Source organism: Halomonas sp. QHL1, from assembly GCF_001882345.1.
Classification (GTDB): Bacteria; Pseudomonadota; Gammaproteobacteria; order Pseudomonadales; family Halomonadaceae; genus Vreelandella.
On sequence record NZ_MINL01000001.1, the window covers coordinates 1332023 to 1389693 of the forward strand.

The following is a 57671-nucleotide window of genomic DNA, read 5'->3' on the forward strand; positions in this document are numbered from 1 at the left end:
CACCTCGGGGTGATTCATCTGCGTCTCCAGTTAGCCTACAATCGTTACCCTACTAATTTGTTTGATCGCGTAAGGGACTATTCGATGGGCTATCGCACCCTGCTGCGCGATCACCGCAGCGTACTCAGTATCGCTTTTTTGGCCATGTTTAGCTCAAGCCTTGGGCAGAGTTATTTCATTGGCCTCTTTCAAGCCCCTCTTTCAGACCACCTTGGGCTTAGTGTCGGCCAGTTTGGCACCGCTTATGCTGTGGTTACTCTGATAGCGGGCTTCTGCATGCTGCGCTTTGGGCCATCTGTTGATTGGATAAACCCACGACGTTTCGCAGCAATCATATTATTACTGCTATTAACAGGCGTTGTGCTGCTTACCTTATCGCCCTGGTGGTGGTTAGGGATAGTCGGCCTTGGCATAGTACGGCTATGCGGTCAGGGTATGTTGACCCATTTGGGTAACACGCTCGCCGCCCGAGAGTTTTCCACCATGCGTGGCCGCGCCATTGGGTTGGCAAACTTAGGCATTCCACTGGGTGAAGCGCTGCTACCACCGTTGGTTGCTGCGGCGCTTATCTGGAGCAGTTGGCAAACTTTTTGGTGGCTAATGTGTGGAACTATTGCACTGCCATGGCTGTGGCTGCTAATGAAAGCCCCCTGGCCCAGCGCGCCGGGCGTTAAACCGACGAAACAAACACCACACGGCCCTCGCCCCTTTCGTGATAAACGCTTCTGGTTGTTATTGCCCCTGTTAATGTCACTGCCTATCACCATGACGGGGCTATTTATTTATCAAGCCCAATTAACTGAAGCCCTCGACAGCTCGCTGGCGGTTTATGCACTGGCGCTGACCGGCATGGGGTTCGCCAAACTGCCGGGTGCGTTACTAGGCGGTCGATGGATCGATAAATTGGGTCCCGTGAAGCTAGCGCGCCTTTACTTGCTGCCCTACGCCATCGCTATGGTGATGGCGTTAACCATCGGCGGGAACATCAGCATTTGGGCACTAATGGTAGGCGGCGGGTTGGCCATGGGCGCTCAGGAGCTTATCGCCTCTGGTCTGTTGATAAAGCTATGGGGCGCTAAGCATCTTGGCAAGGTACGCTCAGCACTTAGCGCATCCATGGTGTTCTCCACCGGCATAGCGCCTGCGGTACTGGGGTTAGCACTTGGAGTGGGTGTACCCTTTTACTCGCTTTTATTAGGTATGCTGGTGTTCATCGTTGTCGGATGGCTACTGGCACAGCGCGTACTGCGGGAAGCAGCCAACTACATGGCAGAGCAGTAAATAGCAAGCAATGAAAGCAAGTGTTCAGTGCAAAGTTAACACCGGCAGTTGGGCGTTACACAGCATTGAGGTCGTAGTGCTACTCACTAGAAAGTGGCGAATGCGCGGATGGCCATAGGCGCCCATTACCAGCATATCGATACTGTGCTCCTGCTTACAGGTACGCAGCTTTTCTTCCACTTCGCCCGCGCCTTCGGCGGTGCGCGTAACGTTTCCAACGCCCAGGTAAGCTGCGAGCGGTATTCAGCTGTTTCTGCGCCCACATTAACGACATGATAAGTAGTGCCTTCAAACAAGGGACTTTTAGCTAGCATTTCCCCCCCTTTACGGACCGGTTACTACCGTCAAACGCGATCATCATGTTGTGCAGTGCCGTAAACTGTTTCGGTACCATGAGTAATGGTTGATTTATCTCTCATACCATAGAGGAAGTACTGAAGATACTCGACCAAACGCTGGAAGACGTTTTAACGGCTACCGAAGTACCCGCTTGCAACGAAATGCAGTGCGGCTGGGCCGACAGTCATAGCCTGAAAGGCGCTCAAGCTCTTGCCAGCGATCTGCTTGAAAAACGCGATGAATGGGCACAAGTCTTTGCTTAAAACGATTCTATCCTGAACTTAAGGTCATCTAGCTCACTAACCATCAACTTAGGGTATGAACCAAGCGCTTGACGAATTCACACCATCGCGCTTGGCCTACTCTCGTGGTAACAACATCCTACGGAACACCAAACCTTACTAGCGGTCAATCGTGGTAAGATTATGCTTCAACCTATCCCAGATACCTTTACTTAAGGTCGCTGGTAACTGCATGAGGAAACTCAATGACACGGTTACACAACGGCTTCTGCCCTACCCCGCCCTAGCGCTATTCCATACAGACGACGCTATGCAATCGTTGCGTTTCGGAACGCAATGACTTTGCCGAAACCGACCTGTGAGTGGAATGACCATGCAAGTACAAGATGCTTTTATCCCCAACATTGATGAATTAACTAAATCCACCGAGTGGACTAGTGTCCACAGCTATTTACCCACGAATGCCAAAACACCCTTACTGGTGGTTTATCGCGATATTCATGGGGCTGGTGTGACATCGGCTATTTTAGAGCGCGGGCGATTTCTTAGCGTTACTAATCGCGCATTGGTTCGTGGCGTTCAGGCTTGGCGTTACATGGATGAATGATTCAATCCACGTTTACTCTTCGCCAAACCACACCACGAGGTCAATATGGAAAACGCCGCTCTTGCAGCTCAGTTCCCCATTGAACAAGAAGTAAAACGTCGCCGTACCTTCGCCATCATTTCGCACCCTGATGCGGGCAAAACCACCTTAACCGAAAAGCTATTGATGTACGGTGGCGCAATCCGTACAGCGGGTACCGTAAAAGCCAAAAAGAGCCAGCAGTTTGCGACCTCCGACTGGATGGAAGTGGAGAAACAGCGGGGCATTTCGGTAGCAAGCTCTGTTATGCAGTTCGAGCACGAAGGGTGTGTGATTAATCTGCTCGACACCCCAGGTCACCAGGATTTTTCCGAGGATACTTACCGCGTGCTAACCGCTGTTGATGCCGCATTAATGGTCATTGACGCGGCTAAAGGGGTAGAAGCACAAACCATAAAATTATTAGAAGTTTGTCGTCAGCGTAAAACCCCGATTATCACCTTTATCAATAAAATGGATCGTGAAGTTCGTGAACCATTAGACCTCATTGATGAAATTGAGCAAATTCTAGGTATCGCCTGTGCCCCCATTACTTGGCCAGTAGGCATGGGGAAAGAATTTGCAGGTGTATTCGACTTGCGTCGCCACCACATGCTTAAGTTCACCCCAGGCGATAACACTGCTCATCAGGCAGTGGAAGTGCTAGAAAGCGTGGATGATCCTTACCTCACAAAAAATTTTCCGATAGCTCACGCCACCTTTAAAGAGGAGCTTGAGATTGTTCAAGAAGCAGCTGATCCTTTTAACCAGGAAGCTTTTCTAGCAGGTGACTTATCGCCGGTATTTTTCGGTTCAGCGATTAACAACTTCGGCGTGCGCGATATTCTAGAAGCGCTTACCCAGTGGGCGCCTTCTCCACGCCCTCGTGAAGCGAAGGAAACAACCGTCTATCCTGATGGGAAACAATTTTCAGGTATCGTGTTTAAAATTCAAGCCAATATGAACCCACAGCATCGCGACCGAATTGCGTTCTTACGTATTTGCTCCGGCGTCTATCGGCAAGGTCTGAAAGTTAATCACGCACGAAGTGCCAAACCCATTCGGCTCGACCACGCTATCACCTTTATGGCTCAAGAACGCACGCACCTTACCACCGCCTATGCGGGTGACATTATTGGCATTCCCAACCACGGCAAGCTGCGTATTGGCGATGTGCTAAGTGAAGGCGAGCTATTGGCCATGGCAGGCATCCCCCACTTTTCACCTGAAATTTTCAAAACGGCGCGTCTAAACGATCCGCTACGTTCAAAGCAGTTAAACAAAGCGCTTAAAGAGCTAGGTGAAGAAGGCACTATCCAGGTATTCGAACCGCTAGAAAAGACCGGGATGATTATGGGCGCCGTTGGGCAGCTACAGTTTGAAACCGTCGCTCATCGCTTACTTACGGAATACAACATAGACGCTACCTTTGAAAGCGTGCCAGTGCATAAAGCGCTCTGGGTATCGAGTGAGGATATACACCAGCTAAAGCGATTTACCCAAACTAGCTCTCAACGATTAGCCTACGACGCAGCGGGCGCCCTGGCCTTTATGCCCCCTACTCGCGCAGCACTGGACATTACTATTGAAAGATGGCCAGAGCTTACGTTTCACACTACCCGCGAAATAAACGCTTTTTGAATTAAGCCTTTCATTACAAGACGTTAAGAAGTAAATACTCCCCATTTAACAGGCACTATGGATACCAAAACCAACATCTCTCAACGCGACGCTGAACACCGCCAGTTAATGCACACCCTTGAACGCATTGACCTGAACGTAGAAGAAATTAACCAACGCCTAGCGGCTTATGCAGAGGACATACAGGCCCAGAAAGAGTATTTATGGACAAGCCGGGATGAGATGGATCACATCGAGAAAATCTCCGCTCGCGAGTCAATTGAGCAAGCGGTAATGACTGGCGACAATGCCTTGGCACGCCGCCATAAACTCGAAAAGCTCAGGCACTCACCCTATTTTGGTCGCTTCGATTTTGCCCAGCGGGGCTCCTCTGAAGCGACTCCCGTTCACATTTACATTGGCATCCACCACTTTTACGACGACCTAGCCAGTGAAAGTCGCGTATACGACTGGCGGGCACCCATTGCGTCACTGTTTTACGATTACGAAACAGGCCCCGCCAGCTATCAGAGCCCGAAAGGCGAGATTAGAGGCCAGATCAGCCTCAAACGGCAGTTCAGAATAAAGAAAGCCAGTATTGAGTTGATGATCGATAGCGATGTCCATGTGGTCGATGACGTGCTTCAAGACACACTGAGCCAAGCCTCTGACGACACGATGAAAAACATCGTCGCTACTATTCAGCGTGATCAAAATGCGATTATTCGTAACGACGAAGCCCACACTCTGATTATTCAAGGCGTGGCGGGCTCTGGAAAGACCTCGATTGCGCTGCACCGGATTGCTTTTCTGCTTTATCGATTTAAAGACACGCTCACCTCAGAAGATATTTTAATTATCTCCCCCAACCAGGTATTTTCCGACTATATCGCCAACGTGCTGCCCGAACTGGGGGAAGAGACCGTTAATCAGGTGGGGATGGAAACACTGGCTGACGAGTTGCTCGACAGCCAGTATCGGTTTGAAACATTTTTTGAACAAACCACGTCGCTACTGGAAAAGAACGACGAGGCTATGAAGGCGCGCCTACATTTCAAAGCCTCACCAGAATTTCTGAAACAGCTTGATCGTTACGCGGCCGACGTAGAAGCGAAGCGCTTTAAGGCTGAGGATATCTGGATTGCTCGGCGATTAGTGCCTAGCTGGCTACTGGAAGAAGTGTTTAAAAAGCATCGCAACCTACCTACCAATGAGCGCCTAAGACAGGTGAGCTGGGAAATAGAGCGGAAAATTGGCAATCAATATAACTATGATTTAGCGCCCGACGAGCGAAAAAAGCTAAAAGCCACCGTTAAGGGCATGCTGAAGCAGAAAACGCTGCGTGAGACCTACAAGGAGTTTTACACCTGGCTCGGTAAACCTGAACTGTTCAAGACGGCCTCCCGGGGGCGGCTTGAGTATGCCGACGTGTTCCCACTGATCTATTTAAAGATGCGCTTAGAGGGAGTTCACTCCCGCTGGCGGAATGCCAAACACCTATTAATCGATGAAATGCAGGACTATACCCCTGTGCAGTATGCGGTTATCGGCCAGCTATTTCGTTGCAAAAAAACCGTGCTAGGTGATAGCTACCAATCGGTTAACCCCTATAGCGCCTCGCAAGCTGAGCAGATACGTCAAGTGTTGCGTCAATCCATGTACGTGACACTCAACAAAAGCTACCGCTCCAGTATCGAAATAACTCGTTTTGCTCAGCATATTGCCTATAACCCCGATCTAGAGCCTATCGAGCGTCATGGCAAAACGCCTACTATTTACCATTGCGCGTCGCGCAAGCAGTCGCACACAGCCATCCAGCAGCTAGCCCAAGAGTTTGCAATTTCAACGCATAATACCTTGGGTATTGTGTGCAAAACCCAAAAGCAGGCAAGCCAGGTTTTTAAAGCGTTAGAAGGTGAATTCGATAAGCTACAGCTGCTCACTGAGCAAAGCACCGCGTTTGGACAAGGTATTATTATTTGCACCGCCCATATGGCAAAGGGCTTGGAATTTGATCGTGTTATTGTGCCCGAGGTAACGGCCTCTCATTACGCCACCGATATGGAGCGCAACTTACTTTATGTGGCCTGTACTCGAGCAATGCACCAACTTGACCTTACTTACCACGATCAACCCTCGCCGTTTATCGAAGAGCTGGACAGTCACCATTTTCAAGCGGCGTGATGATCATTCGACTGGATTAAAACGACGATTTGAATAACGTCCAGACGCTCTCTTCATCGCGAGCATACAGGTATAAGTGTTGCAGATGTTTGGCCTGTTGCAGTTGATCACTCAATGCGAAGACAGCTTGGCGAACAGCCTCTTCACCTCCTTGCGCATGGGGATTAGCGCCAGGGAGGGGAATAGCCAGCGTAGCAAGCTCCTCACGCTCCGCTACTATAATGACTTTACGGTAGCACTTTGCCCATAAAGGCAACGATTCAGGATCATCATCTCTGCTTTGAGGCGGTGCAAACTTAATTACCGAAGGTCCTTCCTGGTATGGCTGTGAGGTCATCCAAGCCTCGCCAATCACTACGCTGCCTAAAGCGTTTATCTGCTCTTGGGTAGCAGGCTCGACGTAAGCAGTTTCTATCGAGAAGTAGTCATCCGTCTGGTTAATAGAAATTTGCGTTTTATTGAGCTGCCAAGTCTTCATTAGCCTCTCCTTAGAACAAAAAAGCCGGCTCACTCAAAAAATGAGGGCCGGCTGCGGGTAACAAGTCGCAATGCGAGCTAAACGGTGATGCGCTGCTTCTTTTGGAGCCTTAGCGCAAAATCAGTACCGGTATGTGGCTACCACGTAGCATGGCCGTTGTGGTGCTACCTACCAGTAAGTGGCGAATACGCGAGTGCCCGTAGGCGCCCATCACGAGTAAGTCAATGCTGTGCTCTTTTTCGTAGGCCTGTAGCGCTTCGTCTACCTCGCCAGCACGAATGGCGCCCTCGGCCTGGTGGCCTGCTTCACGCAGCGTGCTTAACGCCCATTCAAGCTCAGAGCGGCGTTCAGCCGTTTCTGCACCGACGATCAATACATGGCACTCGGTACCTGCAAACAGCGGTGAACGGGCCAGCATCTCGACGCCTTTACGGGCTGTTTTACTGCCGTCAAAGGCCATCAATATTTTTTCAGGCCGCTTGAAGGTTTTCGGCACCATCAGGATCGGGCGGTGCATTTCACGCACTACCCGCTCAAGGTTAGAGCCAAGATGGCCACTGGCCTGGTAAGCGGTTTCACCTCGCTTACCCACCACCAGCAATCGCACGTCTTTTTCAAGCTCTACTAACGTTTCAACCAGAGTACCGTTGAGCTGGCGAGTGATGGGGTCGCTGACCCCATCCTCTATCGCCCGTTCTTTGGCCGCCTCCAGCATTAGCTTGCCCTGCTCGCGATTCACCTTGGCGCGCTGCTCATCAAGGTCGGAAAGCTCTTTCATTAACCGTTCGCGGGCACCGAAGCGCAGGTTGCCGGAAAGGTTCTGCTCTTCGGGTACGTCAGAATGATTGTCGACCACATGCACAAAGGTCAACGGTGCCTCCATGGCCAAGCTGGCCCAGGCGGCATAGTCACAAACGCCTTCGGAAAACTGGGAGCCGTCAATAGCGGCTAATACCTGATCTGTCATGTTGTGCTCCTTGCGTTGGTTAGTGGCCGCCCATCAACTTTTCAACCGCTTCGGGGTCGTTATGAACCGCATAACGATCCACCACCGTCGCGCTGGCTTCGCTCAAACCGATCATTTCCACCTCGGTACCTTCACGGCGGAATTTTATCACCACGCGATCCAGCGCCTGTACGGCAGTAATGTCCCAGAAGTGCGCGCGGGAAAGGTTGATGGTGACTTTATCGATACTCTCTTTGAAATCGAACGCGCCGATAAAGCGCTCAGAGGAAGCAAAAAACACCTGACCGACCACTTCGTATTCACGCTCTTTACCTGGCTCGATTTCTTTAGAGCCGATATACATAATGTTGCCGACTTTGTTAGCAAAGAACATCGCCGCCAATAGCACACCAACAAAGACGCCTATTGCCAAGTTGTGAGTACCTACGGTCACGATAACCGTCGCCACCATGACGAAATTGGTACTCATGGGGTGCTTTTTCAGGTCGCGAATCGATTCCCAGCTAAACGTGCCGATCGCCACCATGATCATTACCGCAACCAATGCCGCCATGGGAATCTGAGATACCCAATCCGCCAAGAACACCACCATCAGTAGTAGTGATATACCGGCAATCAAGGTAGAGGTACGACGACGACCGCCCGATTTAATGTTGATCACTGACTGACCTATCATGGCGCAACCCGCCATACCACCAATGAGGCCTGAACCAATATTGGCAATGCCCTGACCTTTACACTCACGGTTCTTATCGCTTTTGGTATCAGTGAGATCATCGATGATCGTTGCGGTCATCATCGACTCCAGCAGACCCACCACAGTCAGCATCAGCGCTGTTGGCAGAATGATCATCAACGTTTCGAGGTTCAGCGGCACATCAGGCCACAAGAACATCGGTAGGCTATCGGGCAGTTCACCCATATCACCAACGCTGCGAATTTCCATGCCGGTCATCATGTACACGACGGTGAGAACGACAATACATACCAGTGGCGAAGGAATGGCTTTACCTATCACCGGTACATAGGGGAAGCCGTAAATGATGGCTAAGCCAGCCAAGGTCATAGCATAAACGTGCCAGGTAACGTCGGTTAACTCGGGCAACTGAGCCATAAAAATCAGGATGGCCAGCGCGTTAACGAAGCCAGTTACCACCGAGCGCGACACAAAGCGCATCAGCTCAGCAAGCTTTAGATAACCTGCAATAATTTGCAGAACACCAGTTAAAATTGTAGTGGCTAGCAGGTATTCCAACCCGTGTTCTTTCACCAGGGTGATCATCAAAAGTGCCATGGCGCCGGTTGCTGCCGACACCATGCCAGAGCGACCGCCGGTAAAGGCGATAATCACACAGATAGCGAACGAGGCGTACAGGCCGACCTTGGGGTCAACACCGGCAATAATTGAGAACGCAATGGCCTCAGGTATTAGCGCTAGCGCAACGACAATCCCCGCCAGGGTGTCGCCCTTGAGGTTAGAGAGCCAAGATTGTTTAAACTTTTCGTACATGCGAGGGGTCCATGATTTTGGGGTAACGATAAGCCAAAACGGGCTAACAGCGCAGCCAACAATAGGAAGCACCGCCAACACATTGGCACGCTGGGGTAATCAGCTTGTAGTTTTTAAATAGTGGAAAGCTAGCGTTAGGTACGGCTACGTTCATGTACCAGAAAATCAGGTACTGAAGGCTTAAGTACCAGAAAGCGATGACAGCACAGTGGAAGCGCTATCAGCACCTCGGGGGGGGGGGCTTGGAGCTAGGGTGGAGTCATCAACCCTAAAAAATGATGTGTAAATACAGTCATTGGCAGAGATTCTTTTACAGCTGGGAAAAAGAAAGAATGGTGCAAAAACGTGTCATATCTTAGCAGCAAACCTGCTGCATTGCACCTAGCGTCTAGTGCTACCCTTCGGGTTTCATAACTTCGACATATCAATCCACTACTTTAGGCAGGGTGATCTTACCCCCCGCATCTGGCGTACCATTACGCCGTTTAAGACGACATTTATCGCCTGAGTCAATCATACAGATTCGCCTATTTAAACATCCTAGCTGAAGGGTGAATCGCCCCGGATTTTTAGACACTACATGATCTTATACTTGGGGTTTGAGAGGGTAGCCTGAATGGTCGATTTGAGTTTTTGGATAGATTACGTGGTGTTACATTAGCTTTAATTAATTGACCGCTTTGGGTCGAAAACTGCCTGTTAACTAAACTTAGCACATGGCGAGTATGATTTGACCACCCCTTGATGGATGAGTATGCCATGACTTTTTCTGTACTCAGCCTCCCTACTTTGCATAAATGTAAGCTAGCTGGCCAAGAAGCCCAGACGGGACTAGAAGAGATGTGGGCCCCCCATGTTCGCCTACAGCTACCCAAAACGACGAGAGACCTCACCTAGCCCGTGCTTATAATCAATGGGGCTAATATCTATTTGCACCGCGAGTCCCGGATAGCTTCCATGTTGAAAGCATGCACTTTATGCAGCCAATGACGCATTGCTCATACAGTATGATTGAACCGAACAGTCATGTAGCGATAATTGCGCCACGATACACCTTGCTTAGTTGACACTTGCCAGCACTTCTATATCGAAAGGCTCTATAGGTTTAAATATCCCCGTTTTAGTCATTTTTCTCCTTAGCTCGAAACCTTCCAGCGTTGCAGACGCCTCAATGTTTGCCAAAGCCTTGGAGTTGATCTCCCGCCACTGAGGCTTAGTAGCCAAAACGCTGTAGAGATAATTCTCAGTAGGTTTCCCAGTACCCACGTCCATTGCCGAGGTATACGCTGATATTAAAGCGACCTGAACCGTCGGCAAGCGATGAAATATTTCCCCCAGCACACGCATCGCGACGCCATGAGCATAATCTCGATATAGCGCCCGACGTCTCGTCGCCGTGATTTTCTTTGCTGAAACTTTAAGCTGCTTGCCAGCAAGCATATATTCGGCATCTGGAAAGTCACCTTCTTCTGGCAATTCTATATCGATCGCGATAGTGCCAGCATCATCACCTAAGTCGAAGCTTATGTTCGTCTCCCTTGGCCATGGGATCTCCCCCAGATGCTTTTCCATATTGATCGCCATGAAATCGAGATCCGATAGAATAAGCCTCGTCTCGTGCGAACGCCTCTCTCGCTCCTGCTCATTGAAGATTCGTGCCGCCTCTTCCCATTTGCTCATGACCTGGGTGTATTGCATAGCTTGTCGCTCATCTTCTTCTTTTATGCGCCGAGCTGCTGGGGGTCAAATTCGACTCCACAGCGTCGGCAGAATCATGGGGCTAGGCTTAGGCTCCGGTTCAGGAAATTCTTGAGACTCGAACAACGGTTTGTCTCTAGGTGTGGGCGTTGCGGGCACCTCCTACTGGCTATACCGAAATCATCGCCGGTAGCAGCTGCAAGAACGGCAGTGACACGTTCATTCATCCGAGCTTGGCCTACCCCATTTTTGAATTACGCTCACGCTTGTCGCCATTCAACTTTGAACACCCCATCCACCATTCGAGGATGGATAGCCATACAACCAATTACTGATTCATAAAATATGTAATTAATATGCCCTCTCGAAATTAAAAAACGCATCAACTTCTTTTTGCAACGCTTTGTGGTAATTTGAGGGTGCATCTCCAATATACGCCCTCCACTGTCCATCAACTTTGACTAGTGTTTCCTCTATATCCAGCAACTTTTCGCCCCCTTCATACACCTCTCCACTAATCAATGCGGTAGGGTCAGTTGTGCCATAAAAATGCGCAAAGTCTTCTGTAACATCTTCAGCAAAAGTTATTTTTACTTTAATCATCTGCATATCCATTTAATAAGGACTCACTTTAATGCGAGTCTCTTTACTGTATATAAAATCAATAGTTAAATTCAAGGAATATTTTATAGTAAAACTTAAAAAAACGGCCCTTATTTCTCGAAAGCATGATAAATACTGAAAACCATACCCAAAAGAAAAATGTCGTCAAGTTACCCATATGGCCTTGCAAGTAAGAACCGCTATTTTTAGCAGGAGTTTATAAGCTTTGTCCGGGTTGTTACCATCCACCAATCGACCCGAACCAATGCTTTATCAAAGAACGTCTCACCGGATTTTGCATCACCTTAGCCTCTGTTACGAGTGATGAAATAACACCATCTTTCCGAAAAGAAACTACACCCTTCCCTACTTGATGCGAGCTAATCGCGGGTCACAGTCCTGTCTTTCGCAATTGCTGCAAAAAAAGTAAAAAGCGTACAAACTGCATCCGGATAACTCTCGTGGCGGTAAGGCGAGTCATGCCACCATTACTCAAGCCTCATCAGCTCGAATGAAACGTCCTCGCACTTGACCACATTAATCATATTTTTATCAAAATCACTTTTTGAGGCGGACAACGCCTATTCGACACATGAGAAGCTCGGCGTCACCGTAAAGTGATAGGAAATTGAGCGTCAAAACTTTCTTAAGAAGGCACCTTACCAAGTTATGGTAAAGTGATTTTAAGTTCGGAAAATCGTGCAGGATCAGACTAATGATGAAACCTAAGCAATTAAATAAACAAGTCAAGTAATCATATGGGAAAATTAAATAAAAGCTTGACTAAAGCCTGATAAAAACAATAGATTAAAAAGAATCCAGACACTTACAGGAGCACACATGCCAGCAAAAAATATACGTCCACAACTTTGCCAAGCTCTCGTAACGAGACTAATTAACTCTGATAGAAGTCTAGAGATATGGGACACAGAGGTGACAGGATTTCATATTCGTAAAACACCAAAATCCGTTTCATACCGTTTATCTTTCCGTCATCCAATTACGTGCAAGCGCCATACCCTAATTCTCGGTCGAGCAGATCAAATCACCTTCCGAGATGCTAAGCAAGCAGCAGCCCTTACGGTATCTAGATTTTCCAGGCTAGCATTAATCCACAAGGTAGAGACAGTAAACAGCCATTGTTCAGCGGCTCTCCGAAGTTCGTGACTTTAGGATTTTCGTATGCCACACAGCGAATTCGGCCTCGACATTCTCTCTCCGGATAATGTCGCCAGCAGCAACTGGTCAATCCATACCCCACAGCGGATCTAAACATCAGGAGCAATGGTATCACCAATGTAATGTCGTGGAGCGCCTGTTCAGCTGGCTAAAAGAGAAACGCTGGCTCTGTACCCACTATGAAAAGCTGGCCAGTAGCTTCCGGACCATGGCGACACTCGCCTCATCGAGCGTTGTATGCGGGCCAATTTTCAGACAAAATGGCCAACTGACGTGATCCTGCTGGGAGTGGTGACGAATACACGTATACAGCGATGAGCTTCATCTGAGCCAGTCTCTCCTTTGGGGGGCTTCCCGCTTTTTGCGAGCAACGTCTACCAGTTCGTACATGGCAGTTTCCTGCCGCCGGATCATTTCTGCGAGTACCCCGTCTCTTACCTGGCCAGAACAGCTCACCAGCGGCAATTTTGCGAGCAGCGTCTACCACCCTGCCATCGTGGAAAGCTGCCTACAAACAGGGGATTCTGCGAGTCTGGACTACCACTTGGGCAAGACCGCGCCTGTCCGAGACTGTTGAAAAAATGATTTCTTAGAGGGGATGATGCTGTATCTGTCGTTGACAGCCATTGGCAGTATCACTTACGTGATTCTCCCCCACCGGGTCTATTAGAAATACGCTGGCAAGCATATGAGTAATGATCTTTCTAGCGGCTTATATGTAAATACTTGTTGGTGATTTTCTTAATACTTTTAAACTCTCCAACATTGACAGAAATGCTGGGCAGCTTATTGTAATAAAAAACGCTTAATAGCTTTACCCTACCTATATACTCAGCATAAGTAGCTACTGCCTCCCCTCTCTTTAACGCGGCAAAGCCACGTAAATACAGGACCGGACAATGAAAAGCCCGGCAGCAGAGAATTATCTAGATTCCCGGATTAAGTGTGCCTTTCAAAACCGGCCTCGAAGCTTGTTCAAACATCCCAGCAGAGTGAAGGCATAATGAATGTCGACACGGCGCTCATAGCGTATCGCTAATCGCCGCAACCAGGCAAAGGTTTGCTCGACAGCCCAGCGGTGGCGCCCGAGTCGTTGACCCTCTTCCACGCCCCGACGAGCGATACGAGGCTGGATGCCGCGAGCCCAACATGACCGGCGGCAGCGCCGATGATCATAAGCCTAGTCCGTATGAAGCTTTCGAGGGTGGCAACGAGGCCGCACTGGTCGGCCCAATGACACTGGCGGCACGCTATCGAGCAGGGCCGCCAAAGGTACGTTGCCATGCATGTTGACACCCGACAGCAGAATAGCCAACGGAGCGGCCTGACGATCCGTCAGCAGGTGGCGCTTGCTGCCCGGCCTGAACCGGTCCGTCGGGTTGGGGGTCGATGGCCGAGCCCCCTTTTTTGCCGGTACGGATGCGTTATCCATACAGACCCGCTCCCAGTCGAGCTGATCGGCATGGTGGAGACGGTCTAGTAACGCCTGAAGTAGACGTCCCAAACACTTGCCTCCTGCCAGTCGCCCAACAGGTGACGCCTGAGCCGCAGGCAGCGTCTCTCAGGGGATGCCTGAGCGCAGAGCGTACAGGATGAGCCTACAACAGTGCACGGCCCCTTAGAACATTAAAGGGAAAACGCCGATTGGATTCATCTTTGACTAATGACAGAAAGAGCCCCAGAGATTTTATGACGATCCAAACCACTTCTTTACGGGTCCAAACAGTTAGTGTTATATCAGTGAACATGGTCATAACCATAGCCATGCTCACTGACTTTTCTACAGACCCTTATGTACTTTCGTATTAATCGCCGTAATAACCTTTACTAACAAGCTTTCTAATAGCGCTTGTGTTAATCGTGCTAGATGCGTCATTCCAGCCTAATAGATACTCTCCGCCATTCGAGCATGAAAACCATACATTTAAATCATCATTATCCAAAACCTCGTAATCAACTAAGGATTTTAGACCTATATATGCTCTTCTGCCTTTTCTGTATGGTTCATCCAGTTCTAAAAAGCTCTCGACTTTTTTTGCGCATTCCCACAATGTGGGCACTTGCATGGCGCGGACGTTATCTGATGATTCAGTGTGAATCCTTAAATTTAATAGCATTTCATCCTGACCAGAAAAAGGGGCTTTTGAGCCTAACTCAATAAAAAGATAGGAATCCTTCTCTCCATCAATAACAACAGCAGGAACTTCATTAATAGTAAAAATTGAGCCCTGCACCCGTGACCCTTCACAGAAATTCTTAGCATTATCAAATGTCGAGAAGAAGTTCATCTTATCGGTTTTTTTTATCCATGTCGAATGCCAAGCATTTCTTCCTTCAGTCACCGCATATACTAAAGCTGTTTTGTAGGATACAACTTTACTTTCGAGCGGGTAGCATTCATTAGCGCTTATATTTTTAAAGTCTTTATTGGATTTTTTGTTTCCGCCATGAAACTCAAGAAGAAAAGGGTGTTTTGAAGCTGAGCTGGCCAGAGCTTGAAACCTTTTCTCACTGGTCGCTTTTGCTGCAAAGCTAATAAAATCCTCGAACAAATCATAAAGATATTTATAGCTAAAACTGACAATAGCTTTTCGTGTATAAAACTCTTCAAGCTCATTTATAAACACACCGACATTATGCTCAGCAACATCATCGTTGATTTTACTGTTTTTAGCAGTACATCTAGATATCAGGTGATTCTTTATTTTATCTAATTCCATGTCTCATTCCCCTGCTTTACCCGAGGGAGATGTTATATTAAATGCGTATATTTTTATATATTGAATTCGACATGCTTCCCCTTGCTGTCTTCCAGTTCCTTGATGATTCTGGCCGCAGTGGCTCGGCGCCTTGGTTTCGAACAGCACACGCCTTTCATCGGCTACACGCAACATCAGCAGGCGGGTAGCATCAGAGGCGGACAAACCTATCGTTTCTACACTTTGTCTGAAAATAGGCATCATAAGCCAGCTAGATCTTGGTGGTCAGGTCGCCTCGGCTTCGTCCAAGCGCCTGATCTACCGGTTCTCCAGAGCCCTTTTTTACCGTCGCCAGCGGCAGAGCGCATCGCTCGAACCGAGGTGGAATCCGCCATTCAGGTATCGAGACTCATATAGCCATTTTCTCGTAGTGCCAATTCGTTTCCATAGAGATCTATGCCCTGTTGCGCCAAAACTGGCTTTTAAACAATGCCACAGTTGAACAATTGAAAGAATTACCGAACGTTGGGCCAGTGAGAGCCAATCAGATCTTCGATATGCGGCCATGGAGCGGTACGCAAGAGCTTTCACGTGTGAGCGGTTTGGGCGCTGCAAGTGTGCGCAATATCGAAGAAAGCGGGTCGGTTTGCCCCTAATGCGAAGAAAGGAAATTGCAAGGCGAGGACATGGTGGGCCGTTACAGCAGTACTAACCAGTACTGCTGTAATTTGTAAGCTTCGGGGAACCTGACAATGGACAGCGATTAATTCGGACTGGTACTAGGTTCTGTCTGAAAAGTTGGCTCTCATGCATTGCTCAATGCAAGCCAGTGTCACCATGGCCTTGAAGCTACTGGCCAGTTTGTCATAACGCGTATTGAGCCGACGCTTTTCCTTTCAACCAGCCAAATAGACGCTCCACCACGTTACGCTGACGATATTTCGGCCGGTCAAATTGATGCGGAAGGCCAGGCTTTGGGCGTCGATGCATACGGCGCTGCGGAATGATGGGCCGCATGCCGTAACGCGTGCAATAGTGCCGTAGCGCATCACTGTCGTACGCCTTGTCCGCCACGATATACCGGCTGCGTTTTCTTGGTCGGCCCGACCGTCCAGGCAACCGAACCTTCTCTATAAGCCCCGTCAGGAAGGTCGAATCGGCACGCTGGCCTGCTGATAGTGAAAACGTAATGGGAAAGCCTCGACTATCGCATAGTAGGTGTATCTTCGTGGTCAACCCGCCGCGACTGCGGCCGAGCGCATGGTCTACCGGTTCTATAGATCCCCCTTTTTACCAGCACCACTGGCTGACCGAGTTGCTCTAATGGACGTTGAATCCACCATCCATGTATCGAGGTTCATGTAACCATCTTCACGCAGACGTAAATGCAAGCGCGTCAACATCTGCTCGAAGGTGCCATCATCGCGCCACTGTCGGAAGCGCTGATAGACGGTCTTCCAGGGGCCATAACGTTCCGGCAGATCGCGCCATTGCGCACCTGAGCAAAGAATCCACAGAATACCGTTCAGCATCTGGCGGTCGTCCCGGCGAGGACGTCCCATGGTCTGCGGCGGAGAAACGATGTCCTCGATCATCTGCCAACGCTGATCAGAAAGCTCGTAACGGCCGGTCATATCGCCCTCTGCTCAATGAACGGAGATAGCGTAACATTTATGATTTTTCAGACAGAACCTAGGCATCTCTGAAGAACAAGCGGCTACCTACTTGCCAGATCTATTGCCACGCTTTTCGGCACAGTTTCCTCATATTCAGTTAGAGGTACAGTGCGATATCAGTGATGCACTGGTGAAGAGCTTTCAGGAAGGGTTGTTGGATGTTGTGCTGTCGGTAAGACATAAGCCCACTCAATCAGGGCAACTACTCGGTTGGGAGCCAATGGTGTGGGTGATTGCTGAACATGTCCCGTTGGCTCAATGGCTAATACTTCCATTGGCCTTAAACCCCGAAGGCTGCATTTTTCGTGCTCATGCGTTGTCAGCGCTCGGACGTGAGGAAAAACCCTGGGAGCTTCGCTACATTAGCCAATCCCCGACCGGTATTAATGTCCCTGTGCAGAATGGGCTTGCGCTAACCGTTAAGACACCGCGCAGTGTTCCGCCAGGTTGCCGTATCGTGACAGAAGCCGATGGATTACCTGATCTTGGGCATGTCGAAATAGAGCTTCACCAGCGCCCTGGCCATTCCAGTGAAGCCTTACAAGCATTTTGCCAAGCGCTGGAAGCGGTTGTTACCGACCATAATGGTATTGAATGCCTGCACTTAGGGGCTTAGTAAGTCTGTTTATATTCCCCAACCCGATCAGACCTATGATTTTCTCCATCTATTTCCGAGCCAATGTTTTTACGCTTTATGCGAAGTCGGCCCAAGATAAGCTGATAGCTCCTAATATAGGATTGAGAATTTAAAGCAGAAAAGCCGAATCAAGCTCGTGTGGAAGATATTACCAACATCCCAAAACAAGAGGGAAAATTTAAACTCGCAGTGTTGACTGACCCGTTATCCCGGACACCTGAGAGGTGGTCGATGGTAACAAGTTGCCAGGCCAGCTAGCGAATAGGCTGAATTTTCGGGTACTGAAAGTCGTGGAGGACTTTACATGAGAAATAGTGGGTCAGCGGGTCTCCGTATCGATTTAGCTGACGTCAGGTGGCTTGGTTTCTACAGCAGCTGTGCGAAGCAAGACGTAAACCTCACAAGATCATTTGCGACAACGCCAATGGTACTAAACTAGGGAAAAGGTCAAGAGGATTAGCTCCCAATTAAATTGAAAGCTACTCCCCTATATCAATGTGGGCTTATGCTCGCTCTTCCACCACCCAACTAACAACCTCTTCATTGCCAAATTCTGCTTTCCACTCTTGAATCACCTTGTGATTTCCACCACGTGTTTCAACCACGTCACCTGTATGCGGATTCTTATATACCTTCAACAGGCGCTTTTTGCGACCATCTGTACTTACGCCTTTATCGCTTTTGACTGATGTATTTCGATATGACGGATCTAAAATCTCACATACATCACGGGCCAGTTTTCCATGCTCTGTCATCAGAACTTGCAATTTTTCTTTGAACTCAAGCTCCTTCTTGAGTTCGCTATTACCTTCCAGTTCTTGCAGCTCTTCTTGCAACTGCTTTAACATCTGCTCTTTTTTTATGTAATCACTTAATATTGATGCCATTTAACACACTCCAAATATTTAAGGCTTTGCGACGATTTTTCTAGCAAGGATGTATTATATCAATTCTATTTAACTAATCCGATACCTTTTTTCCCATGTCAAAATTTTGCTGATCTCCCTAGCGTGACCTGACGCGATGTAACATATCCGTAAACCGGGCTAGCACCTGCTGCGTGCAATGCCAAGCGCGCTATTGAAGTCTTTTAATTTTTAGCGTTATCGCTGTTTATGCTGTAGGGATGAAAAATATGATATGTGTCGATAACTATAGCTCTCTACGTTTCATCATGTGGAGCTTGCCGGGAGTGGATGAGGTTTCTCGGGAGGAAGCTCATGAGCACTACACATCGAAGTGGGAATATGTTTTTCTCCGCTCGCTTCAAGATCATGAACTTTTGCTAATTAACGAGTTGATTTGTGAGTTTGGGCCAATTTTGCCACGATATCGTACGTTTCAAACGTATGGAGCTGAGCGCCCCTATACACAGGGACGCCCAATAACTCATTTATCTCGTCTCACTACAAAAATTTCAGCCAAAGTGGCTAACTACCCGCAATTTCACAAAAGTGCTCTGCAAAATGACTTTAACATCGCTACGGTGACACGTAACGTTGCTTTTCTTTGGTACACAGAACATTGTGTTCGATATTGATCTCGATACGATGCAAGAAAGTGAAAAAGATTTTATCAATGAGCTAATTTTCGAATTTGGACCGCTCCTCCCAAGCATTTCCCCTCAATCTACATCAGAGGTTGGTGATCCTATCATCTGCGTGTAGCCATTACGCTGATTCAAGCTGAAAGAGCAAGACAGTTGTCGCACATCGGCTCAACCGCCCAATAGCCAGCAGCAAAATCAACTAAATGTTGTGGTAAGCGCGTCTCTATATATGAAATAATTGGCAAACACATCACAAACGCCTAATTTAGTATCTGAAAACCCATTTGATTCATTCCTCAATTGTTGCCAGCTTAATTGTCGCTTCCACTGTATTTGTTTTTCAGCTCAAAGGGTGAACTGTCCCTCCGTATTGCTCTAATGACACTTTCCTGATTGAGTAGCGCTAGACTTTAAAGTCTGAACACTGATCTTACTTTGATACTATTGCATAGGAAAAAATAGCAAAAGGACTTTTTCAAACGCAATTAGTGAACCGTACCGCGAGCCCAAGAGATTCCATATTATCACCTAGGGGCAATGCGCTCCGCGAGCTGAAAGAAAAGAATGAAATCTTGTATCATTGCTTGATATAGCTGTACGTAATTAATATCTTGGACTCGTGTAAAACTTGATTCATTATTTTGATATGTGTCGATGCTTCCGTTGCAGTCATAATCTACGTATGTTGTTTTTACATTTGAATAACGAATGATAGTTAAACAGTCGCTATAATAACCATTTTCAATCAAAATAATGAAAGTTGCTTGTTGATCATGATTTCCAAAAGTAAAATTTACATATTCATCTGTAATTGTTACCAAATCAGTCGACTCTATGAGGTCGCCTATTTGCTCAAGTAGACGACCATTTTGTATAAAAACACCGAGTCGCCCCACATGTCCGGGTTCTTGATATCTCTTGTTTGGTTCGTATCTTCTAGAGATGGGGGTAATGATAGCAAGCTCATCGATTAACCCATCAAACAATGCGATATGTGCCTGCGTAGGACTAACGCTCTGTCGATCGTTTTGGAAGTCTGGATATACACTATCAAGAGCCCCGTCGCAGTTAACATCTATAAAATAAACTTCTTTTTCTCCATCGTTTGTAGAAGAGGAGCTGAAACTGCACACGAAAAGACTGATTTCTTCGCCTATAGGTCTTTTTACTCTCGCTACGCTGTAAGAGCTTGAGTTTAGTGTGAAATTGTATACTTGGCTATCTTCAGTGACCGCAGTAAAAGAATTGGATTCAATGTTTTCTAAAATCACATCGATGCTATCTTCGTTAGAATAAGAATAGACTGATATGGACATCATTAAGATGGCAGCTAAACCACAGGTAACATTGCGCGCAAATCTTCTTTTAATCGACATTGTTCAGTCCTCGTTCCTTATTGCATGTATATTAGCCTCACCGATTATTATGCTTAAGTATCAATATAATTACAGTGTTAACCAATAGTGGCATCAATTTATTGATATACAGAGAATTTCCGTTATCTCATAGTTGTCAGGAATCGCGCAAAGGTATCCGTTGTATGCTGCGACAAACTACGCCACTTTTACAATTTTGACTGACTAATTCTTGAAATTCTCGCAACAAATTATAGTCATGTTAAAATTTTTTAATTTAAATAAAACGAAGTGCTAACTTTTAACAGTTTTACTCTCAAATCTTTTTCAGTCAAGCATCAGGCAACTACTAAAAATAACCAAATCTATTTTAATAAAACATAACAAACACCATTAATTTCTGAATATATTTTTGTAAAAAACCCATGCATCTTTAATCAATAAAACTAGTAAATAAGGCTTTCCTTCAACACTATGAGAAAATTTTAATGGTGTACAATTGCTAGCTTGTATTTTATCTCAACCATGCACTATCTTTATGAAAAGAAACTTGCCGACATGCGAGCAATGAAGATTAAAAATCACATTATTAAAAGGTGAACTCCATGTACATTGAAGCAAGAAAATTAGTTAGAAATGCTAATCAATTCACCAGCTATTCTTTTATATTAATCATCATAATGAGTAGTAACGCGGTAGCCAACAACGAGAATAGCGTCAACTCCTGGAGAGATATGGCCATTACTAACCTATCTAATATAGAGGAAAACCTTGAAATCATTGCACTGCATTTAAAAAACGATCAAGAAGAAATATTAACTTATGATGATGATGGATATTTTTTGTTATTTCACGACACCTACCGTGAACATTTTGGAGCAATTGAAAGCTCTATTATTCATCAAGGAGAAGTTGTTTTAACAAATTGCCTTCAAAAAGAGATATTCCCTGAGATAAGCACAATCATTGATACTAATAATTTTGACGAATCTAAAGTTGAGAAAATGCTGGAATGGGGTAAAACACTTCAAGATGCATTAATAGAGCAAAATTCAAAAATTGACCCGGACATATCTTTTGGGTTGGGGGTGCTAGAAAATATGGTGATTTTGGATTTTTTGACCCCTGACGATCAGTCAGTACCAGAGATACTAAAATCTTTCCAAAAGAACAAATCAATGATTTATGAAGAATATGCCAATGGTCCTGGTGCGATAATCGAAGAAATGGCTTCATTAGAATGCAGTGATCCAAAGATGTTATTTCTGCATTCGCTAATACCGTTAAAACTTCAACTATTTTTTGTACAAGTAATTCAAGGTTCTTCGTCACTTCATGTGGATTTAGCCTGATCGAACAGGCGGCCCACCGGGCTGCCAATCAGGTAGATCATGGCGATGAAGTTAGTCTCGTTCCGATAGCCACGTGCGCGTGACCGAGCCGCCTGAAACAGACCGTTCATCCCTTCCAGTCTTGCGTTCGTCAGTCCCGAGTGCCAGCGCCTAACCACGGCTTCCGCGTGCCGCTCAAGTGTCGCCAAGGCCTTTCCCATCGGCTTCAGTAGTGGCTTTTTAGACACCGCCGTTTGCATGACTTTGAGGTAGTTCGTGATGCGCCACCGAGCCGCTCTGGGCGTTGGGGCCTTCTGGATCCAGCGCAGCTTTTCCTTGATTATCCAGGCGTCGGCCGTGGCGCTCTGATCGGCTACCAACTCCTGGAGCGCCGCCAACTGTGGAGGTTTCAGATTCTCGTTGTCCAGGTTCTTCAGCAGTGCCCAGCGCAGCGACTTAGGGTGTTCCTGCTCGCGGCGCTCTTTCTTGCGTACCTCGTCCAGCCGCTTGGTAAAGGTCTGCACAATATGGAACCAGTCGACCGTTACCTCGGCCTTGGGAAGGTGCTCGGTGATGCCGCTAAGGAAGGCGGGTGACATGTCGCAGACGACCTCGACCACATTGTCCGTATTGCCGCCATGGGTTGTCAGGAAGGCACTAAATGCTTGGATGGCATCCTTGCCGCAGCCTTGAACAGCGAAGATCACCGGTTCCTGCTTGCGCTTCATGTCGAGGAATACCGTGACATAGCGATGGCCGCGCCGGGACGCGGTTTCGTCCACGCCGACCGCCGCCACCTTGGACAGATCCAGTTCCCCCAGCATTCGGCCCACGTAGTGATGCACGATGCGCCATAGTCGTTTGTCGGAAATCTCCAACTGGCGGGAGACGGCCAGCACCGGCATCTCCTTGACCAGTGACATGGCCGCTTGCTCAAACAGCAGGGTGAAGTCGCTGCCCGGCCGCGCCCAGGGCACCTCTATGCGTTTGACGCCATGTTCAGGACACTTCGTGCGAGGCACGCGAGCATGCAGGTAACAGTGATGCTGAAAGAAGTTCAGATGCCGCCAGGTTTTGTCGGCAAAGTCGTGGGCCTGGCAGGTCTTACCGCACTCCGGACAGGGATAGAGACTGCCTCGCTCCGCCTCGACATAGAGATCCAGACGGTGGGGCGACACAGAGGTATCCAGGTGCTGGTTCTTGAGGATCCAGGGCGCTTCTAAGCCCAGGCCGAGAGTTAGAATCTGGGTGCCGTCCATGCCATACCTACTGCCGTTGTGGAGTCCCTATTCTGGCCCAGCTCAGGAGACAAATTCCACACACAACGTCGAAGAGCCTTATTTTTTGGCTCGTGATTGCCGTCATCGGTATATTAGCTAAACCGTAATCATCTACGATATTCATCAGCTTTCGATACGATTCAACAGTAGATGCTGCTAGTCCTTTTCTTCGGTGAGGGCGTAAGCCACGGCTTTGTATTTTATCTTCCATGCACTCCTTCAATGTAGGCCCAACAGCCGTCTTTTTTTGCCTTCTAGCATCTTCTGGGTGTAATCCCTCGCTAATAGCTTCGCGTACTTCCTTGGCTAATTCTACAGCTTTGTCGCGGCTTATATCTTCGCAGTTAGCTATCTTGTAAGTGCGCTCACTAACACCTTTTTTGGGCTTGTAAAAGATTACCCAGCTAGTTCGATGCTTAGGCGTTACCCTTATACAGATCTTTGAGTAACCGTCTCTAGTCTCTTGAAATGTAATAGATTCGTATAAAGTGTATGTGTGCTCTTTGAATTTTATATCACTGCTCAAATTAGCTAGAAATGTCTTGCCAATTTCGGTTTTTACAATCGGATTCTTAGGATTACCTTCAGGTTTGACGAGGTGCTTAATTGCAGGGTTTTTCTTTTTTTTCTTATTTTGCGTTTTATTCTCAATCCCCGATTCGTCTCCAAATATGCTTACGCAGAAACTACATAGTTGGAAATATCGTAGCATATTAATGGAGATTCTGCGGTGATATTTTATGCGTTACTATAAATATTCTCAACGTAGAAAAATGGAAGCAAGCACCTTTTTTGTTTTAATACAGGCATTTATGCCACCACCCTACTTCTCATCTCTCGGTTTTATAACCAGGGGGTTGGTACACCGACAAACTTAAAATCTCTCGGGGGAAACCCCGTGCCGGTTCAAGTCCGGCTCCGGGCACCATTATCTATTGTTCCTCCTCCCCTCCAGCTTTACCCCCTTTAAACGCTTAACTTCCTATATTGGTTATCTTTACGCTGCCCTTTGCTGCGCTCTTTTGCGTACCCGAATATCGCGCCTTGACAGCCCGCACACCACTCATTTCTTACCCCAAAACATCGCTAAACGCTAAGCGCCACGCTATGATGCCTGCCTTCTAACTATTTGCGCTCGGCGAAGCTAGCGACGTTTAGGGTTGGTAATATTTCGGTCAGTATCAAGGGGGAGCGGGCACTATGAGCACGCCAACATCCGATGTACTTATCATTGGCGGCGGCGTCGCTGGGTTAACCCTTGCCTTGGAAGTGGCTGATCACCGGTCAGTGACGCTGGTTCGTCCTGCGCAAGACGATCAAGGCGCCAGCCGCTGGGCTCAAGGCGGCATCGCCGCCGTGCTCTCGCCGGATGACGATCTCGATGCCCATATCAACGACACCTTGGTGGCTGGCGATGGGCTATGTGATATCGAGGCCGTTCGCTTTACCGTTACCCATGGGCCCGCTGCTATCCAGTGGCTGATTGATAAGGGCGTTCCCTTTACACCCGAGCACGACCCTGCCGCACGCTACCCGTATCACCTAACCCGGGAAGGCGGCCACAACGCACGGCGGATTATCCACGCCGATGATGCCACCGGCCGAGCTGTAGTGGACACGCTATTAGACAGCGTTGCCCAGCACCCCAACATAACCCAGCGCAACGATCTAACCGTGGTTGGCTTGTTACAGGATGCCTACGGTGCCTGCCACGGTGCCTATGGCAGCGATACTAACCACCAGTGGCACTCCCTTACTGCGCGCCACACCGTATTGGCCACTGGTGGCGCAAGCGGTCTTTACCGTCACACCACCACGCCTGCCCCTAGCAGCGGTGAAGGCATGATGATGGCTGCAGAGCTGGGTGCTCGGCTAATGAATCTTGAGTTTCAACAGTTTCACCCCACCTGCCTATTTGATCCCGAAGGCCCGGCGTTTTTGATTAGTGAGGCGGTTCGCGGCGAAGGCGGGCATTTGCTCAATGAGGCGGGAGGGCGTTTTATGCTGGCGCTGGATAAGCGCGGCGAGCTAGCCCCCAGAGATGTCGTCGCTCGCGCCATTGATGCCGAAATACAGCGCAGCTCTCTGGGCCATGTGTGGTTAGACATTCGCCATTTAGGTGAACAGGCGATTCACCATCACTTCCCCACTATTCTGGCGCACTGCGCCTCCCGGGGTATTGATATCACCCAGCAGGCTATTCCCGTGGTGCCAGCCGCCCACTATAGCTGCGGCGGTGTCGCCACCAACCTGCAAGGCGCCACCGACGTTGCCAACCTCTATGCCATCGGTGAAACCGCCTGCACGGGGCTGCATGGCGCCAACCGTATGGCCAGCAACTCGCTGCTAGAGTGTTTGGTATTTGCCCGCAGCTGTGCACAGGCGCTGTTAGCCGACGAGAGACCACACGGCCTAACGACCAGCGGTAGCGAATTTCAGTCCCCGACCCAGACTGCAGCAGCCGCCATCCCTAAAGCAGTGCTCAGCGATATACGCCAACAAATGCGCACCACCATGAGCCAGCATGTCTCCATTGTGCGCAGCGCAACAGGGCTAAGCACTGCTCTAGAGAACTTGAAGACACTGCTAAACAGTGTGGAAGAGACTCCGGGGGCTCTGACAGCCCCGGAAGGGAAGCGCTTACACCAGACACTACAGTTAGCAATATTGACAGTTATCGCCGCTCAGCAGCGCCATGAATCACGCGGGCTGCATTACTCCACCGACTGGCCCCACCAACTGCCTAAAGCCATTGCCTCTTCGCTTTCGATAAACGATTTAACAGTCGCATTAGAAAAAAACCGTTAGTGCCCAGGACTATGGAACAACTGCCTTACTTCACGCAGGCTTTCTTGAGGCGCACTATCTGGACAGAGCCAAACCCGCTGTTTACCCACATAAAGCCCTATTAACCAGGGCCCTAAATAATCACAGCGCACCTGATGTGCTTCACCAAGCACCCCGCCTTGCATAAGTGCGGCCTCTGTTGGCTGTGGTTCGCGCAGCCAACGACCTTGAACTTGTGACGCCGTCGAGGTTAGCGAGAGCACGCCTTTGGGTTGATGAAGATAGCCGCGCCACATAGCGGCACCGCCTAACACAACTATCGCAACAGCTGCGGGGGTTCCCACAACCCAATAACTTAGCGCCACTACCCCTACAAACAACCCACATTGGGCTAGCAGCCAAAATCTAGAGGGTACGATAGGCAGAATTATCGGTGGTTTCAGCATGTTCAACGATCATTTGTACGATACGGCGCTGGCTAGCCTCCTCGGGCCAGTCTCGGTGCATCAGCCAGACAAACAGATCCTGATCCTCACCTTCAATAAGCTGCTGGTAGGCCAGTTGATCCGCTTCGCTAAGATGGTCAAAACGCTGTTCAAGAAATGGGATAAGCAGCAGATCAAGCTCCCACATGCCGCGCCGGGAGTGCCAGTAAAGCCGTTTGCGCAAAATGGCCGCTGGGGAATTGTCGTCGTTCAACGTCAGCCGCTCCGATCTAAGAAATGAACACCCAGTATACCTAAGCTGTGGGGTCGCGCCAGAGCGCTCCATCGCCTATGCTGTTAATGAGTCTAGAACCTTGTTTTATCTGAATTGTTTTATACTGAATTGCGCAGTATGCTGAATTTGATGTTAGTGAGGTCGAGAGCGCGTCACGGCCTTCAATGTTCGCAGGGAGCCAACCGATGACTAAATCAGAATTAATCGAACAAATTGCGATGCGTCAGCCGGAGTTGTCCGCCAAAGATGTTGAAACGGCGGTGCGTATTATCCTGGACGATATGACGGATTCTCTTTCTAGCGGTGGTCGCGTTGAGATCCGTGGTTTCGGCAGTTTTTCACTGCACTACCGGGAGCCGCGGGTAGGGCGCAATCCAAAAACAGGCGACGCAGTTGATCTGGAAGGCAAGTATGTGCCGCACTTCAAGCCTGGTAAGGAGCTACGCGAGCAGGTAGACGCTAGTCGAGCACTCGGCTACTAAAATGCGACTATTAATTTCTGCGGGATGACGTCGCCGCTCGAGTCGTACACAATAGCGCTACCGTGAACGTCACAGACTAGGAAACTCACATGCGTTGGATCAAAGGGCTGATTTTAGCCGTTATTTTGCTGATAGTAGTGCTGGTAGGTATTTTGTTTGCCGTTAATAATCAGCAAACCATTGCCTTAAACCTTATTTGGCTGGAGCTACCAGCGGTATCGCTCTCTGTTTGGCTGCTCGCGACATTGGTGTTTGGCGTCTTACTGGGCATGCTCGCCATGCTAGGCGTCTACGTGCGATTAAAAGCAACCCTGGCCCGCAGTGAGCGACACAATAAGCAACAGCGTAAAGAGCTCGATAACCTGCGCACCCGGGAGTTTAAGGAACTGGCATAAATGCTGGATGTCGCGCTGCTAAGCGTACTGTTGGTCGCCATTGCCATTGGTTACGGGTTAGGTTATCGCCAAGCCGGACGCCGCCGACATCGTTCCCAACCGCCCGCGACCTCGTCGCAGGCGCTCTCCCGGGATTACTTTGTCGGGCTTAACTACCTGCTAAATGAGCAGCCCGACGAAGCGATTAATACGTTTATCAACGTGCTTGCGGTCAACAGCGACACGGTTCATACCCATATCGCCCTCGGCAAACTGTTTCGCGCCCGCGGCGAGGCCGACAAAGCGGTCAGCATTCACCAAAATCTGCTAGCACGACCCTCTCTTTCCCAGCACACCAACGAACAAATCCAGCTAGAGCTTGCCCGGGACTTTATGGCCCTCGGTGTTCATGATCGCGCACAGCGGCTACTCGATACGCTGTTGGAACACAGCAGAGATGATGATCACCGCTATGCGGCTAAGCAGCTGCTCATTGATTTATTAGAGCGCGAAAAAGCGTGGCAGCAAGCCGTCGACGTTATCCAACCGCTGCTTAAACAGTATCCTAAGATGCGTCGCCCCGCTGCTCATTGGCTATGCGAGCTGGCGTTAGAGGAAATCAACCAAGCCAGTCGGCCAATGGCGAAAAAGCACCTCAAGAAAGCCCTGCAACTGGATGAAAAATGCGTTCGCGCCACCCTGCTGCTGGCCGAATTAGAGATGGACAACGGACACTATGCTCGCGCTATTGAGCGATTAGACAACATCCCAGGGCAAGAGCTAGCGCACATTCCCACTATGCTACCTGCCCTCAAGCACGCCTATTTGCGCAAAAATGATGAAGCGGGTTACGAAGCCCACCTATATCGGCTACTTGAGCAAGCGCCTTACACCAGTACTATTATTGCCCTGGGGCAGCTCGTTCATCGGCGTGAAGGCGTCGACAAAGCGATTGAGTTGATCGGCGAACGTCTGCGCGCCATGCCGAGCTTAGGCGGGCTGGATTATTTGATCGATCTATATATTGAAAGCCAGCGGCTTAGCGGAAAACCTTCCCCGGATACGCGCCTGCTACTGCTAAAACATCATACCGATGCGCTGCTGCTTAACCGTACGCGTCATCGCTGCCAACGCTGTGGCTTTGCCAGCGACGCATTACAGTGGCAGTGCCCCAGTTGCCGCTTCTGGGGTACGATCAAGCCGGTCATTGGCGTCGAGGGCGAATAGTTTCGCCAAGCAGAGGTATTCAGCGAGCCTCTAATTCCGCCTCAATCGCCTCAAGCGCTACCATGGGGTCATCAGCCTGAGTAACGGGGCGACCGATTACCAGGTGGCTACTTCCCGCCGTAATGGCCTCGCTGGGGCTCATCGTTCGCTGCTGGTCATTAGCAACTGCAAAGCTAGGCCGAATACCGGGGGTAACCTTCAAGAACGACTCACCGCATAGCGTTTTGATCCGCGCAGACTCCTGTGCCGAGCAGACCACCCCTTGCAAGCCACTCTGCTTCGCCAGCAGCGCTAAGTGCTCTACGTGCTCGGCCAGCGGGGCCTTGATACCTAACTCTGCCAAGTCGTCGGCCTGCATACTGGTCAATACGGTAACGGCGATTAAATGGGTCGTTAGGGCGTGTTGATCCAGACGTTGAACAGCTGCTTCCATCATCCGGCGCCCGCCGCTGGCATGTACGTTGACCATCCACACGCCTTGCTCTGCCGCCGCCTGCACTGCGCTGGCAACGGTATTGGGAATATCGTGAAATTTAAGATCCAGAAATACTTCAAACCCGCGCCCATGGAGCGCCTCAAGCACCGCAGGGCCGCTGCGGGTAAACAGCTCTTTACCTACTTTCACACGGCATCGGGCGGGATCCAACTGATCAGCCATGCAAAGCGCGGCGTCTAGCGACGGGTAATCAAGGGCAATAATAATCGGGGAATCGGTGGCCACAACGTTGCTCCAAATACGTTTTGTCCATTATATCAGCCTCTCCCTACTCCTCGCGCCCCCGCATGCAAGCTGCATGTAAGCCATTTGCCATATGTCCGTCGTTAAAAACTTACAACTGCTGTCATAGATCTCTTACAGAAACACGTTTTCAATAAAGCTAAGTTAGTAATGCATTGGCGTTTAACTTGCTCATTATTAACTCGGGCACTTGTAAAAACCTCTACGCAACACCGCCTGTGCAATCCAAGTAACCTAACGTTATTAAAAGGATCATTGCAGATGAACATGACACTTAAAGGGATATTGGCCGCACTACTTCTTAGCATTAGCTTAGGGTTTTCCAGTGGTGTGCTGGCCCAAGAGGTAGCCCCGATTAACGTCAATACTGCCGATGCGGAACTGCTAGCCGAACTACCGGGGATTGGCCCCAGTCGAGCCGACGCGATCATTGAAGAGCGCGAAGCCAATGGCGCCTTTGAAAGCGCTGCAGATCTTGAGCGCGTCAATGGCATTGGCCCTGCCACCGTTGACCGGATGCGCGATCAAGTGATATTTGAATAGCCTCATTGGAAAACACTTCTTCCGGTAACCGCCACAATGCCCGGTGTGTATAAGCACCAGGCATTGTGGATAGCACGCTTTAAATCATCCACATATCCATAAATTTGTGTACTGGCAACGCTTCAAGCGTTGACTGCTGGCTGCATATTTCGGCAATTGCTTGGCAACGACTTATCGGAAAGCGGGTTGCCAGATTGCGCTCAAACTTTTCAACCAATAGCGGCATTCCCTCTTCCCGACGACGTCGATGGCCTACCGGATACTCCACGACGACTTTATCGGTCGCACTCCCATCGCTGAAAAACACCTGCACTGCATTTGCAATGGAGCGCTGTTCAGGATCATGGTACGCCGCCGAATACTCGGCGTTTTCTTCTACCACCATCTTATTACGCAGCTCATCTATCAGCGGATGCTCCACGTGAAAGCTATCTTCATAGTGCTCAGCGGTAAGCGAACCAAAGATAAGCGGCACCGCTGTCATGTATTGCAGGCAGTGGTCGCGATCGGCAGGATTAGCGAGTGCGCCGGTTTTGGAAATAATCCGAATAGCCGAATCGTGGGTGGTGAGTACGATCTTATCGATCTCGGCTAAGCGATCCTTCACCTGCGGGTGGAGCGTCACGGCGGCTTCGCAGGCGGTCTGGGCGTGAAATTCAGCCGGGAAGGAGATCTTAAACAGTATGTTCTCCATCACGTAGCTGCCAAACTCACGCTGAAAGCGCAAGCGGCGCTCTGCTTCTGGCTTGAGGCTTAAATCTTTATTGGCGTGGCTAAACAGCACATCATAGAAGCCCCATTGGGGCGCCGACAGCGCGCTGGGAATACCCATTTCACCGCGCAGGGCGATATCCGCTAAACGCACGCCTCTTGAAGTTGCATCGCCTGCGGCCCAGCTTTTCCGCGAACCAGCGTTGGGCGCATGACGATAGGTACGCAGGCTCTGGCCATCCACCCAGGCGTGGGAGAGCGCCGAAAGCAACTGCTCGCGATTGGCGCCCAACAGCTTGGCGGCCACCGCCGTAGACGCGACTTTCACCAGCACCACGTGATCGAGGCCAACGCGATTGAAGCTATTCTCCAGCGCCAGCACGCCCTGAATCTCATGGGCCATGATCATGGCGTTGAGCACATCGCGCATCACCAGGGGCGCTTCGCCTTGAGCGACCCGTTGCTGGGAAAGATGGTCGGCAACGGCGAGTATCCCTCCAAGATTATCGGAGGGGTGGCCCCACTCGGCGGCAAGCCAGGTGTCGTTATAATCCAACCAGCGGATAATACAGCCGATATCCCACGCCGCCTTAACTGGGTCGAGGCGTAGCGAAGTGCCCGGCACTCGCGCGCCAAACGGCACTAAAGTGCCTTCCACTATCGGCCCAAGATGCTTGGTACATTCAGGGAAACGTAGCGCCAACAGGCCGCAGCCGAGCGTATCCATTAAGCAGTAGCGGGCGGTTTCCAATGCCTCATCGGACGCCACCTGATAATTGAGTACGTAGTCGGCAATAGCCTGTAACTCAGGGTCATAATCCGGGCGTTCGTTGGCTTCGGATGTGGCGGACGATCTAGAAGACATAGCGCTCTCTCCTGCTGTTGAATCACCTACTCAGTATGGCCCAAGGAACGCGTCCTAAAAGCTGTTACCAGGAATTCTTACAAATCCTTCCATCAATACCCGGGCGCTGCGGCTCATCACCGCCTGTTCGATATGCCAACGCCCTTCTAACAAGCTTGCTTCAGCGCCAACCCGCAGGCTGCCGGAGGGGTGCCCGAAGGTGACCTCGCTTCGCTTACTACCACCGGCGGCCAGATTCACTACCGTGCCCTCAATAGCTGCTGCAGCAGCAATGGCAACGGCGGCGGTACCCATCATGGCGTGGTGCAATTTGCCCATAGAGAGCGCTCGTACCAGCAGATCGATATCAGACGCCTGTACGTTTTTACCGCTCGATGACACGTAATCCGCTGGCGGCGCTACGAAAGCGACTTTGGGAGTGTGCTGTCTTTTACCCGCTTCGCTGACATCACTGATAAGCCCCATACGCACAGCGCCATGGGCACGAATGGTTTCAAACATCTCAAGCGCCCGGCTGTCGCCATTGATGGCATCCTGCAGCTCGGCGCCGGTATAGCCAATGTCGGCAGCGTTAATAAACACGGTGGGAATACCGGCATTAATCAGAGTGGCTTTCAATATCCCCACGCCTGGAACGTCCAGTTGGTCAATAAGATTACCAGTAGGAAAAATGGCCCCCTCGCCATCGGCCGGATCCATAAAGGCCACCGGAATCTCGGCGGCGGGAAAGGTCACGCCATCTAGCTCAAAATCACCGGTCTCCTGCACTTCGCCATTGACGATAGGCACCCGTGAGACGATGGTTTTCTGGATATTCACCTGCCAAATGCGTACCTCGACCACCCCGTTATCAGGAATACGTGCAGGGTCAACCAGACCATTGGCAATCGCAAAAGGGCCGACCGCCGCGGAGAGGTTGCCGCAATTACCGCTCCAATCCACATAGGGCTTGTCGATAGAGACTTGACCAAACAGGTAATCCACATCGTGTTCGGCTGACTCACTTTTAGACAAAATGACCGTCTTGCTGGTACTAGACGTCGCCGCCCCCATCCCATCAATCTGCTTTTCGTAGGGATCGGGGCTACCGATTACGCGCAGAAGCAACTGATCCCGCGCTACGCCGGGCTGCTGGGCCGCTTCGGGTAGATCGCTGAGTTTAAAAAATACGCCCTTACTGGTGCCGCCGCGCATATAGGTGGCAGGAATTTTTATCTGCGGCACATGTTTGTTTTGAACTGACTCGCTCATTATTACCACTCCTAAAAATAACCCGGTGATCTAAGCCTGATTCGAAAAACTAGGTTCGAAAAGCTAGGTTCGAAAAGCTAAAGACACCGGGTTCTTTTGGTCAGCTAGTTGTTTAAGCCGCCGACGATTCGAGGAAGTCCTGGGCAAAGCGCTGCAGTACGCCACCGGCGGTGTAGATAGACACCTCTTCGGCGGTATCCAAACGGCACTTCACCGCAACCTGCTCGCTTTCACCATTGTGGCGGTGGATCACCAGGGTGAGCATTGCCCCTGGCGAAACGGCGCCTTCGACATCAAAGGTTTCGGTGCCATCCAGACCGAGTGTCATGCGAGTAGTACCCGGCTCAAACTCCAAAGGCATCACCCCCATACCGATCAGGTTGGTGCGGTGAATACGCTCAAAGCCTTCCGCGGCAATCGCTTCTACTCCTGCCAGTGCCACGCCTTTGGCCGCCCAGTCACGTGAGGAGCCCTGGCCGTAATCCGCACCGGCAATAATGATCAGCGGCTGCTTACGCGCCATATAGGTTTCAATCGCTTCCCACATGCGGGTCACTTCGCCTTCCGGCTCTACCCGCGCCAGCGAGCCCTGCTTTACCTTGCCGTCGGCGTCGCGCACCATCTCGTTGAACAACTTCGGGTTGGCGAAGGTGGCGCGCTGAGCCGTCAGGTGGTCGCCGCGATGGGTGGCGTAGGAGTTGAAGTCCTCCTCCGGCAGGCCCATTTTGGCCAAGTATTCGCCCGCTGCGCTGTTCAACTGAATCGCGTTGGAAGGCGACAGGTGGTCGGTAGTGATGTTATCCGGCAGTATCGCCAGCGGTCGCATGCCTTTAAGAGTACGCACCTTGGCCATATTGCCCTCCCAGTATGGAGGACGGCGGATATAAGTGCTCTGGGGCCGCCAGTCATACAGTGGGCTGACCTGGGCACGAGCGCTCTTATCCAGATCAAACATGGGAATATAGGTCTGGCGGAACTGCTCCGGCTTCACCGACGATTTGACGATCGCGTCGATCTCTTCATCTGCTGGCCAGATATCCTTCAACGTGACGGGGTTCCCCGCCTGATCCACACCCAGGGCGTCTTTTTCGATATCAAAGCGAATGGTGCCCGCAATGGCGTAGGCGACCACCAACGGCGGTGACGCCAGAAAAGCCTGCTGGGCATGGGGATGGATACGACCATCGAAGTTACGGTTGCCAGAAAGCACGGCGGTCGCATAGAGATCACGCTCAATAATCTCCTGCTGGATTTTTGGATCCAGCGCCCCAGACATACCGTTACAGGTGGTGCAGGCGTAGGCCACCACACCGAAGCCGAGATTTTCAAGCTCGCTCATCAAACCGGCTTCTTCCAGGTACATCTTGACGGTTTTAGAGCCCGGCGCCAGCGACGACTTCACCCACGGCTTACGCAGCAGACCCAACCGATTGGCATTACGGGCGATCAGCCCGGCCGCGACCATATTGCGCGGGTTGGAGGTATTGGTGCAGCTGGTAATGGCGGCGATGATAACCGCGCCATCGGGCATTCTGCCCGCCTTCTCCTCTTCCCGCGCAGCCTCAAGCCCCACCGCAATGCCACGTTGGGCAAGCTCTGAAGTGGGCAAATGAGCGTGAGGATTGGAGGGCCCGGCCAGGGTGCGAGTTACCGACGAGAGGTTAAAGGTCAGCACCCGCTCGTACTCAACCTCAGTCAGGCTGTCTGACCACAGGCCGGTGTGCTTGGCATAGGTTTCCACCAGCGCCACCTGCTCATCTTCACGGCCGGTAATTTTCAGGTAATCGATGGTTTGGCCGTCGATATAGAACATCGCCGCGGTCGCGCCGTACTCGGGAGTCATATTGGAGATAGTGGCGCGATCACCCACGGTGAGCGCGTCGGCACCTTCGCCATAAAACTCCAAGTAAGCGCCCACTACCCGCTCTTTACGCAGGAACTCGGTAATCGCCAGCACCATATCGGTGCCTGTAATCCCTGGCTGCAGCTTGCCGGTCAGCTCCACGCCGACGATATCCGGCAAGCGCATCATGGAGGCGCGACCTAGCATGACGCTTTCGGCTTCCAGACCACCCACGCCCACCGAGATGACGCCCAGGGCATCGACCATGGGGGTATGGCTATCGGTGCCTACACAGGTATCCGGGTAGGCAATGCCGTCACGGTTTTGCACCACCGGCGACATCTTCTCCAGATTGATCTGGTGCATGATGCCGTTGCCGGGGGGAATCACATCGACGTTCTCAAAGGCCGTTTTAGTCCAGTTGATAAAGTGGAAGCGGTCATCGTTACGGCGATCTTCAATGGCGCGGTTTTTCTCGAAGGCGCCCTCTTCCGACCCTGCGTGCTCCACCGCCAGTGAGTGATCGACAATCAGTTGGGTGGGCACTACAGGATTAACCTTGGCGGGGTCGCCGCCCTTCTCGGCAATGGCGTCGCGCAGCCCGGCCAAATCGACCAGTGCGGTCTGACCGAGGATATCGTGGCAAACGACACGCGCCGGGTACCAAGGAAAATCCAGGTCGCTTTTGCGCTCAATTAGCTGTTTTAACGCATCGGTGAGCAATTCAGGATCACAGCGGCGCACCAACTGCTCGGCCAGCACGCGTGAGGTATAGGGCAACTGCGCATAGGCACCGGATTGGATATCTTCCACCGCCTCGCGAGCATCAAAAAACTCAAGCTCTGTGCCAGGCAGGGGTTTACGGTATTGGGTATTCATAGCAGGCAGACTCACAAGAAGGGGCTGAAAAAAAGCCCGGTTGCCAAGCCACCGGGCATCACGCAGGTCAGTCTCGCGCTTCTATCGGCACCCACTCGCTCTTCTCGGGGCCTGTGTAATCGGCGCTGGGGCGAATGATGCGGTTGTTAGCGCGCTGTTCAAATACGTGGGCCGCCCAGCCGGTCAGCCGCGAGCAGACAAAAATCGGCGTGAACAGCTTGGTGGGTATATCCATAAAGTGATAAGCGCTGGCGTGGAAGAAATCCGCGTTACAGAACAGTTTCTTCTCCCGCCACATTACTGCTTCAACCCGCTCGGAAACCGGGTAAAGCACCGTGTCGCCCACATCGTCAGAGAGCTTTTTAGACCAGTGCTTGATAATCGCGTTGCGTGGGTCGGACTCACGATAAATCGCGTGGCCGAAGCCCATGATTTTATCCTTACGCTCCAACATGCCCATGATTTTGCTTTCTGCTTCTTCTGGCGACTGCCAATCCTCGATCATCGCCATGGCCGCTTCATTGGCGCCGCCATGCAGGGGGCCGCGCAGCGAGCCAATCGCCCCAGTTACGCAAGAGTGCATATCCGAAAGCGTCGAGGCGCATACCCGAGCGGTAAAGGTGGAGGCGTTGAACTCATGCTCGGCGTAGAGAATCAGCGATACGTTCATGACCCGCGCATGTAGTTCAGAAGCGGGCTCGCCGCGCAGCATATGAAGGAAGTGGCCGCCTACCGAGTCATCATCCGTTTCGGTTTCGATGCGAACGCCGTCGTGGGAGAAGCGGTACCAGTAGCAAATAATTGAGGGCAACACCGCCAGCAGCCGATCCGCAACGTCCTGCTGCTGATCAAAATTCTCCTCGGTTTCTAGATTGCCCAGCATTGAAGTGCCGGTGCGCATTACATCCATCGGGTGGGCATCTTTAGGAATTTGCTCAAGCACCGTTTTCAGTGCATCGGGCAAACCGCGCAGGCTTTTGAGCTTGCTGATGTAGTGATCTAATTCGCCCTGGTTGGGCAGCTTGCCTTTTAACAGCAGGTAAGCAACCTCTTCAAATTTGGCTTTTTCGGCGAGCTCTTTAATATCAAATCCGCGGTAGGTCAGGCCTGAACCTGTTTTACCTACCGTACACAGCGCGGTGGAACCGGCGCTCTGGCCACGCAGTCCTGCACCTGTTGCGGGTTTATCAGCCATGGTGTGTCTCCTAACTCTGCTTTTATTTTAAATTGTGTTTTTCATTTAACTTTTGACAAAGCTGCCTCGGTGAGAGGACAGGTTTCCGCGAGGGCGCTGTAAACCCATCCCTGGGCGCTACTTTTGTCATCCATGACAAAAGACCCTCGCTTCAACCAGCCCTCTCACCAGCTGGCTTTACTGATCGTCGCCTTTTTCGGCAAACAGGGCGTCCAGTTTCTGCTCAAAGTCGTGGTAGTTCAGAAAGTCGTAGAGCTCGTCGCGGGTCTGCATGATAGGCACGACGTCTTTTTGATGGCCGTTGTCGAGGATGCTTTGATAGACCTGCAGTGCCGCGGCGTTCATAGCGCGGAACGCGGAGAGCGGGTAAAGCACCATGCGGCAGCCGACATCGCCTAACTCAGATTGGGTAAACAGCGGAGTAGCGCCGAACTCGGTGATGTTAGCCAAAATGGGCGCGTTGACCCTTTCACAGAAAGCCTTGTAATCATCCAGGGTGTGAACCGCTTCGGCGAAGATGGCATCTGCCCCCGCCTCAACGCAGGCGTTGGCCCGCTCAATGGCCGCATCAAGGCCCTCTTTTTGAAACGCATCGGTGCGGGCAATCAAATAGAAGTCGGGATCAATCTTGGCATCGGCGGCGGCTTTGATACGGTCAACCATCTCCTGCTGGGAGACAATCGCCTTATTGGGGCGGTGTCCACAGCGCTTTTGCGCCACCTGGTCTTCCATATGCACCGCGGCCACGCCAGCGCGCTGCATCTCTTTCACGGTGCGGGCGATATTAAAGGCGCCGCCCCAGCCGGTATCGATATCCACCAGCAACGGCAGCTCGGTAGCGCCGCAGATACGGTGGGCATCTTCTACCACGTCATTCATGGTCGTCATGCCCAGATCCGGCAAGCCGAACGAGGCGTTGGCAACCCCGCCACCGGAAAGGTAAATGGCTTGATGGCCTACTTTGTCGGCCATTAGCGCTGTATAGGCATTAATGGTGCCTAAGATCGGCAGCGGGCGGTTAGCCTCAAGCGCGGCCCGAAATCGGGCGCCGGGAGTCATCTGGGACATGGGACGTTTCTCCTGCTGTAGTGATGATATGCTGTTTTGTTTTAGCTTTGTGACTGGGACGCTGATTGTTCTAGGGTCGCTGCATAGCGATCCGCCACATTGGCCCGGGAGGCGCTAACATGGCGGCGCATGAGCAACTCGGCCAGCTCCGCATCGCCGGCTTCAATGGCATCGACAATGCGATGGTGCTCCACAAAGGCGCGCTGTGGTCGCGTGCCACTGGCACTGAACTGGGTGCGATAAAGACGCACAAGGTAGTAAAGGTCGTCGCAGAGCAGGTTCATGAGCATTTTGTTGTGGCTGCCCTGAACGATGCAGTAGTGAAAATCGAGATCGCCTTCGCGCTGGTAGTAAGCTTCGCCACGCTTTAAATCCGCCTGACCTTCGTGCAGCGCCAGCACATCCCGTAAACCCTGCACCTCTTCCGGTGACATATGCTCCGCCGCCAGGCGCGCCGCCATACTTTCCAAGGCTTCACGCAGGTCAAACAGCTCTAAAAGCTCTTTCATCGAGAGCTTAACCACACGCGCGCCCACATGGGGAACCCGCTCGATCAGGCGGTGGGCTTCCAGGCGGCGCATCGCCTCGCGCAGCGGGCCCCGTGAAATACCGTAGGTTTTAGACAATCCCGGCTCGGTGATCTTACTGCCGGGAGCCAGCTCGCCGCGTACGATGGCATCCTGCAACTGATGAAATACCCGCTCGGCGAGCGTGCGTACTTCAGGGGTTGCCATTTCGTGCAGCGAGGTATCGGAATAAGAAGAAGAAATGGGTAAGCTCATGGCGAATTGTCGACAATTAGAAACATAGCGAAACTTTAGCCCCGCGAGCCACAGCCGTCAACCTGCTTATAAAGCGACTTTATGCATCTTTCGTTGTAGGCAAAAAGTCTAGCTGTAAAAACAGTGTCAACAATCCTACTTCGAGCGTGAGAAATGCGTCAATCGCGTGACTGGTGCCGATCTTCAACGACCTCTAACATATGCAGCCCTTTTACCGGCCAGGCGTTTGCTTAATGAACCAGGCGTTGACGATAACTGCCCTGCCCTATTCACCCGACCCATTGGGAATATTCGCCTGCCTACGTGCCAGGCCCGGCGCGGTGCTGCTCGATAGTGGCCGCCCTATCGCCACCGGTCGCTTTGATATTATCAGCAGCGACCCGCTTGCGACGCTGGAAGTTGCTCATCATGGCGAGGCACGCGTTGCGTCAGATCAGCTTAACCCCCCGGCGCACTTGGCTAACGATGCATTTGCCCTTCAGCAATGGCTACTGGATCAACTGAATATCCCTGATGAAACCAGTGAACTCCCTTTTCTAGGCGGGCTAATAGGTTACTGGGGCTACGATCTAGGGCGAAAAACCTTATCGATACCGAGCGCTCAGGCAAGCGCAGCAACGTTACCGCAAGCCCGCTTAGGGCTTTACGATTGGTGTATCACCCTGGATCACATGGCCCAGCAGGCGTGGTTGATCGCCACCCCGCAGCGTCGTGAGCAAGTGGAGAGCTGGCTTACCCAGACGCCAGTACCCACTAGCGCGTTTACATTAACGGAACCTTTTAAAGCAGAACTTAGCCACACCCAATATGTCGCGCGCTTTAACGCCGTGCAGCGCTATATTCGAGCGGGTGACTGCTATCAAATCAATCTTGCTCAGCGTTTTTATGCCGATTACCAGGGGGATGAGTGGCAGGCGTACCTGCAGTTACGCAAAGCGACCCCCACGCCCTATTCAGGTTTTATGGCCTGGGGCGATAAGGCCGTACTGTCACTTTCGCCCGAGCGGTTTATTCAGTGCCGCAACGGCGAGGTCGAAACACGGCCGATTAAAGGTACCCGCCCGAGAGGCGCGACGCCTGAAGAGGATCAGGCGCTGGCTGAAGAGCTAATGAGCAGCACTAAAGATCGCGCTGAAAATGTGATGATCGTTGACCTGATGCGCAATGACCTGGGTCGTGTGTGTCAGCCCGGCTCCATTCGCGTGCCGCAGTTGTGCCACTTAGAGAGCTACCCTAACGTTCACCATTTAGTTAGCGTCGTACAGGGGGCCCTGGCAGATAACTACACCCCACTGGCACTGCTTAAGGCAGCTTTTCCCGGCGGCTCAATTACCGGCGCCCCCAAAATTCGCGCGATGCAGATCATCGATGAACTAGAGCCCTGCCAGCGCAGTGTTTATTGCGGCAGCCTTGGCTATGTGGATGTGCGCGGCAGCATGGATACCTCCATCGCTATTCGCACGATGGTTGCCGAGGCGGGAAGAGTGCATGTATGGGGCGGCGGGGGGTTAGTAGCAGACTCCCAAGCGGACGAAGAGTACACCGAGACACTGGATAAAATTCGCCACCTTATTGGCGCTTTGGAATAAGCAGCACATCTTTCTAAATCAAAAAGGAATATAAAAGCCTAACTAAACGGTATTGGGGAGTCAGGGTTTGAGTTTGGTAGCCTAGTCACCATTAATCTACACCCGAACAGGAGGCAGCATGTCCTCAGAGCTTGAAGCGATCAATAACGAATTTGCTAACAATCCCCAGGGCTTGGTTGAGTGGGCATTAGCCCAGGGATCACGACCTATTTGCACCACCAACTTTCGTCCCTTTGAGGCGGTGATTCTGCATATGGTCAGCCAGGTGCGCCCGGATATACCGATTGTATGGATGGACAGCGGTTACAACACCGAGGCGACCTATCGGTTCGCCGACGAGGTGATAAAACAGCTCAACCTGAACATCGTGTGCTTTGTGCCCCGCCGTACCCGCGCCCACCGTGAAGCGCTGGAAGGCCCCATGCCGGGTATCGACGACCCACGCCACGCGGCCTTTACGCAGGAAGTTAAAATCGAGCCCTTCGAGCGCGCGCTGCGTGAAATGCAGCCCGACGTATGGTTCACCGCACTACGCGCCGAAGACACCCCCGAGCGGGCCAAGATGCAGCCGGTTAGCCGCAACAGCAATGGGCTATTGAAAGTCGCCCCGCTGCTACAGTGGAGCGCCAAGGATATGTACCAGTATCTACAAGCACATAATCTGCCCAACAACTTCGACTACTTCGACCCCACCAAGGTAGAAGAGAAGCGCGAGTGCGGGCTGCATTTACAGCACTAACTCACACTGCGGGTTAATACTCCGGCAGGTCCAGGTCGTCAAATAGCGACTGCTCATGGCGCGGGCCTGCCGTTAACGCTTCATCAACCCGGTCGCGGGTTAAGTGAGGCGCAAATCGCTCCAAAAAGTCATACATATAGCCGCGCATAAAGGTGCCACGACGAATACCGATTTTAGTCGTGGAACTGGCAAACAGATGGCTTGCATCCAGCGCTACCAAATCCTCATCGAGCGCCTCGTCCACGGCCATGTGCGCCACAATGCCCACCCCCATGCCCAGCCTCACGTAGGTCTTGATCACGTCGGCATCGGCGGCGGTTAGCACCACATTGGGCGTTAACCCTTTCGCTTTGAAGGCATCGTCTAACTGCGAACGGCCGGTAAACCCAAACACGTAGGTGACCAGCGGATGTTCGCCGAGCGCTTCAAGCGTTAACGGCCCCTGATGAGTGGCTAATGGGTGACCCTTAGGCACCAGTACGCAGCGGTTCCAGCGATAGCACGGCAGAAGCACTAAATCGGTAAATAGCTCTAACGACTCGGTCGCGATGGCGAAATCGGCCTGCCCCTCACTAACCATCTGCGCGATCTGCTTGGGCGTACCCTGCTGCATATGTAGAGCAACATCAGGGTATTTCAGAGTGAATTCGCTGATAATGGGTGGCAGCGCGTAACGAGCCTGGGTATGGGTCGTGGCAATGGCCAAGCTGCCGCGGCGCTCATCGCTATGCTCTTGAGCCACCTGCTTGATGTTTTCGGTGAGGCGCAGTACCTGCCCGGCCAAGTCAATAATCGACTGACCGGCAGGCGTCACACGTGTCAGGTGCTTGCCGCTACGTGCAAATATCTCGACGCCAAGCTCATCTTCTAACAAACGGATCTGCTTGGAAATACCCGGCTGTGAGGTAAATAGACTTTGCGCTGTGGCCGAGACGTTCAGGTTATGTCGATTGACTTCCCAGATATAGCGGAGCTGTTGTAGCTTCATATCCTCACCTTATTTATTCTCTATACAGACCTATGTAGACCGTATCTCAATGTAGGCCGAACCTTTAAACACACCCATGCGCCGGGTGCTACGTCACGTCTGACGGGTTGTGTCGCCACACTCGGCACTCTACAGCACCATATAGAATAAAAAACACCAAAATAATACTTTTATATTATAAAAAAACGTCCTACCAGCACCCATTAATTTCTGCTATTTAGTTAACTCACTGTGCAGGAAATTTGCCAGCAACCCTCACGCCCGCTAACATCTGCGCACTATTATCGCGATAGACACGAGGCGCGGTGAAAGAGCACCTATGGATCGCGTAATGACCGTTGCTCCATTTGAGGCAACGAAACAGTAAGAGCAACGCAAACGGGAGAAGCAAATGGCTAATAATGTTGATGTCACCAACGCCAATTTTGAGCAAGAAGTCCTCAACGCTGAACAGCCTGTGCTAATGAAATTCTGGGCGCCCTGGTGTGGCCCATGCAAAGTCATGGCCCCGGTCGTTGATGAAGTGGCTGCAGAACGTCAGGAAAGCCTGAAAGTTGTTAGCGTCAATGTAGACGACGCACCAGAAATTGCTGCCGAGCAAGGCGTGCGCGGTGTACCTACCGTCATGCTGTTTAAGTCCGGCACCAAAGTCGCTTCACTGGTTGGCGCGCAATCTAAGTCGCAACTGACGCAGTTCATCGAACAAAACGCCTGATGAATGTGTAGCACTTGTAACAGCCGCCGACTCTGTCGGCGGTAGTATTATCACTACTTTTCTACCTTAATTTCTACGCTTCCACGGCGGCAAACTTGCGTCACTCGCCCGGCCATCTTTGACGCGACGCTTTCCAGGCCCTAACAGCCGTGCGATCCAGCGTGTTTGTGGATGACTATCGAGGGCAATCTTCAGCGTCATCGTCAGCACCACCGAAAGCAACATCCCCGCCGCACCAAATATCCACCCCCAGACCACCAGCGATAAAAACGCCACGAAAGTGGAAAGTCCCAGCGCCTGCCCCATTACCCGCGGCTCAATCAGGTTGCCGAGTACAAAGTTGATAACCAAATAAGCGGAGGCCAGTAGCAACGCTTGAAAGGCGCCACCATCCTGGGCGACCAGCAGTAACAGCACGGGAGGTATCGCGGCCAACGCGGAGCCAATATTAGGGATAAAGTTGAGTGCGAAGGCTAATACGCCCCACAGCAGCGGAAAATCCACACCAACAACCACACAGGAGAGCCATACCAACGCCCCGGTAGCTAGGCTAATCATGGTTTTTACGGCTAGGTAGCGCTTCAGCGTTAAGCTGAATTCACTAAAACGCTTCAAGCTAGGTGCCGGATTTTCCAGTGCCCGAGAGACTTTGTCGCGTACATTGAGTGTTTCAAACAGCATAAAGATGACCAGCAGCCCGACAATGATACTCTGCATGAAAAGGTTGCCGAGCTGGCCCAATAAAGCTGGCATCCAGGAGCCTTCATCTTCCCCTTCGAACAGCGAGTTGATCTGGTCGGGATTGATGGCTAGCCCGCGTGACGAGAGCGCATTAAGCAAGTTCCAGTACTGCTCATAAAGCCGCGACTCTATCTCCGGCAACGCTGTTACAAAGGTACTAAAGCTATTAACGACCAGCAGGCCGATCAGCGATATAAACGCCAGTAACACCATCAAGGTTAGAAATGCCGACATCCGCATGCTTAAGCCACAGCGATGCAGCCACTGCACTGGTGAGGTACACACTACCGCGATAAATATCGCCAGCAGCAGCGGTACTAATAAATCAGCGCCTGCTTTCATTCCAGCGATAATCACTACCAACGCAGCGAGCGCCAAGGTGGCATTGAGGGGAATACTGCGGTAATCCTCGTCCGACAAGTTCGACATAATCCATCCCTAGCTTGTTATCCATATATAATGGCTGCATTCGGCATATTGCACAAACCGTGCAATTAATAAGTAACTGTTTTACGTCCACTCTTCCGTACTGAACTTTCTCTTTCACATTGCTTCCAAGCTGGGCCTGCCCTAACTTCCTGAAACAGCTTTTAAAATCAGGGTTTAACTTGGCGGCGCGACTGTCTGTTCTCTAAGGAAAACATTTATGAAAGCAATACCGGCAAATCTTCAAACACCAGGCTCTAAACGTTTACGTAATAGCCTACTAGGCGGTGCGCTATTGGCACTCCTTAGCGTTCCTTTTGCTCACGCGTCACCGTCACACCCGCCCCAGCCCAGCCTGCATGTTCAAGCGCAGTCGTGGGTTGAGGTAGAACCCGACAAAGCCACCCTAAATGCTCGGCTGTGGGAGAACACTCCCGCCCTTTCCACCTTGGAAGAGAGCGATAGTAGCGCACTTAGCGATGCTCGCGAGCGTTTAGAGACCCGCGCCAGCGAATTAATCGAGCAGATGGAAACCACCGGCCTTGAACGCAACGCCATCAATGCAGGCTCGTTAAATGTCTATCCTGAGCATATTCAAGGGCCACGCAACGAGGATGGCGAACATGAAACACTGCAACGCACGCGTCTCGAGCGGCCGATCACCGTCGAACTCACCGACCTTGATCAGTTAAGCGAGGTGTTAGACGCGCTAATAGCCGCTGGTGTTAACGCATTGGATGGCGTGCAGTTTGACCTGCAAGACCGCGACGCCGCAACCGACGAAGCGTTGGTTAAAGCGCTAGAGAAAGCGCAACACAAAGCTAACCTAATGGCCGACAGCTTAGATGCCGAGCTGGGCCATGTGCAGCGTATTGAAGAAACGCAATCGCCTATTTTCCAGCCGCGCATGATGTCGATGCGGGCGGAGAGCGATGCCGCCGGTGCTAGCCAATCTGGTGCCGCCAGTGATTACAGCCCCGGCACCATTCGTATTGATGCCGGGGTTAGCGTTGAGTGGGCGCTTAAAGGGCCAGACGCTCCACACCGCCCAGATAGCGACGTAGCGGCTCAGGAATAGTTACCGAGCCATCCGCCTGCTGGTGGTTTTCAAGCACCGCCAGCAGGCAACGACCTACCGCCAGCCCTGAACCGTTCAGCGTATGCAGCAGCTGCGGCTTTTTGGCATCCGGATGCCGATACCGCGCCTGCATACGCCGGGCCTGGAAATCCTCGCAGTTAGAGACCGACGAGATCTCCCGGTACGTCTCCTGGCTGGGCAGCCACACTTCCAAGTCGTAGGTCTTCGTGGCCCCAAAGCCCATATCGCCAGTGCATAGCGTCACTACGCGATACGGCAACTCTAACGCCTGCAGGATCGCCTCCGCATGGCCGCGCATCTCTTCGAGCGCTTCGTAGCTCTTCTCAGGCTCCACAATCTGCACCATTTCGACTTTATCGAACTGATGCTGACGGATCATACCGCGGGTATCGCGTCCGTGAGAGCCCGCCTCAGAGCGGAAACACGGTGTATGCGCGGTAAGCTTCATCGGCAGCGCTGCCTGCTCGACAATTTCATCGCGCACAAAGTTGGTCAGCGGCACTTCTGAAGTGGGAATCAGGTGGTACTCGCGCTCATCGTCCAGCTTGAACAAGTCTTCGCCAAACTTTGGCAGCTGGCCAGTGCCCATCAGCGAATCGCGGTTGACCATATACGGCACGTAGCACTCTTCGTAGCCGTGCTGTTCGGTTTGGGTGTCCAGCATAAACTGCGCCAACGCCCGGTGAAGGCGCGCAATCGGTCCGCGCATTACCGCAAATCGGGCACCGGTGATTTTAGCCGCCAGCTCAAAATCGAGATAACCCGACTTCTTGCCTAGATCAACGTGATCCAGCACCTCGAAATCAAACTCCCGCGGAATGCCCCAGCGGTGCAACTCAACGTTATCGGCTTCGCTTTTGCCTTCCGGCACGCTTTCGTGGGGTAAGTTGGGAATACCGCTGATGGCGTCGTCCCACTCTTCCTGCACCTCGGCCAGCTCGCGCTTGGCTTTATCCAGGCGATCGCCTAAATCGCTGACCTCATCCAGCAGCGGCTGAATATCTTCACCGTTGGCCTTAGCCTTGCCAATCGCTTTGGAGCGCATATTGCGCTCGTTTTGCAGCTGCTCGGTTTGCGTTTGCAGCTCGCGACGACGCGACTCCAGCGCCTGCAGTCCCGCTTTATCAAGCACAAAGCCCCGGCGGGCCAGTTGTTGAGCAACCGTGTCAAGATCACCACGCAGCAGTTTCGGATCGAGCATGAATCCTGTCCCTTGGCCTGAAAACAATAAAAGCAACGCGCCAATGCACGTGCATAAAGGCGTCTATTGTAGGCAAAAGCACGACGGGGAGCTATGGGTGGTGTCAGATGGCATACGTAGAGTGTTGTGATTCGCGCGGTTTCTCGGCAACCTAGTTCTTATTCACACCTAAGCTGAGCACCCTTGCTATGCCTACCGCTTTTGATCAAACGCTCGTCGCCATCGATGCCCTGCATGCCGAGGACCCGCGTTCCACCACCCTTGCCGATGGCACCTCCATGCCCCAGGAACTGGCCTATGCCCAGCGCATGAGCAGCTGGCTAGACCGCGTGCATGACGCCCCAGATGAAGTACTGCGCCTGGCAGTGCGCGCCCAGCACTTACAGCGTTGGTTAGTCCCGCGTGAGGAGTACCCCGAAGGGCGCGTAGGCTATCTAACCTGGCGGCGCGATCAGGGCAAGCGCGCAGGCGAGACCACTGCCCAACTGATGCAGGAAGCCGGTTATAGCGCCGAGGATGCTCAACGCGTCACAGCGATGATCGGCAAGAAAGGCCTGGGCCGCGACCCTGAGGTACAAGCGCTGGAGGATTGCGCCTGTCTAGTATTTCTAGAGAACTACTTTGCCGATTTCTCGCGCAAGATCGAGCACGACCATATGGTGCGTATTGTGCAGATGACCTGGCGCAAAATGTCGCCCCGCGCCCACGATCTGGCCCTAACGTTACCCATGTCGGACGCCTCATTAGCGCTGGTAAAAGAGGCCCTGGGAGTAGAGTAAGGTGTGGGGTAAGCTACAAAGCAATGCGCTACCGTGAGATGCAGCGGGGAAGCCGCTGCGGTAAAGTAGCGGTCTTCTTTTATTGCGCCCCCGGCACTGACGGCTTGATCACCTATGATTGCATCCTTGGACACCCGTACCGCCCCGTTCGAACGCTTGGGCAATGAGTATGTACGATTTCTGCAGGCTCTTAAAACGCGCGGCTTTGAAGGCGAAATCGCGCCCGATTACGCCAACCGTACGGTGCTGGCGACGGACAATTCGATTTATCAGCGCCTGCCCCAGGCGGCGGTCTACCCCAAGCATGCCGAAGATATAGAGCGCCTTACCCGACTGGCCGCCCAAACCACTCACCGCAGTATTGTGTTAACGCCCAGAGGCGGCGGCACCGGCACCAACGGCCAGTCGCTCACCGACGGCATCGTGGTGGATGTCTCCCGCCACATGAACAAGATCATTGAGATCGATGTGGAAGCACGGCGGGTGCGTGTGCAAGCCGGGGTAATAAAGGATCAACTTAACGCCGCGCTCAAGCCCCATGGACTGTTTTTCGCCCCGGAGCTTTCGACCTCCAGCCGCGCCACTATTGGCGGCATGATCTCTACCGATGCCAGCGGCCAGGGCAGCTGCGAATACGGCAAAACCCGTGACCACGTGCTGGAGCTCGATACCATTCTGATCGGCGGAAAGCACCTGCACAGCCGCGTGTTAACACAGGATGAAGAGCAGGCTGAGTGCCAACAGGAAGGCATTCTGGGCCGTGTGCATTCCACCGCCGCCGAGATTATTGACCAGCAGCGCGACTTGATTGCTGCCAAATTCCCGCCGCTCAACCGCTGCTTGACCGGCTACGACTTGGCCCACCTGCGTGACGGCGAGGGGCAGCTTAACCTCAACAGCTTGGTGTGCGGCTCGGAAGGTTCGCTGGGCTTTTTGAACGAAGCGGTGCTGAACGTGCTGCCGATTCCCAAGCACTCCACCCTGGTCAATGTGCGCTACACCAGTTTTATGGACGCATTGCGGGATGCCAAAACATTAATGACCGCCAGCGCTCGTCCTACCTCGATAGAAACCATCGACGACACCGTGCTGCAGCTGGCCATGGAAGACTTCGTCTGGGACAGCGTGGCGGAGTTCTTCCCGGCGACCTCTAACACGGCGATTCGCGGCATTAACCTGATCGAATTTAATGACGACGATGAGAGCGCCCTCGCCGAACGGGTGCGCGCCTTCACCGACCACCTAAGCCAAGACACCACCGTAGAGCGGCTGGGCTACACTCTGGCAGAGGGACGCGGACAGATCCAGAAAGTCTACGGAATGCGCAAGCGCTCGGTGGGTTTGCTCGGCAATGTACAGGGCGAGAAACGGCCAATCCCGTTTGTGGAAGATACAGCCGTACCGCCGGAGCACTTGGCGGACTTTATCGCCGAGTTCCGCGCCGCGCTGGATGCCCGTGGGCTTTCCTACGGGATGTTTGGCCATGTCGACGCCGGCGTACTGCACGTGCGCCCCGCCATCGATATGAAGGATCCCGAACAGGAAAAACTGATACGCGCGGTGTCCGATGAAGTGGCGACGCTTACCCAGAAATATGGTGGTCTGCTGTGGGGCGAACACGGCAAGGGCGTTCGCTCCGAATATGCGCCTAAATTCTTTGGCGAACTCTACCCCAGCCTACAGCGGGTAAAAGCGGCTTTTGACCCCTATAACCAGCTCAACCCTGGCAAGATCGCCTCGCCCGCCGAAAGCGGCGAGCTAATCGCCAAGGATAGCGACCCCGATTTGTTGAAGGTCGATGGTGTGCCCATGCGCGGCCAGTTTGACCGCACCATCGATGAGCGTGCCTGGCAGGCCTACGACGCCGCGGTGTACTGCAACGGTAACGGCGCCTGCTACAACTACGACCTCGATGACCCCATGTGCCCCTCCTGGAAGGCGACGCGGGATCGCCGCCACTCGCCCAAAGGCCGCGCCAGCTTGATCCGCGAATGGCTGCGGCTGCAGACCCAGGCGGGGATCGATGTCGTTGAGGAGTCGCGCAAGAAGAAAGCCGAAGGCGGCTGGGGCTTTATGAAACGCTTTCCGCTGCGGGTGGCGAACACCCTAAGCCGCAAGCAGCACCACGACTACTCCCACGAAGTTTACGACGCCATGGCGGGCTGTTTGGCGTGTAAGTCCTGCGCGGGGCAGTGCCCGGTTAAGGTCAACGTCCCTCAGTTTCGTTCGCAGTTCTTAGAGGTCTACCACGGCCGCTACCTGCGCCCGCTGCGCGACTACGTGATTGGCGGCACCGAGTTTATGCTGCCTACCCTGGCCAAGGCGGCACCGCTGTATAACGCCGTGATTGGCCAGCGCTGGGTAGAGCAACTGATGCGCCGAACCTTGGGCATGAGCGATTCACCGGCGCTTTCACGAGCCAGCGTCAAAAAGCAGCTGAACGCCTGGGGCGTCGCCGAGGCAACGCCGCTCTCGCTGGCCCTGTTAACCGAACAGCAGCGCGCCAACAGCGTGATTATTGTACAGGATGCCTTCACCACTCACTTTGAAGCCAAGCTGGTCATGGACGTGGTAGAGCTACTCTCGCGTCTCAATCTACGCGTATTCGTGATGCCCTATTCGGCGAACGGCAAGCCGCTCCAGGTGCAGGGCTTCTTGGGCGCCTTCGAGCGCACCGCCGCCAAGCAGGCCGAACGGCTACGCACCCTGGCCCGCTTTGATATCCCCCTGGTGGGCATCGACCCAGCCATGACGCTTACCTACCGCCAGGAGTACGTCAAAGCGTTAGGCGATGAGGCGGTGCCAGAGGTGCTGATGTTGCAGGAGTGGCTGGCGACCCGGATAAACACGCTTGCGCCTAACCAGCTTAAGCTAACCGATCCAGGCTTTAAGCTGCTCTCCCACTGCACTGAGAAAACCAACGCACCAGGTAGCCCTAAAGCATGGCAGCAGGTATTTGCGGCCTTTGGATTAGAGCTTGAGCTGCTGGCCACCGGCTGCTGCGGTATGTCGGGCACCTACGGCCACGAAACCCGCAACGCCGCCACTTCAAAAACTATCTACGCCCAGTCGTGGCAGCCCCAGGTAGAAGCCGAAAACAACGTAGGCAAGTTGCTGGCCACCGGTTACTCCTGCCGCAGCCAGGTAAAGCGCTACTCTGAACAAGTTCTGCTGCACCCTTTGCAGGCACTACTTATTGCCTTAAAGCGCAGCTAAAGTTTGTACAAACACTAAGCCTTGTATAACGTTGAGGGAGCTAACGGCGTGCAGTGCAGAAATCTGTCACGCTGTTCATTGACTGTTATCTTTCAGGAGCTGCCTTGTTATCTCTACTTTCCTCTCTGAGTCGCCTTGGCGCAGGCGCTGTTTTAACCCTGAGCCTAGCGGCCATGGCGGTCGCTCAGGAAAACCGTGTTGAGACGCAGGTGGTTACTGACTCTCCGCGGATTGAGATACTGCCGCTTATCGGTAGCGTTAGCGCCCCACAAACCTCCCAACTGTCCAGCGCTGAAGCGGGTCAGGTCAGCGAGCTAACGGTTGAAATGGGCGACACAGTTACTCAAGGCCAGCCGCTGCTCTCATTGGATACCCGCGATATTAGCTTGGAAAGCCAGCGCGCCCGCGCGAATCTAGCCCAGGCCGAAGCCGAACGTGACGAAGCACAGCGCCTAGTGAGCGAAGCCAACCAGCTCTCGGCGCAAAACTTTGCTGCCAGCGAGCGCCGCCAGCGTGAAAGCGCTTTGGCGGCTGCCCAGGCCACCCTTGAAGCGCGCCGAGCGGATTACGAGCTAGCCCAACTGCAGCTCGAGCGTCACCAGATACGCGCACCCTTCGACGGCATGGTCACCCACCGGGAGAGCAATGTCGGTGAGTGGGTCAACCCTGGCGATACCCTGCTCACCTTGGTCGATTTAGCGTCCCTTCGCTTGGATTTCTCGGCGCCGCTCTCTGCCTACCAACGCTTTGAGGGCTCCCAGTTAGAGGTGCGCTTAGAAGGCAGCGATCAATGGCACCAGGCGCGCACCCTCGCGCGTATTCCCCTCGATGCCAGCTCAAGGCAGTTTCTGCTTCGCGCGGCGCCGGAAAAACAACTTGAAATGCTGCCGGGTATGGCGGTGGAAGGCCGTTTGCAACTTAACGGCGAAAGCGGACCCAGCGTGCCGCGGGATGCCCTCATTCGCCGACCGGATGGCAGCGTTAGCGTTTGGCTAGCCCGCCAGAGCGATGATACTTGGCAGGCGTTCGAGCAGAGGGTTGAGATCGGCAGCAGCTACCAGGGAGAGGTCGCCGTCAATGAGGGCCTATCAGCGGGAGACCGCGTCATCGTCGTCGGTAATGAGCGGCTTGAAGACGGGCAAAACGTGTCCCTGAGCGACGACTAAAGGAGCCCGACCCCACCTATGTTTGCCGCCATTATTCGTCACGGCATCTTGGTTAGCGTTATTACGCTGATCCTGCTGATTCTGGGTATCGCTGCCATCTGGCGCATCCCTGTACAGATGATTCCCGACCTGGAAACCCGCGTGGTGGGTATCGAGACCCAGTGGCCGGGTGCTACGCCGCAGGATATTGAAAAGGATATCCTGATAGAGCAGGAGGAGTTCCTGCGTAATGTGCCCAACCTGCAGCGCATGGAGTCCACCGCCAGCAGCGGCAGCGCCGAAATCGAGCTGGAGTTCCCGTTTGGCGTAGACCTTACCGAAACCTTGATTCGGGTTAACAACGCGCTAAGTCAGGTGCCCTCCTACCCCAATAACGTTGACCAGCCGCGCATCGTGGCCAACTCGTTTTCCGCCAACGCCTTTATGTACTTTAACATTGGCCCCCGGGAGGGTAACCCTCGCCAGCTCGATATGCCGGCCATGCGCGACTACCTGGAGGATAATGTCCGCCCGCGCCTTGAGAGCGTTGCCGGTGTATCGGAAGTTACGGTTTCCGGTGGTGCAGAGCGGCAAATGCAGCTACTGATCGACCCCGAAGCGTTGGTAGCCCGTGAACTGAGTATCGCTGATATTCAGGCCGCCCTTCAGGCCCGCAACCAGGATGTCTCCGGCGGCAGCCTAGAGAGCGGCAAACGCCGCTACCTGCTGCGTACCGTGGGCCGTTTTGAGAATGTTGAAAGCCTTGAAGCGCTGATCCTCATCCGCGACGGCGACGCGGTCACCCGGCTAAGCGATGTGGCCGAGGTGCGTCAATCCTATGCTGAACTCACATCCCGCGCTTACAGCTCGGACGGACAGCCGGTATTAAGCGTGCAGGTGCGCCGGGAACCGGGCGCCAACGTGATCGATATCAAGCGTGCCATGCTCGACGAAGTCGCGGCGCTTAATCAAGGTCTGCTAGCCGGGCAGGGCATGCGTATGACGCTCTCCAGCGACGACGTGCGCTACGTGGAGTCGTCGATTGCCAATGTCTGGGTCAATCTGGGCCTGGGGGCGCTGTTTGCCACCTTGGTGATGTACGCTTTTCTTCGCTCCGCCCGCGCTACCCTGGCCGGGGTCATCGGCATACCTATCTGCACCATCGCTGCCTTTCTAGGCCTGCTGCTGGCGGGCCGCACGCTCAACGTCATTTCGCTGGCGGGTGTTGCTTTCGCCATTGGCATGACCATCGATAACACCATCGTCGTGCTGGAGAGCATTGAGACCCAGCGCCGCCGTGGCCTGGCGCGCTTTGAAGCGGCTCTCGAGGGCGTCAAGCAAGTATGGCCCGCGGTGCTCGCCTCAACGCTGACTACTATTTTAGTCTTTGTGCCGATCTTCTTTATTCAGCAGGAAGCCGGGCAGCTCTACTCCGATATTGCAGTGGCCATCTCGACCTCGATTATTGTCTCCATGGTGGTCGCCATTACCGTTATTCCCACCCTGGGCGCGCATATCGATTTTCGCGGTAAGGAGAGCGCTTCAACGTCATCGCCGCGCTGGGTACGCGGCTGTCTGTGGGTAGTTGATGGCATCATCCGCACGACCTTCCGGCGCGTTCTCGCCATCGTGCTGGGCATTGTGGGGGGTATCGGCATTTTTGTCTGGCTGACGCCCCCGGCGGAGTACCTGCCCGAAGGCGAAGAAGCCAAAACCTTTGCTAGCATGAACGCCCCGGCGAGTTACAATCTGGCCACCATGGATGCGATTGCCCAAACCCTGCAACAGGAGTTGGAGCCCCATGTGGGCGCTGAGCCTGAGCGCTTCGAGGGCGGCGACACCGACATCCCGCCGATTCGCACTATGGGGATACAAGCCGAAGCTCAAAGCCTACGGATCATTGCTGAAACCATCGACCCCATCCATATTGAAGCGTTGATGGACGCCCTCACCCGTCGTTTTGAGAAATACCCAGACATGCGCGCCTTTGCCGCTCGCGGCTCGATTATCTCCAGCAACGACGGTGGTACACGCAGTATCACGCTAGATATTGCCGGCAACGATCTAAACGAACTCTACACTACCGCCAATGCGATTTATCAGCGCGCCCAGACAGTGTTCGACAACCCACGCATTCAGTCGCGGCCCTCCGCCCTGGATCTTGGCCAGCCGCTGATCGAGGTGTATCCCAATTGGGAGCGCGCGGCCGAAGTCGGCCTGGATACCAGCGCGTTGGGCACCACCGTCGCGGTGCTCACCAACGGCGCCTACCTGGATGACTTTTATCTCGACGACGAGAAAATCGACCTTTACGGCTATGGCCCCGAGGCGGGCGATATCGACCTGGATGCCCTCGCCACCCTGCCCATCTATACCCCTTCTGGGGTGAGCGTTCCGCTCAACACCCTCGCCGATATTCGCGAGACGGTGGGAACGGCTACGCTGCGGCGGGTAGACGGTCGCCGCAGCGTTACGCTGGACGTCATTCCACCCCGCAGCGTGGCGCTGGAAGCCGGTATCGAGCAAATGCAGGATGAGGTGATCGACCAACTGCGCGATGAAGGCGTCATACCTGCCAACATTAATGTCAGCGTGACCGGTGCGGGGGATCAGTTGGACGCAACCCGCCAGGCGCTTACCGGCAATGCGTTAATCGCCTTGGCGATTGTGTATCTGCTGCTGGTAGCGATTTTTGCCCACTGGGGTTACCCGCTGCTTATCCTCGCCACTATTCCGTTAGGTGCCGCCGGGGGGATTGTAGGGCTGTGGCTGATGAATACGGTGGGCGCTCAGTTGCCGAAAATTGGTTTGAACGCCATCAGCCAGCCGTTTGATATGATCACCATGCTGGGATTTTTGATTCTGATGGGGACAGTGGTCAACAACCCGATACTGGTGGTGCATCAAGCGAGAGAGAATCTACGCACGGCGAGCATGGGGGTGCGGGAAGCCGTTCAACAGGCGGTGGAGAGCCGTTTAAGGCCTATCGCCATGACGACTCTTACCACCCTGTGCGGGCTTTCGCCGCTGGTGTTTCTACCCGGGGAAGGCACCGAGCTTTACCGCGGCGTCGGTGCCATTGTGCTATTTGGGCTGCTCGGTACGGCAATTGTCACCGTTACCTTCTTGCCAGCGCTTACCGTTGCCGTACTCAGCTGGAAAACCAAACGGTCGGCGAGCTAACAAGCTGCGGCGTTAAAAGAATAACTGCTTCAGTGCCAAGCCTGGATCGCTTTCGCGCATAAAGACTTCGCCAACCAGGAACCCGTTAACGTTGTGGTCACGCATTAGCTCAACGTCATCGCGGGTATGGATACCCGATTCGGTAATCACTGTGACGCCCTCAGGAATGCGCGGCAGCAGATCCAGAGTGGTATTCAGGCTGGTTTCAAAGGTATGCAGGTTCCGGTTATTGATGCCGACCAGCTTTAGATCCAGCGCTAGCGCGCGCTCAAGCTCCTCGGCGTCGTGCACCTCGACTAGCACATCCATACCCAGCTGATTGGCCTGCTGGTTCAGGTCGCGCAGCTGTGCGTCATCCAGGGCAGCAACGATCAGTAGTATGCAGTCCGATCCAATCGCCCGCGCTTCACAGACCTGGTAGCCATGGGTGATAAAGTCTTTGCGAATCACCGGCAGCGTGCAGACATCCCGAGCGGCGATCAAATAGTCTTCGTGGCCTTGGAAAAAGTCGGCGTCGGTGAGTACGGACAGACAAGCCGCGCCCCCTTGAGCATAGCTTTTAGCGATATCCGAGGGGTGAAACTCTTCGCGAATGATGCCTTTTGACGGTGAGGCTTTTTTCACCTCGGCGATAATCGCTGGATCACCTGTGGCGATGCGCGTATTAAGCGCCTCAATAAAGCCGCGGGGGGCGCTCTGCTGCTCCCCGAGGGCGAGCAGATCGGACTCCGAGACCGCTTGACGACGCTCAGCCACCTCTTGATCTTTGCGAGCCAGAATGCGCGTTAAAATAGTTGGCGTTGCCTGTTGAGTCATGGTGGTCTCGACTTATTTAAAAAACTAATGTTTAAAAACGCTGGTGAAGTGAAAAAGCTCTTTAAGTTTCTCAAGCGGCAGTTTGGAGGCTTGCGCGTCCTGGGCCACCATCACGCCCTCTTTTAAGGTATCTGCAACGCCCGAACAGTAAAGCGCGGCCCCGGCGTTTAGCGCGACCATATCGGCAGCGGCACCTTCACCGGAAAGCGCAGCCTTGACCAAGCGCAGGCTGTCTTCGGCACTGGCGGCTTTCAGCGTTGCCAAGCTCTGGCGCTCAATGCCCAACTCTTCAGGCGTAATGGTGTACTGGGTAATCTCACCCTCTTTTAGCTCAGCTACCAAGGTGGGGCTGGCCAGAGAGATCTCATCCAGGCCGTCCTCTGAATGGACGACCATCACGTGGCGGCTGCCCAAGGTTTTCAGCACTTCCGCCATTAATGGCACTAATTCCGGGGCGTACACACCCAGCACTTGGTTGGGTGCGCCAGCAGGATTGGTCAGCGGGCCCAAAATATTAAACAGCGTGCGTACGCCCATTTCCCGGCGCGGGCCAATGGCATAGCGCATGGCCGGATGGTGGTTGGGTGCAAACATAAAGCCTACGCCCACCTGCTCAATACAGCGCGCTACCTGGTCAGGCTTGAGATCCAGGTAGATACCCGCCACATCGAACAGATCAGCGCTGCCCGAAGACGACGAAACGCTGCGATTACCGTGTTTAGCGACATGGGCACCAGCGGCAGCGGCGACAAAACTGGCAGCCGTGGAAACGTTAAACAGGTTGGCGCCATCGCCACCGGTGCCGACGATATCCACGATGTTTTCGGCATTCAGTTCAACGCGCTTCATTAGCTCGCGCATTACCTGAGCAGCGGCGCTAATTTCAACGGCGCTTTCGCCTTTCATGGCTAGGCCTACCAGCAGGCCACCAATTTGCGCATCGCTGGCATCGCCGGTCATGATTTGGCGCATCAAGGCGTGCATGGCATCGAAAGAGAGGTCTTCGCGGCGCATCACCGCATTAATCGCATCTCGCATTTGCATGAGCAGAGGGGCCCCTAAAAGCGTGTGAAACCGGCCATCAGCCGCGTTTTAAAAAATTGGCCAACAGCTCGTGGCCTTGGCGGGTAAGAATCGACTCGGGGTGAAACTGCACCCCTTCAATATCCAGCTCGCGGTGACGAAACCCCATGACTAAACCGGGGGTCACATCGTCATCGCCTGTCCAGGCAGTGACTTCTAAACAGTCGGGCAGGCTCGCTTTATCGACCACCAGGGAGTGATAGCGGGTAACCTCAACAGGGTTATCCAGCCCTTCAAACACGCCGTGATTAGCGTGCAGCACGGCAGAAGTTTTGCCGTGCATGACCTTCGGAGCGTGCACGACCTTGCCACCATAAACCTGACCAATCGCCTGATGCCCCAGACAGACGCCTAAAATAGGCAGCCTGCCTGCAAAGTGATTGATGGCGGCCATGGAGATTCCCGCTTCGTTGGGCGTGCAGGGTCCCGGCGATACCACCAAATGCGTCGGCGCCAGCGCTTCGATTTGCTCAATGGTGATGTCGTCATTGAGGTGAGTGATCACTTCCGCACCCAACTCACCCAGATACTGGACGATGTTGAACGTGAAGCTGTCATAATTGTCGATCATCACCACTTTCTGCGCTGCCTGTTTCTGCACCGACTGAGCTTGCGCCATTGCCCCACTTACTCCATTGCGTCATTTCGACCACAGATGAAACCGCTAATACGGTGATGATACCGCAACCGAGCACTCCCTTGCAGGCTTAAGTGCCACCTCGCGTGTCTTCCCGCGTCAGCCGACAGGCTGCATACTTAAACTCGGGTATTTTGCCGTAGGGGTCGAGGGCCGGGTTGGTGAGCAGATTGGCAGCGGCTTCCCGTACGCGTTTGGCGACCTCCCATAGGGTTTCCCGGGGGCAAGCGGTTACCTCAACACCATCTAAGGGTTAATGCGAAGGAGCTCACGTCGAACTCCCTTTTGCGCTAGCCTCTGGGGCATCGCTGACAATAATCTGCTGCTGGGCAAGCTCGCCTCGAAAGTCTTTCAGCAGCCCCAGCACGGGATTGGGCGCTGCTTGACCCAAACCGCAAATTGAGGCGTCCTGCATCACCTGCGCCAGCCGGGTGAGCTGGCCAACGTCCCAGTCAGCACGCTCCAGCAGGGTCAGCATTTTCTCAGGGCCTACCCGGCAAGGGGTGCACTGGCCGCAGGATTCGTCGGCAAAAAACGCCAGCAGATTGGTTGCCACTGCCTGCAAGTTATCCTGCTGGGAGAGCACGATCACCGC

The 57671-nt window shown here is 52.7% G+C and carries 49 protein-coding genes and 4 pseudogenes (2 of these 53 running past the window's edge); 22 read left to right on the forward strand and 31 right to left on the reverse strand.

What is annotated here, in order from left to right; translation table 11 throughout:
• Nucleotides 1-18, reverse strand: the start of a protein-coding gene (locus QHL1GM_RS06100; RefSeq protein ID WP_071693674.1) for a molecular chaperone DnaK. 324 nt of this gene lie to the left of the window's left edge; only the first 18 of its 342 coding nucleotides appear in the window; the start codon lies at nucleotides 16-18; its stop codon lies beyond the left edge, outside the window.
• Between the two features lie 66 nt (nucleotides 19-84).
• Between QHL1GM_RS06100 and QHL1GM_RS06105 the strand changes: the two genes are divergently transcribed.
• Nucleotides 85-1281: an MFS transporter gene (locus QHL1GM_RS06105; protein WP_071693675.1), complete on the forward strand. Its 1197-nt coding sequence runs from the start codon at nucleotides 85-87 to the stop codon at nucleotides 1279-1281.
• Nucleotides 1282-1305: 24 nt separating this feature from the next.
• On the opposite strand, the pseudogene QHL1GM_RS06110 reads toward QHL1GM_RS06105, so the two are convergent.
• A pseudogene (locus tag QHL1GM_RS06110) lies at nucleotides 1306-1705 on the reverse strand (universal stress protein); the annotation flags it as partial.
• A 1-nt stretch (nucleotide 1706) separates the two neighbouring features.
• On the opposite strand from QHL1GM_RS06110, the pseudogene QHL1GM_RS06115 reads away from it, so the two are divergent.
• From QHL1GM_RS06115 to QHL1GM_RS06130, 4 genes and pseudogenes are all read left to right on the forward strand, one after another.
• Nucleotides 1707-1883: pseudogene (locus QHL1GM_RS06115) on the forward strand (S-ribosylhomocysteine lyase); the annotation flags it as partial.
• A 352-nt stretch (nucleotides 1884-2235) separates the two neighbouring features.
• Nucleotides 2236-2469, forward strand: a complete 234-nt coding sequence (locus tag QHL1GM_RS06120) for a hypothetical protein (protein ID WP_071693676.1) — start codon at nucleotides 2236-2238, stop codon at nucleotides 2467-2469.
• A 45-nt stretch (nucleotides 2470-2514) separates the two neighbouring features.
• Nucleotides 2515-4128 carry a peptide chain release factor 3 gene (locus QHL1GM_RS06125; RefSeq protein WP_071693677.1) on the forward strand — a complete coding sequence of 538 codons (1614 nt, stop codon included), beginning with the start codon at nucleotides 2515-2517 and terminating at the stop codon, nucleotides 4126-4128.
• Nucleotides 4129-4185: 57 nt separating this feature from the next.
• On the forward strand, nucleotides 4186-6291 hold the full coding sequence (locus QHL1GM_RS06130) for a UvrD-helicase domain-containing protein (protein WP_071693678.1): 2106 nt from the start codon (nucleotides 4186-4188) through the stop codon (nucleotides 6289-6291).
• A gap of 16 nt (nucleotides 6292-6307) precedes the next feature.
• On the opposite strand, the gene QHL1GM_RS06135 is transcribed toward QHL1GM_RS06130, so the two are convergent.
• The 5 genes from QHL1GM_RS06135 to QHL1GM_RS06155 all read right to left on the reverse strand — a co-directional run bounded on the left by QHL1GM_RS06135 (nucleotide 6308) and on the right by QHL1GM_RS06155 (nucleotide 11559).
• Nucleotides 6308-6769 carry a hypothetical protein gene (locus QHL1GM_RS06135; RefSeq protein ID WP_071693679.1) on the reverse strand — a complete coding sequence of 154 codons (462 nt, stop codon included), beginning with the start codon at nucleotides 6767-6769 and terminating at the stop codon, nucleotides 6308-6310.
• A 109-nt stretch (nucleotides 6770-6878) separates the two neighbouring features.
• Nucleotides 6879-7736, reverse strand: a complete 858-nt coding sequence (locus QHL1GM_RS06140) for a universal stress protein (protein ID WP_071693680.1) — start codon at nucleotides 7734-7736, stop codon at nucleotides 6879-6881.
• 19 nt (nucleotides 7737-7755) lie between these two features.
• Nucleotides 7756-9246 (reverse strand): SulP family inorganic anion transporter, encoded by a 1491-nt coding sequence (locus QHL1GM_RS06145; protein WP_071693681.1) that lies wholly within the window; start codon nucleotides 9244-9246, stop codon nucleotides 7756-7758.
• 1059 nt (nucleotides 9247-10305) lie between these two features.
• Nucleotides 10306-10926: a hypothetical protein gene (locus tag QHL1GM_RS06150; RefSeq protein WP_175540354.1), complete on the reverse strand. Its 621-nt coding sequence runs from the start codon at nucleotides 10924-10926 to the stop codon at nucleotides 10306-10308.
• Nucleotides 10927-11295: 369 nt separating this feature from the next.
• Nucleotides 11296-11559 carry a hypothetical protein gene (locus tag QHL1GM_RS06155; protein ID WP_071693683.1) on the reverse strand — a complete coding sequence of 88 codons (264 nt, stop codon included), beginning with the start codon at nucleotides 11557-11559 and terminating at the stop codon, nucleotides 11296-11298.
• A 1240-nt stretch (nucleotides 11560-12799) separates the two neighbouring features.
• Between QHL1GM_RS06155 and QHL1GM_RS19315 the strand changes: the two genes are divergently transcribed.
• Nucleotides 12800-13003 carry a transposase gene (locus QHL1GM_RS19315; protein ID WP_302847893.1) on the forward strand — a complete coding sequence of 68 codons (204 nt, stop codon included), beginning with the start codon at nucleotides 12800-12802 and terminating at the stop codon, nucleotides 13001-13003.
• A gap of 903 nt (nucleotides 13004-13906) precedes the next feature.
• On the opposite strand, the gene QHL1GM_RS19145 is transcribed toward QHL1GM_RS19315, so the two are convergent.
• From QHL1GM_RS19145 to QHL1GM_RS19150, 3 genes and pseudogenes are all read right to left on the reverse strand, one after another.
• Nucleotides 13907-14230 carry a hypothetical protein gene (locus QHL1GM_RS19145; RefSeq protein WP_139245600.1) on the reverse strand — a complete coding sequence of 108 codons (324 nt, stop codon included), beginning with the start codon at nucleotides 14228-14230 and terminating at the stop codon, nucleotides 13907-13909.
• 301 nt (nucleotides 14231-14531) lie between these two features.
• On the reverse strand, nucleotides 14532-15446 hold the full coding sequence (locus tag QHL1GM_RS06170) for a hypothetical protein (RefSeq protein WP_071693684.1): 915 nt from the start codon (nucleotides 15444-15446) through the stop codon (nucleotides 14532-14534).
• Between the two features lie 253 nt (nucleotides 15447-15699).
• Nucleotides 15700-15814 (reverse strand): annotated as a pseudogene (locus QHL1GM_RS19150) (IS5/IS1182 family transposase); the annotation flags it as partial.
• Nucleotides 15815-15889: 75 nt separating this feature from the next.
• Between QHL1GM_RS19150 and QHL1GM_RS06175 the strand changes: the two are divergent.
• Nucleotides 15890-16081, forward strand: a complete 192-nt coding sequence (locus tag QHL1GM_RS06175; RefSeq protein ID WP_302847852.1) for a helix-hairpin-helix domain-containing protein — start codon at nucleotides 15890-15892, stop codon at nucleotides 16079-16081.
• 123 nt (nucleotides 16082-16204) lie between these two features.
• Here the strand turns inward: QHL1GM_RS06175 and QHL1GM_RS19070 are convergent.
• Nucleotides 16205-17059, reverse strand: a pseudogene (locus QHL1GM_RS19070) (IS5 family transposase).
• A gap of 64 nt (nucleotides 17060-17123) precedes the next feature.
• On the opposite strand from QHL1GM_RS19070, the gene QHL1GM_RS06190 reads away from it, so the two are divergent.
• Complete coding sequence (locus QHL1GM_RS06190; RefSeq protein ID WP_083570981.1) at nucleotides 17124-17717, forward strand: LysR substrate-binding domain-containing protein; 594 nt, start codon at nucleotides 17124-17126, stop codon at nucleotides 17715-17717.
• A 524-nt stretch (nucleotides 17718-18241) separates the two neighbouring features.
• Here the strand turns inward: QHL1GM_RS06190 and QHL1GM_RS06195 are convergent.
• Nucleotides 18242-18625, reverse strand: a complete 384-nt coding sequence (locus tag QHL1GM_RS06195) for a histone-like nucleoid-structuring protein, MvaT/MvaU family (protein ID WP_071693686.1) — start codon at nucleotides 18623-18625, stop codon at nucleotides 18242-18244.
• A 1186-nt stretch (nucleotides 18626-19811) separates the two neighbouring features.
• Nucleotides 19812-20663, reverse strand: coding sequence for a hypothetical protein (locus QHL1GM_RS06200; protein WP_071693687.1), 852 nt, complete (start codon nucleotides 20661-20663; stop codon nucleotides 19812-19814).
• 584 nt (nucleotides 20664-21247) lie between these two features.
• Between QHL1GM_RS06200 and QHL1GM_RS06205 the strand changes: the two genes are divergently transcribed.
• The gene (locus QHL1GM_RS06205; RefSeq protein ID WP_139245601.1) at nucleotides 21248-21994 is read left to right on the forward strand and encodes a hypothetical protein; all 747 of its coding nucleotides are present in this window, start codon (nucleotides 21248-21250) and stop codon (nucleotides 21992-21994) included.
• Here the strand turns inward: QHL1GM_RS06205 and QHL1GM_RS06210 are convergent.
• Together QHL1GM_RS06210 and QHL1GM_RS06215 are read right to left on the reverse strand one after the other, a co-directional pair.
• Entirely contained in the window at nucleotides 21976-23232 is a 1257-nt protein-coding gene (locus QHL1GM_RS06210; protein ID WP_071693058.1) for an ISL3 family transposase, read from the reverse strand. The two genes, QHL1GM_RS06205 and QHL1GM_RS06210, sit on opposite strands and share 19 nt — an antisense overlap.
• Nucleotides 23233-23239: 7 nt before the next feature.
• The gene (locus tag QHL1GM_RS06215; protein WP_071693689.1) at nucleotides 23240-23965 is read right to left on the reverse strand and encodes an integrase arm-type DNA-binding domain-containing protein; all 726 of its coding nucleotides are present in this window, start codon (nucleotides 23963-23965) and stop codon (nucleotides 23240-23242) included.
• Nucleotides 23966-24453: 488 nt separating this feature from the next.
• Here QHL1GM_RS06215 and nadB point away from each other — a divergent pair, with 488 nt between their 5' ends.
• A complete protein-coding gene (nadB, locus tag QHL1GM_RS06220; protein WP_071693690.1) occupies nucleotides 24454-26061 on the forward strand; it encodes an L-aspartate oxidase in 1608 nt (535 codons plus the stop codon).
• Here nadB and QHL1GM_RS06225 read toward each other — a convergent pair.
• Both QHL1GM_RS06225 and QHL1GM_RS06230 read right to left on the reverse strand, forming a co-directional pair.
• Complete coding sequence (locus QHL1GM_RS06225; RefSeq protein WP_071693691.1) at nucleotides 26058-26336, reverse strand: hypothetical protein; 279 nt, start codon at nucleotides 26334-26336, stop codon at nucleotides 26058-26060. The genes nadB and QHL1GM_RS06225 overlap by 4 nt on opposite strands.
• 109 nt (nucleotides 26337-26445) lie before the next feature.
• On the reverse strand, nucleotides 26446-26739 hold the full coding sequence (locus tag QHL1GM_RS06230) for a succinate dehydrogenase assembly factor 2 (protein ID WP_071693692.1): 294 nt from the start codon (nucleotides 26737-26739) through the stop codon (nucleotides 26446-26448).
• Between the two features lie 206 nt (nucleotides 26740-26945).
• Between QHL1GM_RS06230 and QHL1GM_RS06235 the strand changes: the two genes are divergently transcribed.
• From QHL1GM_RS06235 to lapB, 3 genes are all read left to right on the forward strand, one after another.
• Nucleotides 26946-27242, forward strand: a complete 297-nt coding sequence (locus QHL1GM_RS06235; RefSeq protein WP_007113226.1) for an integration host factor subunit beta — start codon at nucleotides 26946-26948, stop codon at nucleotides 27240-27242.
• An 89-nt stretch (nucleotides 27243-27331) separates the two neighbouring features.
• The gene (locus tag QHL1GM_RS06240) at nucleotides 27332-27637 is read left to right on the forward strand and encodes a lipopolysaccharide assembly LapA domain-containing protein (protein WP_071693693.1); all 306 of its coding nucleotides are present in this window, start codon (nucleotides 27332-27334) and stop codon (nucleotides 27635-27637) included.
• Nucleotides 27638-28843, forward strand: coding sequence for a lipopolysaccharide assembly protein LapB (lapB, locus tag QHL1GM_RS06245; protein WP_071693694.1), 1206 nt, complete (start codon nucleotides 27638-27640; stop codon nucleotides 28841-28843).
• A 19-nt stretch (nucleotides 28844-28862) separates the two neighbouring features.
• On the opposite strand, the gene pyrF is transcribed toward lapB, so the two are convergent.
• On the reverse strand, nucleotides 28863-29564 hold the full coding sequence (gene pyrF, locus QHL1GM_RS06250) for an orotidine-5'-phosphate decarboxylase (RefSeq protein WP_071693695.1): 702 nt from the start codon (nucleotides 29562-29564) through the stop codon (nucleotides 28863-28865).
• Between the two features lie 279 nt (nucleotides 29565-29843).
• Between pyrF and QHL1GM_RS06255 the strand changes: the two genes are divergently transcribed.
• Nucleotides 29844-30125, forward strand: coding sequence for a ComEA family DNA-binding protein (locus QHL1GM_RS06255; RefSeq protein WP_071693696.1), 282 nt, complete (start codon nucleotides 29844-29846; stop codon nucleotides 30123-30125).
• A 79-nt stretch (nucleotides 30126-30204) separates the two neighbouring features.
• On the opposite strand, the gene prpD is transcribed toward QHL1GM_RS06255, so the two are convergent.
• The 6 genes from prpD to QHL1GM_RS06285 form a co-directional block, all read right to left on the reverse strand.
• On the reverse strand, nucleotides 30205-31701 hold the full coding sequence (gene prpD / locus QHL1GM_RS06260; RefSeq protein ID WP_071693697.1) for a 2-methylcitrate dehydratase: 1497 nt from the start codon (nucleotides 31699-31701) through the stop codon (nucleotides 30205-30207).
• Nucleotides 31702-31755: 54 nt separating this feature from the next.
• Nucleotides 31756-32952, reverse strand: a complete 1197-nt coding sequence (gene prpF, locus QHL1GM_RS06265; RefSeq protein WP_071693698.1) for a 2-methylaconitate cis-trans isomerase PrpF — start codon at nucleotides 32950-32952, stop codon at nucleotides 31756-31758.
• Between the two features lie 112 nt (nucleotides 32953-33064).
• Nucleotides 33065-35674 carry a Fe/S-dependent 2-methylisocitrate dehydratase AcnD gene (acnD, locus tag QHL1GM_RS06270; protein ID WP_071693699.1) on the reverse strand — a complete coding sequence of 870 codons (2610 nt, stop codon included), beginning with the start codon at nucleotides 35672-35674 and terminating at the stop codon, nucleotides 33065-33067.
• 67 nt (nucleotides 35675-35741) lie between these two features.
• A complete protein-coding gene (gene prpC, locus QHL1GM_RS06275; RefSeq protein ID WP_071693700.1) occupies nucleotides 35742-36869 on the reverse strand; it encodes a 2-methylcitrate synthase in 1128 nt (375 codons plus the stop codon).
• Between the two features lie 177 nt (nucleotides 36870-37046).
• The gene (gene prpB / locus QHL1GM_RS06280; protein ID WP_071693701.1) at nucleotides 37047-37937 is read right to left on the reverse strand and encodes a methylisocitrate lyase; all 891 of its coding nucleotides are present in this window, start codon (nucleotides 37935-37937) and stop codon (nucleotides 37047-37049) included.
• Nucleotides 37938-37978: 41 nt separating this feature from the next.
• The gene (locus QHL1GM_RS06285; protein ID WP_071693702.1) at nucleotides 37979-38719 is read right to left on the reverse strand and encodes a GntR family transcriptional regulator; all 741 of its coding nucleotides are present in this window, start codon (nucleotides 38717-38719) and stop codon (nucleotides 37979-37981) included.
• A gap of 233 nt (nucleotides 38720-38952) precedes the next feature.
• On the opposite strand from QHL1GM_RS06285, the gene pabB reads away from it, so the two are divergent.
• Nucleotides 38953-40308: an aminodeoxychorismate synthase component I gene (pabB, locus tag QHL1GM_RS06290; RefSeq protein WP_071693703.1), complete on the forward strand. Its 1356-nt coding sequence runs from the start codon at nucleotides 38953-38955 to the stop codon at nucleotides 40306-40308.
• A gap of 118 nt (nucleotides 40309-40426) precedes the next feature.
• Nucleotides 40427-41047 carry a phosphoadenosine phosphosulfate reductase family protein gene (locus tag QHL1GM_RS06295; RefSeq protein ID WP_071693704.1) on the forward strand — a complete coding sequence of 207 codons (621 nt, stop codon included), beginning with the start codon at nucleotides 40427-40429 and terminating at the stop codon, nucleotides 41045-41047.
• Nucleotides 41048-41060: 13 nt separating this feature from the next.
• Here QHL1GM_RS06295 and cysB read toward each other — a convergent pair whose 3' ends face one another.
• The gene (gene cysB / locus QHL1GM_RS06300; RefSeq protein ID WP_071693705.1) at nucleotides 41061-42035 is read right to left on the reverse strand and encodes an HTH-type transcriptional regulator CysB; all 975 of its coding nucleotides are present in this window, start codon (nucleotides 42033-42035) and stop codon (nucleotides 41061-41063) included.
• Between the two features lie 391 nt (nucleotides 42036-42426).
• On the opposite strand from cysB, the gene trxA reads away from it, so the two are divergent.
• Nucleotides 42427-42750, forward strand: a complete 324-nt coding sequence (gene trxA / locus QHL1GM_RS06305) for a thioredoxin (RefSeq protein ID WP_007113240.1) — start codon at nucleotides 42427-42429, stop codon at nucleotides 42748-42750.
• A gap of 66 nt (nucleotides 42751-42816) precedes the next feature.
• Here the strand turns inward: trxA and QHL1GM_RS06310 are convergent, their stop codons facing one another.
• On the reverse strand, nucleotides 42817-43920 hold the full coding sequence (locus QHL1GM_RS06310; RefSeq protein ID WP_071693706.1) for an AI-2E family transporter: 1104 nt from the start codon (nucleotides 43918-43920) through the stop codon (nucleotides 42817-42819).
• 217 nt (nucleotides 43921-44137) lie between these two features.
• Between QHL1GM_RS06310 and QHL1GM_RS06315 the strand changes: the two genes are divergently transcribed.
• Nucleotides 44138-44995, forward strand: coding sequence for an SIMPL domain-containing protein (locus QHL1GM_RS06315; RefSeq protein ID WP_071693707.1), 858 nt, complete (start codon nucleotides 44138-44140; stop codon nucleotides 44993-44995).
• Here the strand turns inward: QHL1GM_RS06315 and serS are convergent.
• The gene (gene serS, locus QHL1GM_RS06320; RefSeq protein WP_071693708.1) at nucleotides 44940-46217 is read right to left on the reverse strand and encodes a serine--tRNA ligase; all 1278 of its coding nucleotides are present in this window, start codon (nucleotides 46215-46217) and stop codon (nucleotides 44940-44942) included. The two genes, QHL1GM_RS06315 and serS, sit on opposite strands and share 56 nt — an antisense overlap.
• Nucleotides 46218-46405: 188 nt before the next feature.
• On the opposite strand from serS, the gene QHL1GM_RS06325 reads away from it, so the two are divergent.
• The 4 genes from QHL1GM_RS06325 to QHL1GM_RS06340 all read left to right on the forward strand — a co-directional run bounded on the left by QHL1GM_RS06325 (nucleotide 46406) and on the right by QHL1GM_RS06340 (nucleotide 54540).
• The gene (locus QHL1GM_RS06325) at nucleotides 46406-46996 is read left to right on the forward strand and encodes a DUF4202 domain-containing protein (RefSeq protein WP_071693709.1); all 591 of its coding nucleotides are present in this window, start codon (nucleotides 46406-46408) and stop codon (nucleotides 46994-46996) included.
• A 114-nt stretch (nucleotides 46997-47110) separates the two neighbouring features.
• Nucleotides 47111-50212 (forward strand): FAD-binding and (Fe-S)-binding domain-containing protein, encoded by a 3102-nt coding sequence (locus QHL1GM_RS06330; protein ID WP_071693710.1) that lies wholly within the window; start codon nucleotides 47111-47113, stop codon nucleotides 50210-50212.
• A gap of 104 nt (nucleotides 50213-50316) precedes the next feature.
• Nucleotides 50317-51378 (forward strand): efflux RND transporter periplasmic adaptor subunit, encoded by a 1062-nt coding sequence (locus tag QHL1GM_RS06335; protein ID WP_071693711.1) that lies wholly within the window; start codon nucleotides 50317-50319, stop codon nucleotides 51376-51378.
• Nucleotides 51379-51396: 18 nt separating this feature from the next.
• Nucleotides 51397-54540 (forward strand): efflux RND transporter permease subunit, encoded by a 3144-nt coding sequence (locus tag QHL1GM_RS06340; RefSeq protein ID WP_071693712.1) that lies wholly within the window; start codon nucleotides 51397-51399, stop codon nucleotides 54538-54540.
• A 12-nt stretch (nucleotides 54541-54552) separates the two neighbouring features.
• On the opposite strand, the gene trpC is transcribed toward QHL1GM_RS06340, so the two are convergent.
• The 4 genes from trpC to QHL1GM_RS19645 form a co-directional block, all read right to left on the reverse strand.
• Nucleotides 54553-55356, reverse strand: coding sequence for an indole-3-glycerol phosphate synthase TrpC (trpC, locus tag QHL1GM_RS06345; protein ID WP_071693713.1), 804 nt, complete (start codon nucleotides 55354-55356; stop codon nucleotides 54553-54555).
• Between the two features lie 24 nt (nucleotides 55357-55380).
• The gene (trpD, locus tag QHL1GM_RS06350) at nucleotides 55381-56400 is read right to left on the reverse strand and encodes an anthranilate phosphoribosyltransferase (protein WP_071693714.1); all 1020 of its coding nucleotides are present in this window, start codon (nucleotides 56398-56400) and stop codon (nucleotides 55381-55383) included.
• Between the two features lie 37 nt (nucleotides 56401-56437).
• Nucleotides 56438-57058: an aminodeoxychorismate/anthranilate synthase component II gene (locus QHL1GM_RS06355; RefSeq protein WP_071693715.1), complete on the reverse strand. Its 621-nt coding sequence runs from the start codon at nucleotides 57056-57058 to the stop codon at nucleotides 56438-56440.
• Nucleotides 57059-57344: 286 nt separating this feature from the next.
• Nucleotides 57345-57671: the final stretch of an NADH-quinone oxidoreductase subunit F gene (locus QHL1GM_RS19645; RefSeq protein ID WP_254795266.1), read on the reverse strand. Its footprint extends 792 nt past the window's final position; only the last 327 of its 1119 coding nucleotides appear in the window; the start codon falls outside the window, past its right edge; its stop codon occupies nucleotides 57345-57347.

Coding starts and splice junctions, on each gene's coding strand:
- QHL1GM_RS06155 (WP_071693683.1), bottom strand. CDS start 11,559: ATGGATATGCAGATGATTAAAGTAAAAATAACTTTTGCTGAAGATGTT.
- prpF (WP_071693698.1), bottom strand. CDS start 32,952: ATGAGCGAGTCAGTTCAAAACAAACATGTGCCGCAGATAAAAATTCCT.
- QHL1GM_RS06140 (WP_071693680.1), bottom strand. CDS start 7,736: ATGACAGATCAGGTATTAGCCGCTATTGACGGCTCCCAGTTTTCCGAA.
- QHL1GM_RS06120 (WP_071693676.1), top strand. CDS start 2,236: ATGCAAGTACAAGATGCTTTTATCCCCAACATTGATGAATTAACTAAA.
- QHL1GM_RS06295 (WP_071693704.1), top strand. CDS start 40,427: ATGTCCTCAGAGCTTGAAGCGATCAATAACGAATTTGCTAACAATCCC.
- QHL1GM_RS06330 (WP_071693710.1), top strand. CDS start 47,111: ATGATTGCATCCTTGGACACCCGTACCGCCCCGTTCGAACGCTTGGGC.
- cysB (WP_071693705.1), bottom strand. CDS start 42,035: ATGAAGCTACAACAGCTCCGCTATATCTGGGAAGTCAATCGACATAAC.
- acnD (WP_071693699.1), bottom strand. CDS start 35,674: ATGAATACCCAATACCGTAAACCCCTGCCTGGCACAGAGCTTGAGTTT.
- QHL1GM_RS06340 (WP_071693712.1), top strand. CDS start 51,397: ATGTTTGCCGCCATTATTCGTCACGGCATCTTGGTTAGCGTTATTACG.
- prpB (WP_071693701.1), bottom strand. CDS start 37,937: ATGTCCCAGATGACTCCCGGCGCCCGATTTCGGGCCGCGCTTGAGGCT.
- QHL1GM_RS06325 (WP_071693709.1), top strand. CDS start 46,406: ATGCCTACCGCTTTTGATCAAACGCTCGTCGCCATCGATGCCCTGCAT.
- serS (WP_071693708.1), bottom strand. CDS start 46,217: ATGCTCGATCCGAAACTGCTGCGTGGTGATCTTGACACGGTTGCTCAA.
- QHL1GM_RS06195 (WP_071693686.1), bottom strand. CDS start 18,625: ATGGCATCAATATTAAGTGATTACATAAAAAAAGAGCAGATGTTAAAG.
- QHL1GM_RS06170 (WP_071693684.1), bottom strand. CDS start 15,446: ATGGAATTAGATAAAATAAAGAATCACCTGATATCTAGATGTACTGCT.
- QHL1GM_RS06210 (WP_071693058.1), bottom strand. CDS start 23,232: ATGGACGGCACCCAGATTCTAACTCTCGGCCTGGGCTTAGAAGCGCCC.
- QHL1GM_RS06205 (WP_139245601.1), top strand. CDS start 21,248: ATGTACATTGAAGCAAGAAAATTAGTTAGAAATGCTAATCAATTCACC.
- trpC (WP_071693713.1), bottom strand. CDS start 55,356: ATGACTCAACAGGCAACGCCAACTATTTTAACGCGCATTCTGGCTCGC.
- QHL1GM_RS06135 (WP_071693679.1), bottom strand. CDS start 6,769: ATGAAGACTTGGCAGCTCAATAAAACGCAAATTTCTATTAACCAGACG.
- lapB (WP_071693694.1), top strand. CDS start 27,638: ATGCTGGATGTCGCGCTGCTAAGCGTACTGTTGGTCGCCATTGCCATT.
- QHL1GM_RS06310 (WP_071693706.1), bottom strand. CDS start 43,920: ATGTCGAACTTGTCGGACGAGGATTACCGCAGTATTCCCCTCAATGCC.
- QHL1GM_RS06200 (WP_071693687.1), bottom strand. CDS start 20,663: ATGTCGATTAAAAGAAGATTTGCGCGCAATGTTACCTGTGGTTTAGCT.
- prpD (WP_071693697.1), bottom strand. CDS start 31,701: ATGTCTTCTAGATCGTCCGCCACATCCGAAGCCAACGAACGCCCGGAT.
- QHL1GM_RS06145 (WP_071693681.1), bottom strand. CDS start 9,246: ATGTACGAAAAGTTTAAACAATCTTGGCTCTCTAACCTCAAGGGCGAC.
- QHL1GM_RS06225 (WP_071693691.1), bottom strand. CDS start 26,336: ATGTGGCGCGGCTATCTTCATCAACCCAAAGGCGTGCTCTCGCTAACC.
- QHL1GM_RS06355 (WP_071693715.1), bottom strand. CDS start 57,058: ATGGCGCAAGCTCAGTCGGTGCAGAAACAGGCAGCGCAGAAAGTGGTG.
- QHL1GM_RS06285 (WP_071693702.1), bottom strand. CDS start 38,719: ATGAGCTTACCCATTTCTTCTTCTTATTCCGATACCTCGCTGCACGAA.
- QHL1GM_RS06255 (WP_071693696.1), top strand. CDS start 29,844: ATGAACATGACACTTAAAGGGATATTGGCCGCACTACTTCTTAGCATT.
- pabB (WP_071693703.1), top strand. CDS start 38,953: ATGAACCAGGCGTTGACGATAACTGCCCTGCCCTATTCACCCGACCCA.
- nadB (WP_071693690.1), top strand. CDS start 24,454: ATGAGCACGCCAACATCCGATGTACTTATCATTGGCGGCGGCGTCGCT.
- QHL1GM_RS06130 (WP_071693678.1), top strand. CDS start 4,186: ATGGATACCAAAACCAACATCTCTCAACGCGACGCTGAACACCGCCAG.
- trpD (WP_071693714.1), bottom strand. CDS start 56,400: ATGCAAATGCGAGATGCGATTAATGCGGTGATGCGCCGCGAAGACCTC.
- QHL1GM_RS06215 (WP_071693689.1), bottom strand. CDS start 23,965: ATGCTACGATATTTCCAACTATGTAGTTTCTGCGTAAGCATATTTGGA.
- prpC (WP_071693700.1), bottom strand. CDS start 36,869: ATGGCTGATAAACCCGCAACAGGTGCAGGACTGCGTGGCCAGAGCGCC.
- QHL1GM_RS06125 (WP_071693677.1), top strand. CDS start 2,515: ATGGAAAACGCCGCTCTTGCAGCTCAGTTCCCCATTGAACAAGAAGTA.
- QHL1GM_RS06150 (WP_175540354.1), bottom strand. CDS start 10,926: ATGAGCAAATGGGAAGAGGCGGCACGAATCTTCAATGAGCAGGAGCGA.
- QHL1GM_RS06105 (WP_071693675.1), top strand. CDS start 85: ATGGGCTATCGCACCCTGCTGCGCGATCACCGCAGCGTACTCAGTATC.
- QHL1GM_RS06315 (WP_071693707.1), top strand. CDS start 44,138: ATGAAAGCAATACCGGCAAATCTTCAAACACCAGGCTCTAAACGTTTA.
- QHL1GM_RS06235 (WP_007113226.1), top strand. CDS start 26,946: ATGACTAAATCAGAATTAATCGAACAAATTGCGATGCGTCAGCCGGAG.
- QHL1GM_RS06240 (WP_071693693.1), top strand. CDS start 27,332: ATGCGTTGGATCAAAGGGCTGATTTTAGCCGTTATTTTGCTGATAGTA.
- trxA (WP_007113240.1), top strand. CDS start 42,427: ATGGCTAATAATGTTGATGTCACCAACGCCAATTTTGAGCAAGAAGTC.